Annotated in this window: 42 protein-coding genes and 2 pseudogenes (2 of these 44 only partly in view); 26 read left to right on the forward strand and 18 right to left on the reverse strand. The window is 42.3% G+C overall.

Translation table 11 applies throughout. The features are described from left to right. On the reverse strand, nt 1–621 hold the 5' portion of the coding sequence (gene cruG / locus NOS7524_RS26060; RefSeq protein ID WP_015141472.1) for a 2'-O-glycosyltransferase CruG. The gene continues 594 nt to the left of window position 1, outside the view; the window shows 621 of its 1,215 coding nt (coding positions 1–621); it begins with the start codon at nt 619–621; the stop codon falls past the left edge of the window. A 216-nt stretch (nt 622–837) separates the two neighbouring features. Next, nucleotides 838–1,743 carry a gamma-carotene 1'-hydroxylase CruF gene (gene cruF, locus NOS7524_RS26065; protein ID WP_015141473.1) on the reverse strand — a complete coding sequence of 302 codons (906 nt, stop codon included), beginning with the start codon at nt 1,741–1,743 and terminating at the stop codon, nt 838–840. 383 nt (nt 1,744–2,126) lie between these two features. On the opposite strand from cruF, the gene NOS7524_RS26070 reads away from it, so the two are divergent. Next, the gene (locus tag NOS7524_RS26070; RefSeq protein WP_015141474.1) at nt 2,127–2,573 is read left to right on the forward strand and encodes a hypothetical protein; all 447 of its coding nucleotides are present in this window, start codon (nt 2,127–2,129) and stop codon (nt 2,571–2,573) included. A gap of 73 nt (nt 2,574–2,646) precedes the next feature. On the opposite strand, the gene rpmA is transcribed toward NOS7524_RS26070, so the two are convergent. Together rpmA and rplU are read right to left on the reverse strand one after the other, a co-directional pair. Continuing rightward, nucleotides 2,647–2,925 (reverse strand): 50S ribosomal protein L27, encoded by a 279-nt coding sequence (gene rpmA, locus NOS7524_RS26075; RefSeq protein WP_015141475.1) that lies wholly within the window; start codon nt 2,923–2,925, stop codon nt 2,647–2,649. A gap of 32 nt (nt 2,926–2,957) precedes the next feature. Continuing rightward, nucleotides 2,958–3,353 (reverse strand): 50S ribosomal protein L21, encoded by a 396-nt coding sequence (gene rplU / locus NOS7524_RS26080; protein WP_015141476.1) that lies wholly within the window; start codon nt 3,351–3,353, stop codon nt 2,958–2,960. Nucleotides 3,354–3,839: 486 nt separating this feature from the next. On the opposite strand from rplU, the gene NOS7524_RS26085 reads away from it, so the two are divergent. Then, complete coding sequence (locus NOS7524_RS26085) at nt 3,840–4,937, forward strand: nucleotidyltransferase domain-containing protein (protein ID WP_015141477.1); 1,098 nt, start codon at nt 3,840–3,842, stop codon at nt 4,935–4,937. Nucleotides 4,938–4,985: 48 nt separating this feature from the next. Here the strand turns inward: NOS7524_RS26085 and NOS7524_RS26090 are convergent, their stop codons facing one another. Further along, nucleotides 4,986–5,282 (reverse strand): hypothetical protein, encoded by a 297-nt coding sequence (locus tag NOS7524_RS26090; RefSeq protein WP_015141478.1) that lies wholly within the window; start codon nt 5,280–5,282, stop codon nt 4,986–4,988. A 78-nt stretch (nt 5,283–5,360) separates the two neighbouring features. Next, nucleotides 5,361–6,485, reverse strand: a complete 1,125-nt coding sequence (gene bchI, locus NOS7524_RS26095) for a magnesium chelatase ATPase subunit I (RefSeq protein ID WP_015141479.1) — start codon at nt 6,483–6,485, stop codon at nt 5,361–5,363. Between the two features lie 677 nt (nt 6,486–7,162). On the opposite strand from bchI, the gene NOS7524_RS26100 reads away from it, so the two are divergent. The 6 genes from NOS7524_RS26100 (at nt 7,163) to NOS7524_RS26125 (ending at nt 12,714) form a co-directional block, all read left to right on the forward strand. Beyond that, the gene (locus tag NOS7524_RS26100; protein ID WP_015141480.1) at nt 7,163–7,486 is read left to right on the forward strand and encodes a hypothetical protein; all 324 of its coding nucleotides are present in this window, start codon (nt 7,163–7,165) and stop codon (nt 7,484–7,486) included. A gap of 536 nt (nt 7,487–8,022) precedes the next feature. Next, complete coding sequence (gene psbB / locus NOS7524_RS26105; RefSeq protein WP_015141481.1) at nt 8,023–9,552, forward strand: photosystem II chlorophyll-binding protein CP47; 1,530 nt, start codon at nt 8,023–8,025, stop codon at nt 9,550–9,552. A 111-nt stretch (nt 9,553–9,663) separates the two neighbouring features. Then, entirely contained in the window at nt 9,664–9,771 is a 108-nt protein-coding gene (locus NOS7524_RS26110; RefSeq protein ID WP_015141482.1) for a photosystem II reaction center protein T, read from the forward strand. A gap of 388 nt (nt 9,772–10,159) precedes the next feature. Continuing rightward, nucleotides 10,160–11,194, forward strand: a complete 1,035-nt coding sequence (locus NOS7524_RS26115; protein ID WP_015141483.1) for a 30S ribosomal protein S1 — start codon at nt 10,160–10,162, stop codon at nt 11,192–11,194. A 94-nt stretch (nt 11,195–11,288) separates the two neighbouring features. Beyond that, nucleotides 11,289–12,026, forward strand: coding sequence for an HAD family hydrolase (locus tag NOS7524_RS26120; protein WP_041555971.1), 738 nt, complete (start codon nt 11,289–11,291; stop codon nt 12,024–12,026). Between the two features lie 106 nt (nt 12,027–12,132). After that, entirely contained in the window at nt 12,133–12,714 is a 582-nt protein-coding gene (locus NOS7524_RS26125) for a Uma2 family endonuclease (protein WP_015141485.1), read from the forward strand. Between the two features lie 456 nt (nt 12,715–13,170). On the opposite strand, the gene NOS7524_RS26130 is transcribed toward NOS7524_RS26125, so the two are convergent. Beyond that, nucleotides 13,171–14,499: an alkaline phosphatase PhoX gene (locus tag NOS7524_RS26130; protein WP_015141486.1), complete on the reverse strand. Its 1,329-nt coding sequence runs from the start codon at nt 14,497–14,499 to the stop codon at nt 13,171–13,173. A gap of 530 nt (nt 14,500–15,029) precedes the next feature. On the opposite strand from NOS7524_RS26130, the gene NOS7524_RS26135 reads away from it, so the two are divergent. Beyond that, entirely contained in the window at nt 15,030–15,683 is a 654-nt protein-coding gene (locus NOS7524_RS26135; protein WP_235622380.1) for a PEP-CTERM sorting domain-containing protein, read from the forward strand. A gap of 236 nt (nt 15,684–15,919) precedes the next feature. On the opposite strand, the gene NOS7524_RS26140 is transcribed toward NOS7524_RS26135, so the two are convergent. Beyond that, nucleotides 15,920–16,969 (reverse strand): YheT family hydrolase, encoded by a 1,050-nt coding sequence (locus NOS7524_RS26140; protein WP_015141488.1) that lies wholly within the window; start codon nt 16,967–16,969, stop codon nt 15,920–15,922. A gap of 155 nt (nt 16,970–17,124) precedes the next feature. Here NOS7524_RS26140 and NOS7524_RS26145 point away from each other — a divergent pair, with 155 nt between their 5' ends. Beyond that, entirely contained in the window at nt 17,125–17,868 is a 744-nt protein-coding gene (locus tag NOS7524_RS26145; RefSeq protein WP_015141489.1) for a response regulator transcription factor, read from the forward strand. Nucleotides 17,869–18,219: 351 nt separating this feature from the next. Here NOS7524_RS26145 and chlP read toward each other — a convergent pair whose 3' ends face one another. Further along, entirely contained in the window at nt 18,220–19,440 is a 1,221-nt protein-coding gene (gene chlP / locus NOS7524_RS26150) for a geranylgeranyl reductase (protein WP_015141490.1), read from the reverse strand. A gap of 347 nt (nt 19,441–19,787) precedes the next feature. Between chlP and NOS7524_RS26155 the strand changes: the two genes are divergently transcribed. The 4 genes from NOS7524_RS26155 (at nt 19,788) to hetI (ending at nt 25,490) form a co-directional block, all read left to right on the forward strand. Beyond that, on the forward strand, nt 19,788–20,804 hold the full coding sequence (locus tag NOS7524_RS26155; RefSeq protein WP_015141491.1) for a sulfate/molybdate ABC transporter ATP-binding protein: 1,017 nt from the start codon (nt 19,788–19,790) through the stop codon (nt 20,802–20,804). Nucleotides 20,805–22,307: 1,503 nt separating this feature from the next. Then, nucleotides 22,308–22,997: a hypothetical protein gene (locus NOS7524_RS26165; protein WP_015141493.1), complete on the forward strand. Its 690-nt coding sequence runs from the start codon at nt 22,308–22,310 to the stop codon at nt 22,995–22,997. 63 nt (nt 22,998–23,060) lie between these two features. Beyond that, complete coding sequence (locus NOS7524_RS26170; RefSeq protein ID WP_144050910.1) at nt 23,061–24,344, forward strand: hypothetical protein; 1,284 nt, start codon at nt 23,061–23,063, stop codon at nt 24,342–24,344. A gap of 441 nt (nt 24,345–24,785) precedes the next feature. Further along, the gene (gene hetI / locus NOS7524_RS26175) at nt 24,786–25,490 is read left to right on the forward strand and encodes a 4'-phosphopantetheinyl transferase HetI (protein ID WP_015141495.1); all 705 of its coding nucleotides are present in this window, start codon (nt 24,786–24,788) and stop codon (nt 25,488–25,490) included. Nucleotides 25,491–25,529: 39 nt separating this feature from the next. Here hetI and NOS7524_RS26180 read toward each other — a convergent pair whose 3' ends face one another. The 9 genes and pseudogenes from NOS7524_RS26180 to NOS7524_RS26220 all read right to left on the reverse strand — a co-directional run bounded on the left by NOS7524_RS26180 (nt 25,530) and on the right by NOS7524_RS26220 (nt 46,034). Beyond that, the gene (locus NOS7524_RS26180) at nt 25,530–26,387 is read right to left on the reverse strand and encodes an SDR family NAD(P)-dependent oxidoreductase (protein ID WP_015141496.1); all 858 of its coding nucleotides are present in this window, start codon (nt 26,385–26,387) and stop codon (nt 25,530–25,532) included. Nucleotides 26,388–26,961: 574 nt separating this feature from the next. Continuing rightward, complete coding sequence (locus NOS7524_RS26185) at nt 26,962–28,491, reverse strand: thioester reductase domain-containing protein (protein ID WP_015141497.1); 1,530 nt, start codon at nt 28,489–28,491, stop codon at nt 26,962–26,964. A 276-nt stretch (nt 28,492–28,767) separates the two neighbouring features. Then, nucleotides 28,768–30,426: a PfaD family polyunsaturated fatty acid/polyketide biosynthesis protein gene (locus tag NOS7524_RS26190; protein WP_015141498.1), complete on the reverse strand. Its 1,659-nt coding sequence runs from the start codon at nt 30,424–30,426 to the stop codon at nt 28,768–28,770. Nucleotides 30,427–30,620: 194 nt separating this feature from the next. After that, nucleotides 30,621–33,983 (reverse strand): PfaB family protein, encoded by a 3,363-nt coding sequence (locus NOS7524_RS26195; RefSeq protein WP_015141499.1) that lies wholly within the window; start codon nt 33,981–33,983, stop codon nt 30,621–30,623. A gap of 251 nt (nt 33,984–34,234) precedes the next feature. Beyond that, nucleotides 34,235–35,584, reverse strand: coding sequence for a beta-ketoacyl [acyl carrier protein] synthase domain-containing protein (locus tag NOS7524_RS26200; protein ID WP_041555455.1), 1,350 nt, complete (start codon nt 35,582–35,584; stop codon nt 34,235–34,237). A 535-nt stretch (nt 35,585–36,119) separates the two neighbouring features. Then, nucleotides 36,120–37,853 (reverse strand): annotated as a pseudogene (locus NOS7524_RS26205) (SDR family NAD(P)-dependent oxidoreductase); the annotation flags it as partial. A 195-nt stretch (nt 37,854–38,048) separates the two neighbouring features. After that, nucleotides 38,049–43,418: a type I polyketide synthase gene (locus NOS7524_RS26210; protein ID WP_015141502.1), complete on the reverse strand. Its 5,370-nt coding sequence runs from the start codon at nt 43,416–43,418 to the stop codon at nt 38,049–38,051. A 302-nt stretch (nt 43,419–43,720) separates the two neighbouring features. Continuing rightward, nucleotides 43,721–43,999 (reverse strand): hypothetical protein, encoded by a 279-nt coding sequence (locus tag NOS7524_RS26215; protein WP_015141503.1) that lies wholly within the window; start codon nt 43,997–43,999, stop codon nt 43,721–43,723. Between the two features lie 700 nt (nt 44,000–44,699). Further along, nucleotides 44,700–46,034 (reverse strand): ParB N-terminal domain-containing protein, encoded by a 1,335-nt coding sequence (locus tag NOS7524_RS26220; RefSeq protein ID WP_015141504.1) that lies wholly within the window; start codon nt 46,032–46,034, stop codon nt 44,700–44,702. 113 nt (nt 46,035–46,147) lie between these two features. Between NOS7524_RS26220 and NOS7524_RS26225 the strand changes: the two genes are divergently transcribed. The 12 genes and pseudogenes from NOS7524_RS26225 to NOS7524_RS26275 all read left to right on the forward strand — a co-directional run. After that, on the forward strand, nt 46,148–46,375 hold the full coding sequence (locus tag NOS7524_RS26225) for a hypothetical protein (RefSeq protein ID WP_015141505.1): 228 nt from the start codon (nt 46,148–46,150) through the stop codon (nt 46,373–46,375). Between the two features lie 317 nt (nt 46,376–46,692). Further along, on the forward strand, nt 46,693–47,901 hold the full coding sequence (locus NOS7524_RS26230) for an ABC exporter membrane fusion protein (RefSeq protein WP_015141506.1): 1,209 nt from the start codon (nt 46,693–46,695) through the stop codon (nt 47,899–47,901). A gap of 37 nt (nt 47,902–47,938) precedes the next feature. Further along, a complete protein-coding gene (gene devC / locus NOS7524_RS26235) occupies nt 47,939–49,117 on the forward strand; it encodes an ABC transporter permease DevC (protein WP_015141507.1) in 1,179 nt (392 codons plus the stop codon). Between the two features lie 118 nt (nt 49,118–49,235). Continuing rightward, complete coding sequence (locus NOS7524_RS26240; RefSeq protein WP_015141508.1) at nt 49,236–50,237, forward strand: NAD-dependent epimerase/dehydratase family protein; 1,002 nt, start codon at nt 49,236–49,238, stop codon at nt 50,235–50,237. 68 nt (nt 50,238–50,305) lie between these two features. Then, nucleotides 50,306–51,313: a glycosyltransferase family 2 protein gene (locus NOS7524_RS26245; RefSeq protein ID WP_015141509.1), complete on the forward strand. Its 1,008-nt coding sequence runs from the start codon at nt 50,306–50,308 to the stop codon at nt 51,311–51,313. A 34-nt stretch (nt 51,314–51,347) separates the two neighbouring features. After that, nucleotides 51,348–51,815 (forward strand): DUF2141 domain-containing protein, encoded by a 468-nt coding sequence (locus NOS7524_RS26250; RefSeq protein WP_015141510.1) that lies wholly within the window; start codon nt 51,348–51,350, stop codon nt 51,813–51,815. A gap of 131 nt (nt 51,816–51,946) precedes the next feature. Further along, nucleotides 51,947–53,206, forward strand: a complete 1,260-nt coding sequence (locus tag NOS7524_RS26255; protein ID WP_015141511.1) for a glycosyltransferase — start codon at nt 51,947–51,949, stop codon at nt 53,204–53,206. 174 nt (nt 53,207–53,380) lie between these two features. Then, nucleotides 53,381–54,637 carry a glycosyltransferase gene (locus tag NOS7524_RS26260; RefSeq protein ID WP_015141512.1) on the forward strand — a complete coding sequence of 419 codons (1,257 nt, stop codon included), beginning with the start codon at nt 53,381–53,383 and terminating at the stop codon, nt 54,635–54,637. Between the two features lie 108 nt (nt 54,638–54,745). Continuing rightward, nucleotides 54,746–56,020, forward strand: a complete 1,275-nt coding sequence (locus NOS7524_RS26265) for a glycosyltransferase (RefSeq protein ID WP_015141513.1) — start codon at nt 54,746–54,748, stop codon at nt 56,018–56,020. A 181-nt stretch (nt 56,021–56,201) separates the two neighbouring features. Further along, a complete protein-coding gene (locus NOS7524_RS26270) occupies nt 56,202–56,438 on the forward strand; it encodes a hypothetical protein (RefSeq protein WP_015141514.1) in 237 nt (78 codons plus the stop codon). A gap of 25 nt (nt 56,439–56,463) precedes the next feature. Next, nucleotides 56,464–56,730, forward strand: coding sequence for a hypothetical protein (locus NOS7524_RS28985; protein ID WP_015141515.1), 267 nt, complete (start codon nt 56,464–56,466; stop codon nt 56,728–56,730). A gap of 344 nt (nt 56,731–57,074) precedes the next feature. Further along, a pseudogene (locus NOS7524_RS26275) lies at nt 57,075–57,671 on the forward strand (IS5 family transposase) (it continues 214 nt past the right edge of the window).

Consider the following 57,671-nt stretch of genomic DNA (forward strand, 5'->3'; position numbering starts at 1 on the left):
AGCCGGGTCAAATCGGTACAGTAGAGTCATCAGCAATGCAGGTTGCAACCAACATTCGCCGGGATACTGAAGGATAAACTTAGGTGAAAGGGAAACCAAATCGTATCCCTGTGCTGTTGCTGTTTTCACTAAGCTAGCTACCAAACCAGGATGAGGCTGTGTATCAGCATCCATGCCTAAAAACCATTGACTATCTTCGGAGCTAGACAAAAAGCCATTATGTAACGCCCAAGGACGGCCTACCCAATCAGGGGGTAAAGGATCATCATTCATCAGGCGAAAACGGGGATCTTGTTGCTGTGCAGCTTTTACTAAGTCGGGAGTACCATCTTGGGATTTGCTATCTACAACAATAATTTCTCGAACTTCGTAACTCTGCCGGCTCAAACCAGCTAACAATGGGCTAATACGAAGAGCTTCATTCAGCGTAGGCACTACAACGCTAACATTACCCAACATTTCTGGTGTAGGCTGTTGAGGTTGGATAGGGGGATTACGTCTTGGCCCCTTTAACAGACGAGAAAGCAGTATCGCTGTTGCAGGTAATTGAAAAAGTAACAGTAGGAACGACAGAAAGCTTTCTACTGTTACAGCGTTATCTAAGGTAAAAATACTTTGCAATTGAAATCGCTAATATAACTAAGATGTATTTGTTTTTGACTTGGGTATTGGGGAGGCAGTGCGTTGGGCAGGTTTCCCGACTTGTAGCAACTGCCGTCATTAGGTATTAGGTATTGGGCATGAGGCATTGGGCATGGGTAATAAAGAAAATTTATGTTTACCTGTTAGCTGTTCCCTATTCCCCATTCCCCATTCCCTATTCCCTAATTCACTGGTTTACTTCAAAGCAACTTTCACGCTAGCCACAGAGATTTCATTGGCAGGTTCAACGCCAATCTGGGCTGGAGAAGCTGAACTTTTCCACCATAGCGCCACAGCAGGAGCTACACCCAATAACACACCTAGTAGTACAGGAATAGAAAACCCAGCAGCCAAGCTCATGACAGTAGCGAAACCAAAGTTGCCTAAATAAATAGCTAGAGGCACATTCAGCTGCGATCGCTCAAATTTGATTGGATTATTTCTCCACAACAATGCAGCCACTGTCATAAATACTGAACCAGTACCCAACCAACCAGCAAAGTTTTGATAAGGCATCCCAAAGAATGCGCCTGGTTGTTGCCAATACCAAAAGGGTAGGGCAGTTTGGCTCATAGCAGGGTCAAGTACAAAATCCCATGAAGTGAGCAACAATGCACCCAAGCCAATCGCACCTGCATGGCGCAACAAACTAGGTTTTTTGTCAACCTCTAAACCAGCACGTCCCAACAGATAGGCAGCACATCCCACATAGAACCATGACAAAGGAATTGTAAATGGCACTAAACCAGCAATTTTATACCCCAAGCCACTCAAATAACTGTAGTGTCCGAAAGGAAAACCTGTGCTAGTTCCTAAAAGTTCACTGGTTAAAGAAATCAATACCGCAGGCAGCATAAACCCCAAAGTACGACCCAAACCTAGTGTTCGCAAAGCATACAAAAATACAGCTGCCGCACCCAAGATCATGTAGACTACACCACCACCAGCCATACTCCACTGCATGACGGTCTGTCCTATCTCGGATAAGTGGAAAATTACTTCGGCATTAGGTACAACCAGTAGTATCCCTACCAGTCCAAACACCATTGACACAATATGACCTATAAGGCTTACACGCTCGGCGATAACAAGCTGTTTCATCATAATTCCTTAAACACGATGTGATACTTCGCTACTCTGCTGCTATCAGTTTACAAATGTTTACGAAAAAATTTAACTATTTTTTACCCTAATCTCTGCGAAAATTTGTTGAACTTTCTGGTCAGAGGATGAGAATTTCTTAATTACATCTACAAAAAATCGGATGATAAACTTATAGTCTAAGCTATTGCTGCCACAATAAATCCAGATAAATGCAGCTTTTTGCTAGATAGCATTTAAATCTTGTAGTTTGCGTTATGAACTTTAGTTCTCACACACTGCAATTCGCTAGTGGTGCGTTACACTGACGCGATAACACACACTACAAAACTATAACGACTCCAACAGCATTTGTTTTCCTGTACCTAGTCCCTTATCAACCCATGCTCATCGTGAATAGAATTCCTTGGATAGCTTTAACGCTATTACTACTCAGTTACAGTACCTTGGGTTGGGTATTTTCGGAAGCGCAAGCCCCTTGGTTTGTGTGGCTTGCCGTTGTACTAACTTTGTTACTGTTGGTAGGAATTTTAACTGCTCCCTATGCAACGATAGCTAACTACTTTGGTATTTTCTTTGGCTCAAATACCAAAACTTTCATTGCTACCGTATTAGGAGCATTTTTATTTTTTATGATGATTGCTTGGTTTCGGGTATTTCTTGATACTTTGCTGATCATTTCTGCTGCCATATTAGCAAGAATTGATTTTCAATCAGCTGGGTTTAAAGAAGGGCAAGCATTTATAATTACATCTATTTTCTCAATTTTAGGTGTAGGATTAGGCGCACTGATAAATATGATGGTGAGGCAGCAATTATTACTGTGGTAATCGCTTCTTTTTTCTTCCATGCAACTGCTGCTGCATAAATTTTAGGGCGGGCATTACCCACCCTAAGAATCATCTAGCTAGCCACTGCTTCTGCCGCAGCTGCTGGATAAACACTAACTTTTTTACGGGATTTACCTTTTCTTTCAAAGGTAACTACACCATCAATCAAGGCAAATAAAGTATCATCTTTGCCAATCCCAACGTTGTTACCAGGATGAAACTTGGTACCACGTTGACGCACGAGAATATTTCCCGCAATTACAGCTTGCCCACCAAAACGCTTCACACCCAGACGCTGGGCATTAGAATCACGACCGTTGCGTGTACTACCTGTTCCTTTCTTATGAGCCATAATTTCCTTTTTTTATCGCTTCTTCTTTACTATTATTCAGCAGCTTCCGCAACTGGGGTACTATCAACACCAGCCTCAGCAGTTGCTTCTGCTGGAGCTGTTAACACAGTACCGTTAACGGTGATGGAATCAATCATTAGTCTGGTGATTTCCTGGCGATGTCCCCGTTTTTTGCGGGTTTTCTTTTTGGGCTTCATTTTGTAAACCAGGACTTTGCGGCCTCTCAGATGGCGCATCACCGTTCCTTCTACTGTTGCCCCTGAGACTAACGGCTGTCCAATGGTAACTTCACCATTGTGCTGCACCAGTAATACAGACTCTATTGTAACTTTTTCATCTGGTTCAACAGAGAGCAGTTCAATATCGTAAAAACGACCTGGCTCAACTCTTACTTGTTTGCCGCCAGTTTCAATAATTGCGTAGGTCATGGAATTTTTATTGAGGTTGCCGTACAGGTAGCTGGACGTTATCTTTTGTAGATGCCAGCTTTTGGAGTATGTCTACCTGATCCGAGCAGGAATTAGACAGACAATCTAAAATTATATTCCATATAACAGTGTTAAGTCAACTAATAACCTGTGGGTTGGTGGTTAGCGGCTGAAAGAAATTAAAAAAGAGGAATTTATAAAAAATTTCGCCAAAATTTACGAAATTCTGAAATTGGTTGATGTAGTTAATAGCGACACAGAACAGCACCAACAAATCTGAGCAATGTATCTCTTTGCTCAGATTTTCCCTTTATAGTATATTAATCTGCTTTGATTTGTGAATCACTCATAGAGATAGGGAACAGGTGACAGGTGACAGGTGACAGGTGACAGGCAACAGGGAACAGGGCAGAAAGAATAAATATGTACTGAGTTTTGTATGCGCCAGCGCAGGCTACGCCAACAAAAATCAAATAGGAATCCTATATGAAAAGAATAGAAGTTGAGAAAAGAACTATTTTAATTGGTTTAGCAGGTAGCCACGGCTATGGGCTAAATCGTCCTGATTCTGATTTTGATTTTCGAGGTGTGTTTATTGCGCCTAAAAGATATTATTTAGGATTTGACCGTATTGAACAAAAGGATAATGGTTGGGATGAACCTGGTATTTTTCCTTTTATTGATGGCAATAAAGACACAGTTATCTATGAATTAAAGAAAGTTCTCCAATTATTGGCAGGTGCTAATCCTAACGTTTTAGAATTGTTGTGGTTGCCTAATTACCCTGTTTTAACTTCAGTCGGGCAGCATTTAATTAAGCACAGAAAATTATTTTTGAGTAAGAAAGTTAAACATACTTACTCTGGCTATGCTTTTGCTCAAATCAAAAAGATGGAAACTCATCGTAAGTGGTTATTAAATCCACCGCAAAAGAAACCACTACCATCTGATTTTGGGATGGAAAATGAAGAGCCTTTGATTAAAGATGAATTAAATGCTTTTTTAGAGTATCTTTATATTTTAATTAGAGGACGAATTGAATTTTTAGAAGAAGCCGAGCAATTATATAAATTACTTACGTCTGATATTGATTTTAAAGGTGTGCTAAAACAATACACTTTACCTGATGAGGCTTTGGAGTACACCCAAAATTTAACTAATAGCCGCAAGGATTTCATTCGTCTATTACAGAGAAGCCAAAACTACCAAATCGCCTTAAGAGAATGGAAGGCTTATATATCATGGCAAGAAAACAGAAATCCGGCTAGGGCGGAAATGGAAAGAAAGTCAGGTTTTGACTTAAAGCATGGGATGCACTGCATTAGACTACTACGCAGTGGATTGGAAATATTGCAGACAGGAAAAGTAATTGTAGATAGGAGAATAGCGGGGGATGTTGAGGATTTAAAAGCTATTCTTAAGGGTGAGTATGCTTATGAGCAGGTAATGCAAATGGCAGATGATTTAGTTGCTCAAATGGAATCTGTTTATGAACAATCAACTTTGCCTTATCAACCAGATTTAGAGCAAATTAATGATTTGTGTATGGAATTAGTGGAAATGCGGGGGTGGAGTCAATTGTGATTAGTGTAAGCTGCTACTATTGACTATGGACTTGGGACTATTGACTCATTAAAGAGTTTTGATGAGGTCGGCAAAACCGTAGAAGCTGATGAGGAGCAATAATATTGCTGTGAGTTGGGTGAGTCTGGTTTGGGGTGAGGGCGCGATCGCTTCTCGCACTAAAATAGAAATGGCTGCACCAATTACCAAGCTTAAGCCCAATACTAAATAGGGTCTATCTGGTACAATTATTGCCACAGCTAACATCGCGATCGCTAGCATCAACATCACTAACTCTACAAACCTAGGCGGATTGTATTGGCTAGCTAAAATAAAGCTGTTTAACCAAAATTGCCAAAATCTCATCAACGGTGCTGAGTTATGTGTGTTGGGTTATGAGTTATCAGTGAACAGTTATTCATTATTACTGTTCACTGATGATTACTACCGGACACCTGTCTTCATTTGGCCTACGCCGTTTTTCTGAGAGGAATCATCTTCTGCTAGTTCTACACCGAAAACACGGGCAAAAGCTTTTTCGACTTTGTAACCAGAATCAATTGATTCTAGAGGGTCTTTTCGCAAGCGATGACGCAGACATAAAGTAATTACACGACGGATATCATCTACTGTTACTTCTGTGCGTCCTTCAAAAGCTGTTAAAGCTTTGGCGGCGCGGTTAGTAACAATATCACCACGTAAACCGTCTACATCCAATTCTGAACAAACTTCAGAAATTTTTACCCGTAAGTCATAATCAAGTTTGACTTCTGGTAACAGATTTTGCGCGTTGACAATTTTCTGTTGCAGTCCTTCTTGCTCAGTTTTGTACTTCTCTAGAAATGAAGGGGGATTTTGGTCGAATTCTGACCTTTGTTCCACAATTTGCACCCGCAAAGCTGGTTCTTTTACGGTGTGAATTTCGGCGTGCATCCCAAAGCGGTCGAGTAACTGTGGACGTAATTCACCTTCTTCTGGGTTTCCAGAACCTACCAAGACAAATCTTGCAGGGTGACGAATAGAAATACCTTCCCGTTCTACGGTGTTCCAGCCGCTAGCAGCTGAGTCAAGGAGTACGTCTACTAGGTGGTCATCTAACAAGTTGACCTCATCAACATAGAGGATACCCCGATTAGCTTTAGCCAGGAGTCCGGGTTCAAAAGCCTTCACACCTTCAGATAAAGCTTTTTCAATATCGATAGTGCCACATACCCGGTCTTCCGTAGCACCTAGAGGTAGGTCTACCATTTGCACTTTTTTCAGTTCTACGGGAATGTCTGCCCCTTGGTCAACCTTTTGGCGGACTTCATCGCTCATCAGGTCGGGGTCGCTGGGGTCACTACTGAAGGGATCATTGGCTACCACAGGGATTTCTGGCAATAGGTCAGCCAGCGCCCGGATAGTTGTGGATTTACCTGTGCCGCGATCGCCCATAATCATTACACCACCGATTTTGGGATCAATCACGTTCAACAGCAGCGCCAGTTTCATTTCTTCCTGGCCCACAATTGCCGTAAATGGGAATACCACGCGACGCGCACTTGCCGTGGATTGAGCAGTTGGAGTCACTAAATTACCTTAACAATATTTTTCTTATTACAGTTCTTTATTGTGCCACAGTTAGGGGTTTGGGGAAGCGAACAGATCGGCAGTAAATTTATGAGATGAGGTGAGAGACTAGAAGCTAAGGGCTAGAGAATAGAGATTTTTATACCTTCCTTGTGGGCTTTCAAGCCTGTGGGGGTTTAGCTGTCTTGAAGATAGAGGCTAGAAAAGAGAGACTTTCATAACTTAGTTGTCGGCTTTTCAGTCTGTGGGGATCTAACTTGCTTTTTCAGAGGAGTTTCTTTGCGTATTAGGTAACAATTTTTGATGCTGGTAGTGTTACTGAATTAAATTAAGTTTCTATTAATTAAAATCAATCAATCAATGTGCTATGAAAAATGCCGACCATCGTTGTCTTTAATCAAAATTTCAAACATTGAGTAAAATTGTCATAAGTTTACATCTACCAGGAAATGAAATTGGTTAATCTTCTGTATTAGCTACAATAATTAGTCTTGAAAATTTATAGTGGCGTTATTGTAGCTTTTACATACAATCACTACCAAAATCTAACCTAAGATAAATTGTCTTGTTGATATTTCAGGGTTCTCTTGTGGCATTAGGTCTACTCAGGAGTAATTAATCACTAAAACACTCCTAATTCACCAGATTAAAAGTTGCAATAGTGAGACTAAAAAACCGTGAAATATTTCTTTCTTGCTGAAGGATGGACTGTTGGCAGAGTGTGGGCATCTGATGGACTATGGCAGATAACCGCATGGCGACGACCACCAGATATTCAACGTTTGAATATTTGTTTAGTAGAAAAGCATGAATTGATGTGGCTTTACCGCATTGAAGATGCTGTATTAACAGTAGAAGTAAAGCCAAGCACCTCAGAATTTATCAATCAAACTATTGGTCAAGTAGTGCTAAAGCGGTTAATGACGGCTGAACAAGTAATTGAGCGCCTATGTACTGCTGAAGCTAAGTGTGAATTGCAAAACATTCAATCAGTGGTTTAGGGGAGTAGGGGAGCAGAGGGGCAGAGGGGCAGAGGGGCAGGGGGGCAGGGGAGGATGTAGCTTGCTTCCCGTAGGATGGGAGTGAGGGGAGACAAGGTAGACAAGGTAGAAGTTTTTACCCAGTCCCCAGTCCCCAGTCTCCAGTCCCCAATCCCCAATCTCCAATCTCCAGTCCCCAATATGTAAATATTTCTAAACATACGCAAAATATATTTTGACGGCGATTCGTGGCAAGATGAATCTTACAAACCTTGCGATCGCATCTATTTACACGCTTGCAAACAGTTCCATCAATAGTTACACTTTTTAAAACATTCTCATTTTTACTTAGCGATCGCTACCTCTTGGGATATTGTCTCCGAAGTGTGTCAGCATTGCTAAGAGAGCCACAATTAGCTGACAAAGCTTAACTGTGGCAAAGCTCAGGCTCTGGCAATAAAAAAATTTACAGAAGTCCGAGGTGAGGCTTCCAACCTTGGAACCTTAAGTAAGAAAATTGTTTTGTAAACATAACTCATCGAGGAGGAGCGTAGTCGATGGGACTACCCTGGTACCGAGTACACACAGTCGTTCTGAATGACCCAGGGCGGCTGATTTCTGTACACTTGATGCACACAGCCCTGGTGGCAGGCTGGGCTGGTTCGATGGCACTATACGAACTAGCTATTTATGATCCCAGCGACCCAGTTCTTAACCCCATGTGGCGGCAAGGGATGTTCGTGCTACCCTTCATGTCACGGTTAGGCGTTACCCAGTCTTGGGGCGGTTGGAGCGTTACTGGCGCACCAGCAGTTGACCCTGGTTTCTGGTCATTTGAAGGCGTTGCCGCAGCTCACATCGTTCTTTCTGGTTTATTGTTCTTAGCTGCCGTTTGGCACTGGGTTTACTGGGACTTGGAACTCTTCAGAGACCCTCGCACTGGCGAACCTGCTCTAGACTTGCCAAAAATGTTTGGCATTCACCTGTTTTTATCTGGTTTACTCTGTTTCGGCTTTGGTGCTTTCCACTTAACCGGTCTGTTTGGCCCTGGTATGTGGATTTCTGATCCCTTTGGTGTTACTGGTAGCGTCCAGCCAGTCGCCCCAGAATGGGGGCCAGCTGGGTTTAACCCATTTAACCCAGGTGGTGTAGTGGCTCACCACATCGCCGCCGGTGTTGTTGGTATTATTGCTGGTTTATTCCACCTCACAGTTAGACCCCCCGAACGGCTCTACAAAGCCCTGCGGATGGGTAACATTGAAACCGTACTATCTAGCAGTATTGCGGCGGTATTCTTTGCTGCCTTCGTTGTTGCTGGCACAATGTGGTACGGTAACGCTACCACCCCCATCGAACTGTTTGGCCCTACCCGTTACCAATGGGATCAAGGCTACTTCCACCAAGAAATTGAGCGTCGCGTACAATCTAGTCTTGCTCAAGGTGCAAGCCTTTCCGAAGCTTGGTCACAAATCCCTGAAAAACTGGCTTTCTACGATTATGTCGGCAATAGCCCCGCTAAAGGTGGTTTATTCCGTACAGGGCCAATGGTGAAGGGTGATGGTATTGCCCAATCTTGGCAAGGTCACGCCGTATTCACAGATGCTGAAGGTAGAGAACTAACTGTACGTCGTCTACCCAACTTCTTTGAAACCTTCCCAGTTATCTTGACTGATGCTGATGGTGTTGTCCGTGCTGACATCCCCTTCCGTCGGGCAGAATCCAAGTATAGCTTTGAGCAAACTGGTGTAACTGTTAGCTTCTACGGTGGCGATTTGGATGGTAAGACCTTTACAGATCCAGCCGATGTGAAGAAATATGCTCGTAAAGCTCAAGGTGGCGAAATATTTGAATTCGACCGCGAAACCTTAAACTCTGACGGTGTATTCCGCACCTCCCCCAGAGGTTGGTTCACCTTCGGACACGCTGTATTTGCTTTATTATTCTTCTTTGGTCATATCTGGCATGGCGCTCGGACAATCTACCGAGACGTATTTGCTGGTGTAGAAGCCGACCTAGAAGAACAAGTAGAGTGGGGTCTATTCCAGAAAGTGGGTGACAAGACAACCCGCCGGAAAGAAGCCCTCTAATTTTAGGGACTGGGGACTAGGGACTGGGGACTGGGAATTTTCCTCACCCCAATACCTCATCCCCAATTCCCAATACCTGAATTACTAACTGGATAATCAGGAGCTTTTGATATGGAAAGCGTTGCATACATTTTAATTTTGACCCTGGCAATTGGTGTTCTCTTCTTTGCGATCGCATTCCGCGAACCCCCTCGCATTCAGAAAAAAGAAGAAAAGTAGGTAGTTTATACCAAACATTTACACTCAGATAAAACTTATATCCGTTGTTTCTACTCTCAGGAACAACGGATATTTTCCGGGTTTGGTTTTTGGCTAATGTAGCTAAAAAATAGTATTGTTGTAAATGTTGGAAAAATTATCTAGTTAATCACTAACTAAAAGTTTTTCATGAGCAAGCGGGATATCATCCCTAAAAGCACAACTTTGTTAATAAATATTTCACAGATAGTTATGATATAATTCTCTATCTGGAAGTTGATATGTGTTAACACTAGCTTTTCTGCGCTAGGATTAAAAAATGTCGGTGTACACTACCATTTAGGCAGTTGCATACATATCGCTATTATGGCATAACCTTTACGGAGACTCGAACCAGGAACAAATCAGCATGGTCAATCAGAACTTAACCGCTACAGAAATAGGATTTACTCACGAAGATTTTGCCGCCCTACTTGATAAGTACGATTACCATTTCAGCCCCGGAGATATCGTACCAGGTACAGTTTTTAGTATAGAACCGCGTGGCGCTCTGATTGACATTGGTGCTAAAACAGCAGCATACATACCTATACAAGAAATGTCTATAAACCGGGTTGATGCCCCGGAAGAAGTTTTACAATCCAACGAAACCAGAGAATTTTTCATCCTGACTGATGAAAATGAAGATGGACAGCTAACTCTTTCCATCCGTCGTATTGAATATATGCGTGCTTGGGAGCGTGTAAGGCAGCTACAAGCGGAAGATGCTACCGTTCGCTCTGGTGTATTTGCTACCAACCGAGGTGGAGCATTAGTAAGAATTGAAGGATTGCGTGGCTTTATCCCCGGTTCTCATATCAGCACTCGTAAGCCTAAAGAAGAATTAGTTGGCGAAGAACTACCTTTAAAATTCCTAGAAGTAGATGAAGAACGTAACCGCCTAGTTCTATCCCACCGTCGGGCGTTAGTTGAGCGGAAGATGAACCGCTTAGAAGTAGGCGAAGTAGTAATTGGTACAGTTCGCGGCATCAAACCCTACGGTGCGTTTATTGATATTGGTGGTGTCAGTGGTTTGCTGCACATATCAGAAATTTCTCACGAGCATATTGATACACCCCACAGCGTATTCAATGTCAATGACGAAGTGAAAGTCATGATAATTGACTTGGATGCAGAAAGAGGTAGAATTTCTCTGTCTACCAAACAGTTAGAACCAGAACCCGGTGACATGATTAAAAACCGTGATTTGGTTTACGACAAAGCAGAAGAAATGGCTGCTAAGTATCGAGAACAAATGCTGGCTAAACAGCAAGGTATTACTTTACCAACAGAAGAAGCTCCAGTTGCAGTGGAGGAAGAAATTCCAGCAGCAACTGAAGCCGTAGCTGAGACTGAAGTTGAAGCAGTAACTGAAGAAGAAATCCCAGCAGCTATTGAAGAGTAAGACAGTTGCAGTTGGACTTATCTGTAATTAAAAGCATTAAAACATTTAAAGAGGGGTCTTCCCTCTTTTTTTATTTTTTATGGAGGTAAATGTTTTGGTAACTATTCAATGTAAGAATGTTGCTTTTAACAATATTCAGGCTATTTTCTTTGATAAGAATGGTACGTTAGAAGACTCAGAAATTTATTTGCGATCGCTAGGACAAAAAGCAGCTCGGTTAATAGATGCTCAAATTCCTGGTATTGGCGAACCATTGTTAATGGCATTTGGGATTAATGGCGATATCCTAGATCATGCTGGCTTAATCGCAGTAGCCAGCCGTCGAGAAACAGAAGTAGCCGCCGCCGCCTATATTGCTGAAACTGGTAGAGGATGGTTTGAATCTTTAAAAATCGCACGTCAAGCTTTAGATGAGGCAGAAAAATACGTTAACACAACTCCCGCGCCTTTATTTCCAGGAGTCTTAGCAGTTTTACAATCTCTTTCTGTAGCAGGAATTAAAGTTGGTATACTTTCCGCCGCCACAACAGCAGAAGTTCAAGACTTTGTAACACGATATCAACTAAGTGATTACATCCAAGCACAAATCGGTGTAGATGATGGACTAAGTAAACCAGATCCAGCCTTGTTTATACACGCTTGTGAGGTTTTGGGTGTAGAACCAAACTCTACATTAATGGTGGGTGATTCTGTAGGTGATATGCAAATGGCGCGAAATGCCAAAGCCGCAGGTTGTATTGGTATTACTTGGGTAGGTAAATCAGATAATGTCCAAGGTGCAGACGTGGTGATTAATCAGCTAGATGAAATACAAATTTTAGGAAATTGCTGAAGCCACTCCCAATGAAATAAGTCTCACCCCCAAGCTATGACACGGGTTTTTCCCCACTCCCCAATTAAGCTAAACTTGCCTTAAGACTCTTCATGGAGAACACCTGATGCTATCAGTTAAACATCGCTTTCAAAGCTTTGAAGAATACTTATCCTATGATGATGGCACCGATAAACTCTATGAATTGTTTAATGGAGAATTAATCGAAATGCCCCCAGAATCAGGAATTAATGTTCAGATTGCAAATCGTCTTTTTCTCATTTTTGCATTGCTCATTGGGATTGATCGAGTACGGGGGCATGGTTTAGAACTGGAAGTCAGAGGAGAACCGAGAAACCGTTACCCTGATCTGACAATTATTCGAGAAGAGCATATTCAACAGTTAGCGCAGCGTAATACTATTCGCTTATCGATGCTACCTCCTCTACTGGTGATTGAAGTAGTGAGTCCTGGGGAATTACAACGGCATAGAGATTTTATTGCCAAGCGTTTACAGTATCAAGATTGCGGCATTCCTGAATATTGGATTGTTGATCCAGAAGCGAAAACCGTCTTAGTTTTAGAATTAACTGCCAACACTTACACGGAAATTGGTAAATTTGCAGGTGATGATTTAGTTGTCTCTCCACAATTCACTCAGCTAAACCTGCAAGTTTCGCAAATTTTCGATGCAGTAGAAAAACATTAAATTTAATATACACATTATTGCTTATATGTCAAGTTAAAAGTAAATAGCAAGACTTTCCCCATTGGCAAAAACTCATGTAAAACACAGAAACAACATTAACTCCAAAAGGTTATCAAAGTGAAGTGATTTTGGCAGAAGATGGGGCTATTACACCTTTGGAGTTTCCTGATTTGCGGATTGTGGTTTTAGAGATGTTACCACCAGTAATTGGGGATTAATAGCAAGCGATCGCCTGATATCAATTCACGACAATGCTAATATGTATAATTCTCCAGAGGATTTTGTATCGTCGTTTTATATTTTTAACTAAAAGCCCTCAACCAATTTTGGTTGAGGGTACAATTTTTCTTGTAAATATCTTGCTACCTTCCATAAACAGAAGGGGTGAGGAATAAATTTTTTGACCTCTTAATTTAAGCTACAAGATGTCTTAACCTTTAGCCCTAGGAGTTGATTCTAGGCTCTCTTGGCATTCCAAGGACCCCAAATTGCCAAAGTAACACCACTATAGATATTGACAAACATGGTTTGACCATCAGGAGAGAAGCAAGCTCCTGCAAACTCACTTCTACCATTACCAAAGGCATTACGGGCAAACTCATAAAGTTCTCCTTGAGGAGTTACGCCTATCAAGCGTTGCCTTTCGGTGCTACTACCACTAATTCCTTTATCTTCGCAAAGAATGAGATCACCAAAAGGTGCCACAACTATGTTGTCGGGCGCACGGAGAGCATCTGCACTTGGAGACTGTACAAACAACTCAAGTGTCTCAGTAGCAGGAGTGTAACGGAAGACTTGACCAAGCCCGCCAGGACCACCACTCGTACAACAGAAGTAAAAGTCACCTCTGCCATCGTACCAAATACCTTCCCCACGGGCAAATGTGGCTGCACCTGCATTACGTCCCTCTTCCCGGACAGTATCTGTAGCTGGATCGGGATTCTCAATGTCTACCCAATCTACACTCCATTTTTGTCCTACTGTTAAATCACTACCACCAGTATTCACACTAATGGTACCTATTCTCAGAGCTTGGAGGCTACCACCTTCTGCTAACTTGCCAGGTACATTGGGAATAAAGCGGTAGAAGCAGCCATTTCCACGATCTTCAGTTTGGTAAACAATGCCAGTTACAGGGTCTACAGCTACAGCTTCGTGGTTAAACCGTCCCATATCCTTGAGAGGTACTGGATCTACAGGTCCGTTAGCATTAGCTGGAACCTCAAAATTATAACCGTGGAATTGTGTAGAACCATCAGAACCATCCGGTACGCTTGTATTCTCTTCACAAGTAATCCATGAACCCCAAGGAGTTGGACCACCTGCACAGTTACGGATGGTACCACCGAGAGAGGCGAACTGTTTGATTAGCTCACGATTGCGTCCCACAACCATAGTTGTAGTACCACCTCTGCTAACGGGATCGTAACGATTCGGAACTATAATTTGTGTACTAGAAGTGTTGGTCAGTTCGTGGTTACAAACCAGGATAGTTGTACCTCTAGGTCCTGGGAAGGCCGCCATACCATCGTAATTACCAGGCGCTGGATTGCCATCAGCCATGATATTACCCACGAGAGATATCACTCGATACTGAAATCCCTCTGGTAAGTCTAAAAACTTAGTAGGATTAGGATCTGGTATTAGTGGCCCGTATCCTGTAGTAGTACGTGTTACTTGACCAAAAGCTGCTCTAGCAAGAAGACCTTCTAAGGGAGAAGCTGCTAAAGTACCGGCGGCAGTTGCACCTGCTAATGTAAAGAATTTACGTCTTGAGAATGCCATAAAGATATTTTTGGTTACACATAAATGCCAGTTAAAAAATAATTTCTTCTCATTAAGAGAAGGTAATGATTGATTTAATGACAAGTTAGCAAATAGAAATTTTGGTGCTAATACCTAAAATGATTATTTAAAAAAGACTAATTATCTTAATTCAATAAAATCCTCTTTATCACTTTATGAGTGATATTAAAAATAGGTAAAGAAAAGTTTAAATAAACATAAAACTTGCTATAAAGTTATTAGGAATTTTATGTATGTTTTTTAGAAAAATTTAAAATCAACTATGTGAGTCGATTAAATCTAATGGTAGAATTCCCGCAAAGGTAATTTAGAGATTGATTAGTTCAAACAAGACCAATTGCTATTACAAAATTACAGAAATCAGTATCTGTTTACCATGAAAATAGCCTGTAAATATAGGCTTTGCTGATTTCTGTGTGTCTAGTTAGGTAGATTAATTCAATTTCTCTAGTTAGCCTTTTGCATGAACAATCAGCTTTTTGTTGTCAATCATGCACAAAAAGTTGATCATGAAAACACCATCAGAATTTACTGCTATTATCAAGAAAATGAAAAACATTTGTAACCAATTCACAGCTAAAGTAGCCGTTTTTGCTGTTACTTCAATGGCTACTTTAATCAATGTTTCTAGTGCTAATGCAGCTTCCTTTGAGCTTAACTGGACAGGAAATAACGGTTATTCTGCTCAAGGGAAATTCAGTTTTGACGATAGTTTGCTAGGAAGTGTCGTAACAAAAGATAATCTAGATAAATTCTCAATTTCCTTCTTCAACCCAACAGGAAACTTGTTAAGAACTTTCGATTATAGTTTTCCTAATCCAAGTTCTAGCTTCAATTTCAACTTCAATCCAGCTACAAATACTGTTCTGCAAACAGGTAATTTTGATACACCGACTGGATTTGACCTAGGGGATGACTTCAATACAAGTTTAACAGGTCCCTTTTTCTATACTTTCGCAGATCCTACCCAAGGCTTGGATGTAACCACAATTTACTTGAATGATGGACTTTCTACAGAAGTGTGCATCGCAAATGGAAATTGTGGCTATGATTTTGGTGGCCGGTTGACAGCAACTAAAGTTCCTGAGCCTGGAGTGATTTTAGGTTTCTTGGGTGTTGCTGCTTTGGGCGGATTCTTAAAGAAAAAGCCAGCATCTGCCTAGACAGTAAACCTGAATAGTCGAAGCTAGCCTGATTAGAACTTTATACAGACTATTCTATAAACAAAGCCTGCAAAAGCAGGCTTTGTTTATCATCCACAACTTCAATTGTGTCTAAGTAAGTCGGTGCAATAAAACCAAACTATGTGAAGAAAAGTAAATAAGGCTCAAACTCTTTCTCCCCCTGCTCCCTGCCCCCTGCCCCCTGCCTTATTCCAACAATAATTATTTACGCCGACCTACTTACACAGCCACTGTAAAACCCGATTCCAAGCCCACCACGGATCAGGATCTTGTGCTTGCTGCTGACCCTGTTTACTACTCATATAGCCCATGTGACCACCATAACGAGTCAGAATCAAATCAAGCAGAGGATTGTCAGCACAAGCGGCTTGTAAATCAGGTATGATTGCCGGATCAAAAAATGGGTCATCAGCAGCGTAGATAATTAATGTGGGTTTTGATATCTCTGGTAACAGTTGTAAAGCACTGCTGGCTTTATAGTATTCTTCTACCGAGGAAAAACCAAGTTGGGGAATAACCAGTTCCTGATCAAAACCCCAGATGCTGTTTGCTCGTTTAATGGCTTCAGGATCGAGGCTACCGGGGTGATGATCGTGGATTCGCCAAGCTAGGCTTTTCAAATTTTTGGTGATCGCTGCTTCAAAGTATCTACCAACAGGATAACTAACTAGATAACTGAGCGATCGCACCGAATCTAAGTTAGGACACAACACTGTACCCCCAGCAATATCGATGTATGTCAGACCAAAATATTCCTGCTCCTTGGTCAAATCAGCCGCCTTTTTCAGTCCCCACAGTGCCAATTGTCCTCCTAGGGAATACCCTGTAAACCAGAATGGCTTAGGACATCCCATTGCTGCGGCCGCTGCCGCAATCCGAACAAAATCTTCCCCCTCAAACAAACCATCAGATGTCAAAGTAGGAGATAATTCTGCTGTTTTACCATGACCCCGCCAATCAAACAATACCACCGCAAATCCTTGGGCATATGCTTTAGCTCCCAATAATCGCATCAACCATTCATTCTCTAATTCGCCTGTAATCCCATAGGTACCGACAATCGTGCTTTGAGCATTTTTCGGGATAGCAATCCAAGTATGAATCGGTACGTCTTGCCCACCCAGCAACACGGTTTTTTGATAAGGTGGCTCTGGATGAGAAATTGTGTTTTGCCAATAACGTTTTCCCCATAACGCGGTGGAAACTGTAGCGATCGCACCATTTCGTAAAAACCAAGCTGGTTTGTAGGGAGCGTGACACATCATCTGGAAAATTTCGGTTAAGTTAGTCCTGATTTGGTAATTCTAATAGTTTTAAGGTTTATGTAAGATTTAAAATCTTTTTTATAATCAAGACAGAAATCTTTGTATCTACCAAAGGTTCTTATTTATCCTTAATAAGTAGTAATAATTTTTTAAGAATGCCGAGGATTCTTGTCATAGACGATGACCCAGCGATTTCAGAACTCGTTGCTGTCAACCTAGAAATGGCTGGCTACGATGTCAGTCAAGCCGAAGATGGAATTAAAGGTCAAGCCCTAGCTCTCCAGCTACAACCAGACTTAATCATGCTTGATCTGATGTTGCCCAGAGTCGATGGATTTACAGTTTGCCAGCGTTTGCGCCGCGATGAACGCACGGCCGAGATACCTGTTTTGATGCTGACTGCCCTCAGTCAAACTCAGGATAAGGTAGAAGGCTTTAATGCTGGCGCAGACGACTATCTGACCAAACCCTTTGAGGTGGAAGAAATGTTGGCACGCGTGCGGGCATTATTGCGACGCACTGATCGCATTCCCCAAGCCGCAAAGCACAGTGAGATTTTGAACTATGGGCCTTTAACTCTAGTTCCAGAGCGATTTGAGGCTATATGGTTCCATCAAACGGTGAAACTCACCCACTTGGAATTTGAACTCCTCCATTGTCTGCTGCAACGTCATGGACAAACCGTTTCCCCCAGCGAAATCTTGAGGGAAGTTTGGGGCTATGATCCAGATGATGATATCGAAACAATTCGAGTCCATATCCGGCATCTAAGAACCAAACTAGAACCAGATCCCCGCCATCCCCGCTATATCAAGACTGTCTACGGTGCGGGATACTGCTTAGAGTTACCCAGCGTTCCACCATCTGGTGAAGGTGCTGCCACCTCAGTAGTTGAATGACATCTGGCGACATTCCCTAAACTGAGAACTGGATTTCATGAGTTGGTAAGGTCATGTGTCACACTGAGGAAGACATAGTTTGCAAGGTAGGGTAAGATCACGGGAGATTCTACTCTTCAAGAAATCGCGCTATGCGTGTCTCAATGTCGCTTCGCTAAGTACCCTACAGGGAAGCTTTGCCCGCAGCATGACACATACATCGCTACGAATTAACGCTAAACCTTACTAAAATTAAATGGCACTCCCTGCTGGCATAATCTAGGGAGTGCCATTTGACAGTTAAAATTTTTTAGTGCTGAGTTTTGAGTGAATATTCCCTTACTCAGCACTCTGCACCTAGTTTCGTTAAGATTAAGGTGCTAAAGCATTACCACGAATCAAGCTGCCAATTGTCTTGGCAGTAATTTTTAATTGGGTAATGGGGTTAGCTGGGACGACTGTTTTGTACAAATAGCTATCAAAGGTGAGCTTCTGCACATCCAAGTCAGCGCACATCTCTACAAATGCCTCACGGGTTGCATCGGAACGATAGAAGACTGTTTGGAGAATGTCTAGGACTTTGTAAGTGAGTCCATATTTTTTATCCCAACGCTTGAGATAGAGCTTAATTTCGTTTTCTGTAGGAATGCGACTACCATTTTGGGAAACTTCCACAATGGTTTCTGCACACATCCGTCCAGATTTAGCAGCAAAGTAAATACCCTCACCAGAAGACTTGGTAACGTAGCCAGCTGCATCTCCTACTAAGGCGATCCGACCAACCACACGACGTGGGCGGGGATGTTCAGGAATGGGGTGAGCTTCTACTTTGATGATTTTACCGCCTTCTAGTTTTTTGGCAGCACGGGCGCGGATGCCTGCCTGTAACTGTTTGATACTGGCTTTATTGACGTGCATTGTGCCAGTACCGACAGCTACGTGGTCATATTTGGGGAAAACCCAGGCGTAAAAGTCTGTAGAAACATCATTACCGACATACATTTCGGCTAGGTCGTTGTAGTAGCCCATTTTATCTTGGGGTAGGCGAATCCGCTCTTGGAAAGCGATCGCATAGTTATAATCCCCAGCATCCATTTCCTTGGCAATGCGGGAGTTAGCGCCATCTGCCCCAATAATTAAATCTACTTTGAGGGTCTTGGTAACGCCTTGTAAACCGCCTTCACTATGATCAACATAGTGAATAGTATATGGATCGGTGTTATTTGATGGTATATCTACTTTATGAACGGTGGCATTAATTAAATTTGCGCCGAGTTTAGCCGCCCGATTCCGCAAGAAGCCATCTAGCACTTCGCGGCGGCACATTCCTATATATTCTTCTTGTTTTATTAGATTGATATCAACCTCACGATTGGAAGGTGAAATCATTTTCATCTTCCGCACCTGGCGATCGATAATCTCTGGTGGTAAGTCAAACTCACTAACCATACACAGGGGTATAGCACCCCCGCAGGGCTTGGCGTTATCTAGCTTCCGCTCGAATAGGTAGGTTTCAATCCCAGCCTTTGCCAGTGTTTCAGCAGCAGAGGAACCAGCTGGGCCTGACCCAACAACAGCAACCCGTAGTGTCACAAGGTCTTCTCCCAATCTTCACATTTACCGTTTACCGAAAGCATCGTACCACGGTCTTTTGGCTGATTTCGCGCTCTTGCTTCTGGTTTTGACAGAAATGCAACATTCCTTAATATTTTGATACAAAAACTAATTGGTGATAGGTGATAGGTGACAGGGGAGAGGGGAGAGGGGAGAGGTGACAGGTGACAGGTGACAGGGGAGAGGGGAGAGGAACTAATGAGCATTGACTATTAACTATTGATTTTTAATATTTATTTAATCCAAGCACAGCTAGGTATGGTATAAATAAAATACGGTAATCCTAGCAACGTGCCGGATTTAGAGTTTGCAGAGGTAAAGCATCTGTGGGCATAGTAGTTGAAAATGTATCCAAGCAGTTCGGAAGTTTTAAAGCTGTTGATCAGGTCAGCTTAGAAATCGCCAGTGGTTCATTAGTGGCTTTATTGGGTCCATCGGGATCTGGTAAGTCTACCTTATTGCGTTTAATTGCTGGTTTGGAAATGCCAGATAGTGGCAAAATCTTACTGACGGGTAAGGATGCAACAAATCAAAGTGTACAAGAACGAAACATTGGGTTTGTGTTTCAACACTATGCCCTGTTTAAGCATCTCACGGTACGGCAAAATATTGCTTTTGGTTTAGAAATTCGCAAGACACCAGCTAAAAAAGTTAAAGGTCGAGTAGAACAATTATTAGAATTGGTGCAATTGAGTGGATTAGGCGATCGCTATCCCTCACAACTGTCTGGTGGACAAAGACAGCGTGTAGCTTTAGCCAGAGCCTTAGCAGTAGAACCCAGTGTATTACTACTAGATGAACCCTTTGGGGCGCTGGATGCCAAAGTCCGCAAAGATTTACGTGCTTGGTTGCGTCGTCTTCATGATGAAGTTCATGTGACTACCGTTTTTGTTACCCACGATCAAGAAGAAGCAATGGAAGTCTCTGATGAAGTCGTGGTGATGAATCAAGGACAGGTGGAGCAAGTGGGAACACCAGCAGAAATTTATGATAATCCGGCGACTGCTTTTGTTATGAGTTTCATCGGCCCGGTGAATGTCTTACCTAGCACTTCTAAGATTTTCCAAAGTTCTGGATTTGATTCACCACACCCAGAGGTGTTTTTACGACCCCAGGATGTGATTATTGAAAATCAAGCCAATGGTACTACTGCACCTGCGACAGTCAGCCGATTGATACACTTGGGTTGGGAGATTCAGGTAGAGTTAACCTTAGATGATGGGCAAGTTGTGACTGCTCATTTAACGCGCGATCGCTTCAATGAGTTACAACTGGAAGCACAGCAAAAAGTATATGTAAAACCCAAGGATGCCAAATCCTTCCCGTTATACTATTCCATCTAAATGGCTTGTACATCTGGTTGTAGAAACTAGCAACCTGAATATCAACCTCAAAACCCCGGTTTTTCTCAAGAAATCGGGGTTGTTCTATTCAATATTGCTCATATTCGCTATTTTTGGTTCTGAAATGCCCCCTACTCCTGTACTGTCTATTTTTTGTATCAATCTCAACATGGAGGTGTATCGGGGACTGCCAGAGAATAAATTAGCCATTTTTTTATCAAGAAAGGCAGAGGGCAGAGGGCAGGAGGCAGAAGGAATACTGGCCTCTGTCCTCTGCCGCGACCATTCCCCGAAGGGGTTCCCGCAGGGTAGGGAGCAAGGGTTTAAGACCCCCACCAAATTTTCAATTTGGTGGCTCTTGTTTAGGAGGGGTCGGAATCCCCTTCTAAACAAAACCTTCTGCCCTCTGCCTCCTGCCTCCTGCCTTCTTCAATAGAAGTACCTGAGCGCCCCTTCTGCGAAATTGTACTGAATACCCCTACATACGAATTTCCCGGCTTGAGAGATGCTGAAAGGATAGCATTACAATATCTATACTGAAAATTTGTTATTTGCTTATATAATTACATTTTTGTATAGGTATATACTTATATGTGACTTTAGTTCAACATTTAGGCTAACTCACATTGTAATTTTGAAGGGATAAAAAAATTACAATGTGCAGTTTTTAAAGTTGTCTATGCTACTCTTGTCTCTCTACTATCTGATGGTAGAATTACTGCACATTGAGATAAATATTTTTTTATAACTCATATGGCAACCAAGAGTAAAAGAATAATTTAGCGAAATAATCTCAAAAAATATGAAACAATCCCATTTTGGAGGAAAATGAGCAAAATTGCTGGATATTTCATTAAAAAATAATAGAGATTATCAGCATTACTAAATAGATGTATGATTAAAAACAAGGTTATTTGTAACTTTATGTAACAAGTATAACGTTTTAAATAATATTACATACTTCCTTCAAGCTATAAAAACTTGTTATAAATATCAAAATGTATCAAAAATACAAGTATTAAACATTACATCTCTTTGGGTCTTATGGACAAAACTTTACATTCAATGTCGTAGCTAAAGTATAGATAACACAGTGGGTTTAAGAATTTCTGGACTAATGTTATAGGAGTTACAAGTATTACAAGTATATAAAACAAACATAATACAGATACACCATACCATCCACTTCTAACAGTCATGCAACATTGACTGACAGAGGATGTTAATTCGCTAAATTAGAGTATTATTTAATACAAAAATTTTCACAATCAGTCCAATTTTTTGTTGTGAAATATACCAAAAGCTCAAATTGACACTGCGTAAAAAATGAAAATCATCCACCACTTACGGTCAAAATTTATATTTCCTTAAGAATTTATCTACATAAATTAATTGATTGCTCAATGCGAGGAAAACAAATGAACATCATGCAGCTTTCAGTCTCATATCTCAATCTTTAACTTTGTTAAAAAACATTATTGACAACATACACAAGGATAAAAAATGATACCTAGATTATTTACTTCCCACTTATTTGCTTTTGCTGCTACCTCTTGTATGGCCATCGTTGCTAACCAGCAGATGCGTGTTTATGCTCAAGAAGCGCCCAGTACAGCACAACCAACAAATATCCAAAAACTTTGCTCTTTCGATCCCGTTGAGAATTTATTACCTCCCATACCCAGCCAAAGCAATTCTGTTTTGTCTTACCTAGGTCAAGAAGGTTTCACCAAAACCCAGGATCAAGCTTGGGTATGTTATGTGAATGATTCCAAAAAAGAGGGACGTTACTATACCCTGTTTAAAGTTCAAGAGCAGAATGGCAAGCTGATTGGTAGTTCTTTCCTGGACAACGGTAGCTTAATTACAGGACAAGATGATCGCAGTCTGGACTTTTTCATGACTCTGATTGAGCGTCACACCAACACCACTCCAGAAACGCGCCAAAGTATACGCAGATATTTAGAAGCCTTCATTACGTTGGTAGAGGAAGGAAAAATTAAACCATCTCGTCGTGGTTTTCTCTTTGACCAACCAAACGGCGCATTAATTATGTACCATCCATTGACCACAGGAGAACTTAAAGGAACGGCAATTACCATCAATATCCAAGCACCTAAAAATCTTAGTTCACGCACACCTGACGATGGATTATCAAATGCTCGTTCAGAGGCTTTAAAGCCCAATCAATAAGTCATCATGCCTGATTTTCATTAGGGGTGTTAATTATTCTGTGTCATCTGCCGGAGAAGGGTCTTGTTCAAATCAACTATCAAAAATATCACAATTATCTTTTCGTCTTTGGCAACAGCATTAATGGTTTGCCAGACAGCTAATGCAGGTAAGCCTGGGCTGAATGTTGGTGCGCCTGTGAATATCCCACCAGGACAAGAACGACAGTTATTGCAGTATCAGCTACAAAATAACAAAGCAGGTTTACGCCAGATGCGACTGATACCTGGATGTGTTACAGGATTTGGTCTGACCTGTAATAAAACTGGTGGAGTAATTGAGCAAATTATTCAGTCTAATGGCGGACCTACGTATCAACAGATGTTGATGAAAGCTGCTGGTGGGGAAGCTAACTTCAATAGGTTTACGCCTTTTTATGGTAACAATCTCAATCAGACCCAACAACCAATACCATATATATCCGTCTGGAGAGACGGGTCTAACAACACTCTAGATTCAGTGACATACACTCTGGGACAGCCTCTGAGTCGTAATCGCGTACCAGGTCTAGGAGATGTCACCAGCAAGTTCTATTGGTCACCGTTAAAAGGAGAAGATCCCTACAGAGGGTTTGTGAACTTGAAATATTCCTTCGGACGGGTGCTGGTGGAAGAAGCTGCAAAAATTCCTGACCTCAACCAACAGATGGCCTTGCTGAAGCTAGAGCCTGAAATGATGAGGTTTTATTTAAATAACATTAACAGAGCCATCAATGCGATACGAACTGGAAGGAATGAAGAACTAAAACAAAGTATTTTGACTATACTTTCCCGTCCCTATTCTCCACTAGAAACTAATGATGGCTGGTTTGGGCGTGAAAAAGTTCAGCTTCCGGAGAGTTTAGTTCAGAATGGAGACATAATTCCTCCAGATGTATTGACTGACAGAGTAATAGACCCACCAGGTAGTGAGCGCATCGTAGAAGTAGTAGAACTTCCTGGCGAGGAATTCTTCGCATCTACATCAGATGCTTTTCCAGGGGTTTTCCCCCTTGCCGGTTTTGGTCTATTGCTAGCTTTATTGTTCTTAATTGGTGGAGATGATTCTCCACCTGCTCGGTCTACTTCAACAGTGGGTACAACAGGTGGAATTGATACACCAGATTATGTATGTCCTGATTTGAATATAGGTGGTGGTAGCAATACAAATACAGGTCAAGCTAGTGAAGTTCAATGTGAAGTTCCGACTGTCACACCTCCAGAAGTTAGGAAGGTAGTAGAACCATCAACTATTAAAGCTGTGATTTTGTTAGCTTTAATATTGTGCTTAGTTAGTCAAAAAAAGAGGCAGGTACGACGATTAACCTGAAGATTTCAGTGTTTTAGCTGAAACGACAGTTTTTAGACCGCGTGGTAGTGAACTTTATTGATTGAATAGATATCTATTGACGAATATATTTAGGTAAATTTATGTTTATTTAAAAATTACTAATTAAAAAATATCCAATCAATTATCTTAGGGTGTGTGTTCTTGTTGCGTTAACACATCTTAATGCTGTAATACAGCTAAAATGCTGAATTGAATAAAAATCTCTCAGCTAAATACTGAGAGATTAAACGTTATTATTACTTTTCACATGAAAAATATCCCACTCTCATAGCATACCTATACTTTTGCAGCTGAGTGTGCCAAAATGCCTAATTGTTTATTGGTCAATGGTCAATAGTTAGTAGGCAATAGTTTTTATTTCTTCTCCTCTGCCCCCCTGCTCCTCTGCTCCTCTGCTCCCTCATCTCTCCCATATCCCCAATGACTTGGCTACCTGCACCCACAGATCTAAACTTAGTGCCAGATGAGGTTCATGTTTGGCAAATTCACCTGAATAGAACAGAATCACAGCTAGAAGATTTAGCCGCAACTCTATCTGATGATGAACTCACCCGTGCTAATAGATTTTATTTCCCAGAGCATCGGCAGCGTTTTATTGCGGGTCGCGGTATTCTCAGGAGTATATTAGGTAACTATTTAGGAATTGCGCCAGAAAAAATTAAATTTGATTATGAACCCCGTGGAAAACCAATTTTAGCTGAGGGTTTACAGCATAGTGGTTTGTTGTTTAACTTGTCGCATTCCGACAATTTGGCTTTGTGCGCTGTGAATTACACTCGGCCGATTGGGATAGATTTGGAATATCTCCGTGGAATTTCAGATATAGAAGCCCTGGCTAAAAGGTTTTTTTTACCAAGTGAATATGATGTAGTGCGATCGCTCCCCGATGAGCAAAAACAAAAAACCTTCTTTCGCTACTGGACTTGTAAAGAAGCTTATTTAAAAGCAACTGGTGATGGCATATCCCAGTTAGAACAAATTGAAATAGCACTAACACCCACAGAAACAGCTAGGTTACTGAAATTACCTGCTTGGAGTCTAGTAGAGTTAGTGCCTGATAATAACTATGTTGCTGCTCTTGCCGTGGCGGGTTGTGGCTGGCAGTTAAAGTGTTGGCAGTATTAACCATCTAAGCCGCATTCCCGAATCAGCTGACTATAACTTTTAAGCACGGCCAACGGCCGCACACTTGAGATTAGCTCTATTTCCTGCTCTAATTTGGTTGAAATTCACTATACCTAACCACTGATAAAGTTGATCAACCGCAGTTGGAGAAATTTGTCCCATAGCCAGCATCAATTTTGTCAAACCTTCCGTAATCGGATTTTGATTGACAATAATTTCTGCTGGGTTGCCTTTAACGGCACGCATAACAGCGTTAGCTATACCTTTGGGTGTCGTCACACCTGCTAATTTAGGTGCAGGTACACGAGGATCAACAGTCATACCAGTGTGAGAGACATATCCCGGACAAACTGCCGAAATATGGACACCACTACCAGCTAATTCTTGACGGACGGCATCAGTCCACATAATCAAACTTGCTTTACTAGCAGAGTAAATGCTGTTAAAAGCAATACCCTTTTTACCAGCCAGTGAAGCAATGTTAACAATGCGGCCACTACCTCGTTCCATCATGTTGGGGAGTAATAAACGAGTTAATTCCATAGTAGCCAAGAGGTTAGTGTTGAAGACAGAATGAATTTCCGCGAGAGAGTAATTGGCAAACGCACTAATGATTTCTATGCCAGCATTGTTGATTAAAATATCAACGGGGCCGACAGTTGACTGAACCTGCTGGGTGAGAGCTGATAATTCCCCTACTTTAGTAATATCAAAAGGAATAGCGATCGCTCTACCACCTGCTGCATTGACTGCATGACAAGTTTGCTCTAATCCTGAACGGGAACGCGAAACACATACTACAGTTGCTTGCTCTTTTGCTAACGCACGAGCAATGTGTATACCTAGACCGCGTGAGGCACCGGTCAACAGCACTGTCTTACCTGTGAGAGTTGTCATTATAACCTGCTATTACCTGTATTCTGATTGGCAGGATTCACGCATCATACAGTTGGTAAACTCTGTGTAGCCTAATTCGGACATCAACACAGACAGTTCAAACCATCAGAACAACTACCCACCTATCCGCAACTAAATGCGATAAAGACAGCTACACTTCAGACTTTCTTAAGAAACTCAAACTCGTAGACTGCACTCTTTTGGGATAAAAATAGGAGAATTGACTTATAACAGTGTTAATCGCCTTCCGTTGCAGAACAGGCATGAAGTCAAGGATTTGTTCAGTAAGGTTCAACTTTACATCAACTTCATTTATAGCATTTATTTTGTGAAGCTAGTGTTAATAGCAAACTTATTTAAAGGGAGTGGAGAGTAGAGAGAACTCTGAGCGGAGGTTTCCTCCGCTCAGAAGTTCGGAGGAGTAGGGAGTGGGGAAGAGGGATTTTTAGCCACTTTCATAAGAAAAACCCAGCTTCTTACCGAAACTGGGTCATGGACGCATAAAATCAAACTTTTCTTAACCTCTCCGCGTACCTCCGCGTTTACCTCCGCGCTTCTCCGCGTTTAAATCCTATTAACCCAGAGTCAAAAAACCACTCTGAATTAAATACGCCGTGTAAGTCATAAATAACTTCCCATCAATTGGCGCGCAAGCAACATCACTACCAGCCAAAGCCTTAACAGTTTCTTCACAACTAATATGAGGTCTTCTAGCTTTTAGGTACAAATCGGGAATAGTGAGTTGCTCATCAGACCAACGCTCTAAGAGGAAAGGCCGCAAAGTGTATAAAGGATTATCTGTAGAAGTGGCACTCTCAATTAACTTCGCTTGCCATTCTTCGTAGGGAATGATATTAATGTCATAACCGAAAGAGCGTACCCAATCAACTAAAACATCCAATCCTACTGGTTGGGGATGTTGTAAGTGGAAAGCTTGACCGATCGCATCTTTTTGCATAGATAGATGTACGATCGCTTTACTAACATAATCTACAGGGGACATATCGAGCATATATTCCACTTCGGGGAAATATCCCATCTGTAGACAACCCTTAACCATCAGGTTGATAAAGTCGTGGGTGTTACCGATACCAGTTTCGCTGTCACCGGCGATGAGGGGGGGTCTATGAATGGTAACAGGTAAACCGCGATCGCTCGCAATTTTCACTAACTTTTCTGCTACCCACTTAGTTTGGGAGTAACCCAAATAAATACCTTCCCAGTGGCTAAAATCATCATCTTCCTTCACAACTTTACCAGCATAGAAAGGAGCTTCAAACACCGCCACACTAGAAACATAATGCACAGGCTTAACTTTCACTTGACAAGCCAAGCGCAAAACTTCTTGAGTTCCCAGAACGTTAGCTGCTTTCAGTGCTGAATAAGGGAAGACATAATTTAACAACGCACCACTATGGTAAATAGTGTCAATTTCTGCTGCTAAAGTTTGGAATTGTGTAGAACTCAAACCCAACAAAGGTTCCGATAAATCACCAACGACAGGAATAATTCTAGATTCATATTCATCCTGCCAAATTGCGTAACCTTCTAAATTCTTTTGCAGCTTAACTTTGCCTTCTTCCAAGTTAGCCGCACGCACCAAACAATAGATTTCTGCTTGGGTTTGTTTGAGCAATTCCCGAATAATAAAAGCACCTAAAAAGCCAGTACCACCAGTTAAGAATACCTTCTTAGGTTGAGTGATAGGTAAAGCAACAGGAATAGCACCACCAGGATGAATAGTGGGATCAAGAACAGCTTCAGCCTGTAAATCCAAAACAGGGGTATCAGAGAGGCTAGCAGTATTTGTTGAACGACTAACACCTGTATCTTGTACCTCTGCGCCTTCTTCCAATTCTTCAGCTAAACGCTGAGATAAAGATTCAATTGTGGGATAATGCCACAATAATAAAGGTGATGGTTGAAACCCTAATAATTTTTCTAATTGACTCACCATAGTCATGGCTTGAGCAGAATCCAAACCATAGCTTTCTAAATTTACGCTGGGGTCAATTTCATCAGCGTCTACACCAAGAACTTCAGCGAGGTGAGAAACCATCCAAGCTTGAATTTCGGCTGCACTATAAGATTGTTTGACAGTCATTTTGAAATCTCCAATAATTTTCTACGCGTCCCTTACATTTAACTTTTCACGGCATCTGGAAAACCCCTCTCCATAGAGCGAAGCTCTTCTCGTAGAGTACCTCTCACGCCAGTTGCTACAAGTCGGCAAAGCCGCCCAACGCACTGGCTCCCCTACAAGGAGAGAAGCTTTAGCTTTTCCCCCTTCCCTAGTAGGGAAGGGGGCTAGGGGGTTAGGTTAAGCGTCATAACGTAAAAAGTTAGCCCTTAAACCCCTACACCCCTACACCCCTATTTCTTAAGAACGAACTGGGCGATATTGAATATAGGAATCGGGGATTTGCATTCCTTGCAATTTCAAACTTTGAATGCGATATAAAAACGCTGCTCCTGTCATAATGTGATTAGCAACATCAACAACATGGCGATTATGTGCTTCCTCTAAATAAGAACCACGCACCCAGTCATTAAAACTTCCCATTGCTGGGCCGCACCAAATTTGATAATCTACTTCTCTACCTTTTTCACCAGTAGTAGACCAACGAGAAGATAATCCTAAATACCATCTAAAGATTACAGCCATTTTGAGTTTAGGATTGTTAACTGCTTTGCCTAATTTCTCAGGATTTTTTTGTGATAAATAAGCAGCAGTTCCTTCCCAAGCCTCAGCAATAGTTTTACGGAAAACTTGTTTTTCTAACTTCTCCCTTTCTGCCAAAGGAATTTCTTCAATAGAGTTATAAGTGCGGTACAATTCGTACAACTTTTGCGCGCGCATGGGGAACATCGTACCCCGTTTCAGCACTTGTACCTTCACACCCATTTCAAACATATCGCCGGCGGGAGCCATAGTTACATCAGCCATTTCCGCTTGTGCTAATAGTTTTTTGGTATGCTCACAAGCACCAGATTCAACACAAGCTTGATTGACTGAACCAGTAACTACATAAGCAGCACCCATCATAAAAGCTGCTAAGGCTGATTCTGGGGTAGCAATTCCACCGGCTGCACCAATTCTAATGGGTTGAGGATAATGATATTGAGCTTGAATTTCATCCCTTAAAGCAATTAGTGAAGGGAGTAAACAAACCAAGGGACGATTATCAGTATGTCCGCCAGAATCAGCTTCCACAGTAATATCATCAGCCATTGGAACTTTCGCCGCTAGTTTAGCTTGCAACTCAGTAATTAAACCTTGTTGCAGCAATTCTTGCAGCATTTTTGGTGGTGCTGGCTGCATAAATTTACTCGCTACTTCGCGGCGAGAAATTTTCGCAATGACTTTATTTTTGATTTCAATTTGGTTAGCATCATTTAAACTTAATCCCGCAACACGGTAATAAACAATGTTGGGAGTTAAGTCTAAAAATGCGGAAGCTTCAACAATTCTCACACCATATTTTAAATATAAATCCACAGCCTGGCGTTCAACTGCCATATCATTAGGACTGTGAATTAAATTAAAGGCGTAGGGTTGATGAGGTAACGCTTGTTGAATTTTATGAATGGCTGCTTCTATTCTTTCAGGAAGTAAACCACCCGCACCAAAAGAACTTAAAATATGCTCTCTACCCAATGCAATCACCATTTCTTCGGAAGCAATACCGCTAGCCATTGCACCAGTCATGTAGGCATATTTCACACCATAAAATGAGAGGAAACTAGGGTCGCCGAGTTGTTGGCTTTTGATGGGTGGAATTGATGTGATTAGTTCTAATTGTCCGGCTGTACCGTGTTCGGCTGGAGCTAAATAACCATCATTAGTTACACCAACTTTCCCTGCAAGTTTGACAATGTAACAAGGTTTATCTAAAGCCAGTAATTTATTTTTGATATCTGTTTCTTCAAAAGCTACACAATCTAAAGCACCTTTCCAGACGAGATTGTGATTGTAGATATGGCTGGAAAATCCCAGACCATTATCATATTTATTTATAAATGTATCCACGGTCGTCACAGTCGTTCCCTCGCACGATATGCAATGAATTGATTTTTGGTTTGTAGTAAGGACTTTATAGAATTCCAAAAAATATCTTAAATTCTCTTGTGGAATGGGCATCCTGCCCGTTCATTGTATTTCTGGGCGGGCAAGATGCCCACCCCACAAGATGGATAATTTGGAAAATCTTTAGTCCTTACTACGAACATTAATTACTTAGCTTCTTCACTCAATAAATCTGCGGCGCAGACCATTTGTAATTGAATGATTTCGCTCAACTGTTTACTAAAATCTTGTCTAGCTTTTAAGAAATCTGTGTGATTTTTAGTTATGCGTGCGTTGTTTGCGTTCAGTTTTTGATACTGAACTTTGTTTAGTTCCAACATATTGATGATGATGGCAAATTCTTCGTCAGTTGCAGGTAATTCAGGAACTATTTCAGGCGTTGCAGAGTCAGAAACAGTAGACTCAAAAAATTTTACTGGTTCTTCAATTTTCAAATCGTATTCCATGATAGTTTTCATGGAATCTTTTTCTGGCTCAACTGTAGGATTAGGAATTTCTACAGCCGGAGTTTCAATCTTATTTACAGCCTGAGCTAAATTCAGAGAGTTTATCGTGAGGGAATCACTAAATAGGGGTTGTTCTGGCTGTTTTTTCTTAGCTACATCTTGGAAGAGTTGACGGTTTTCTTCTGTCAAGATTTTGTCAGTAATTGAGTCCCCACCAACTGTCACAGTCCGCAGCATGGCTTTATTTTGCTTGCTAGTTGCTACGGGACTGTAAAGCGGTGATAAGTCTAAATTCACCCGATGACTAACGAGTTTACCTAATGCTTTGACAATGGAACTATGATCATCCATCCCGCGACGGTTGAGGGAAACGGTGATGTGTTCTTTGTCTTCCAGAGTTTTATCTATCCAGCGAGAACAGACGCTACCCGCACCAGCTTCAATGAAGATTTTCGTTCCGTCTTCGTAGACACGGTTAACTAATTTGGGAAAATCTAATTCTTGAGATAATCCTGTCGCAATGCTACGAGCGATCGCACCACTTTCTAATGTGATAGTCTGATACTCGGCAGCCGAATAAAATACAATTCCAGGTATTTCCTGAGTTGGTAAAGTATTTAATTTAACTAACTCATCAAACTCCGATCGCATGGCTTGACAATGAATCACATGATCGAAGGGAGCAGAGAAAGCATTGCAGCCAATGGTTTTAATCACCCTTTGACAAGCCGCCGGATCACCTGCAATTAATACTTCTTCGGGAGTATTAATCTGTGTCAGATAAACACGCGGTTCATTTCTGATTGCATCCCGCACTTGTACAGGACTCGCCATCAGCACATAATTACCCCACAGATTATCCTCTGAAGCCGAGGTAGATTTTGGTAATCCCCAATACTCACGCACAGCATTTTTCGGGCCAGATAATCTGTCACCAAATAAAGCTGAGGAGTTGAAGGAACTACTACCCTCATAAAAATTGCTCCACACCCCTTGAGCAACCATCATGCTGGTTTCACCCAAGCTATAGCCAAACACGTATTTGGGTTTGATTTGGAAATCATCCCGAATCACGGTGGTAATCAGTCTGGTGAAAAACATTTCCGCTTCAAACATGGCTAGGGAATCATCGAGCAATTCTTTCTCTAGCTTTTCTAGTTGTCTGGTAGTTAATTTGCTCAAACTACGCGGAAATACCCGACGTTCCACATCAGCCGCACGTTTGTAAATACTCTGCACAAAGGGGTTGTCGTGCAGTTTGGGAAAGAGTCGGAACAGATTACGACCAATCCCCACATAGGAATTCACAGCCGCCGGATACACATAAGCCACCTCGCCTTTTTTACCCAAGGGGTTAGCTGTGAAATAACTACCTACAGGTGTTTGCCAATCTGTACCCTTTTCAAAAGCAGCATTAATCCCTTTACGTGCTGATTCAATCTCGCGCAGAAGTTCTTTTTTGTTGCGTCCGGTAATCGAGACAGCGTACTGTGCTGCGGTTTGTTGCTGATAGGTATTAAAGGCTTGACTAGCACTCTGAGATAGAGAATCACTATTGGTAATACTCTTTTGCAGACTCTCCAAAGCCGCCATTAAACTAGCGCGGTCATCAGCAGCCACAGGAAACAGATAATAAGGTGTTTGCTGTAAATACCTATTTGGACGCTCTTGTTGCTTGACTTCTTCCGACAAAATCACATGAGCATAAGTCCCATCAGAACCTATCCCATTCACCGCAGCGATACGTCGGGGAGCATTCTTGCTCAAAAACCAAGGTCTAGATTCCGTCGCCACATAGAAAGGACTACCTTCAAAGGCTTGGGGATTCTTCACACCAGACCAGCTAGGAGTGGCGGGAATGTATCTGTAATACAGACACAGAGCCGTTTTAATTAAGCTAGCGATACCCGAAGCAACGAAAGTGTGACCGATATTGGCTTTGACGCTACCGATTGCACAGTGTAAACCATTACCTACAGGTGGATAAGCTTGGACTAAACCAGCAATTTCCGCTTCGTCTTCCTGGGGAATCCCACTTCCGTAAACCTCGACATAGTTCACTTGGTCAGGTTGAATACCTGCCGTTTGTAGAGCTTGCTGACAAGCTTGGTTAACGCTTGCGCCGTCTAGGTTTGAGTGGGTTTGACCGATACTAATAGCATCAATCACAGCATAAATGCGATCGCCATTTTCTAATGCTTGGTCATGACGTTTGAGAACTACAACCCCCGCACCTTCTCCCGGTGTCCAACCGTTGGCTTTTTGATCATAGCTGAGAGTATTAACACCAGTATTAATATTAGCTGATTGACTGTGTAATAATACGTTCTCCACACCGCCAGCCATATCGACTGCACCGACAACTACAGCGTCTACTTCTTCTGTCATCAGTAGCATTTGCGCCACTTCCAACGCCTTAAATGCGGAAGTTTCTACAGCCGTGAGTGTGAACGAAGGCCCGGTAAAGTTCCACAACGAGGAAATCCGACTCGCCATAATGTTACCGATGTAGCTTAAATACTCACCAATCTCGACTTGATGGTGAACGCTATCTTTAACGATGGTTTCTAGTTGAGCGATTTTGTCTTGGGGTAGAGTAATTTCCGCCGCGTTGATTCCATCTTTGACTTGCCAAGACGCATCCCAACGTTGTTGGAGTTGATGGACAGATAACTCCGTTTCTGTGGCGATAATGACCGCTACATTACCCCCTTCTGGAATTTTTGCATCTTTAAGGGCGCGATCGGCCACTGTCAGTAGTAGCAGTTGTTGGGGGTTGAGTTTTTCGACTTCGTTGGGTGGAATTTTATAAGTGAGGGTATCAATATCAAATTCTTTGATATATGCACCTACAGGTGCTTTACCTTCTACTAAGCCGTACTTTTGTAGTAATTCTTGTTGTGTTTCGATACCGTACCATCTCTTCGGCGGTAGGGGGATGAAGTGTTGTTTACCGTCGTAAATACTGCGTTCAAAAGCATCTAAGCCATTGCATTCACCGAAGAAGGCATCCATGCCTACAATAGCGATTTTAGCTGTGTTGTTATTTTCTTGTTCAAACATCTCTTTACTATTAGTCTGTGAGCGTTGAATTTATGGATAAATAAGTTAGTAGTAAGCAACTCTAGGGTTTGTTGATTTTTAAATACTCGTTCTGCCGTCTAAGCTGTTCTGATCCCCCTAAATCCCCCTTAAAAAGGGGGACTTTGATTCCAGTTCCCCCCTTTTTAAGGGGGGTTAGGGGGGATCAAAAGACTTTGAAAACATAACCTAGCCCCTATTTCTTAAGCACTAAATTGCTTACTACGAACTTTTTATTTCTCTAGAATCAGATGGGAGTTTGTACCACCGAAACCAAAGGCACTTAAGGCTACGTGTTTGGTTGGCTTGTTTTGTGGCCAAGGTGTCGGATTTCGCACGATGTTGTCAGACGAAATCACGTTATTTTCTGACTTGATGGGGTCGTTGACGTTGATGGTGGGGGGAATTACACCGTGGTTGAGGCTATATATTGTCTTCGTCAAACTCACCATACCGGCAGCTACTAACAAGTGACCGACATTGGCTTTGGCTGAACCAACTAAAGGTTTGGCTTGGTGTTGTCCAAAGAAGGATTCTATAGAGGTGAGTTCGGTGGTGTCTCCCAGTAATGTGCCGGTAGCGTGACACTCCATATAATCAATAGCTTTGGGGTTAAGTCCAGCTTCTTGATAGGCTCTCTCGAAGGCTAGAACTTGCCCTTTAGTATTGGGACTTAGTAAATGCTTACCTTTACCATCGTTAGAAAGACCATTACCGCAAACCGTCGCTAGGATTTTATCTCCATCTCTGACGGCATCGCTGTAGCGTTTCAGCATGACCATCCCGATACCTTCGGATGTAACTAAGCCTCGTGAAGCTTTATCTAGAGGTGCGCTAATGCCGTTTTCTGGATAGCCTTGGATACCGGAAAATAGCATCCGGATGAAGAGAGGATCTGAGCAACTGATAGCTCCAGCTAGCATGACATCAGCTTTGTGGGACTGTAGGTAATGAGATGCTAACTTAATGCTATAGAAGGCAGAGGAACAAGCTGCATCTATACAGAAGTGAGTACCGGAAAGGGAGAAAGCTTTAGCAACTAATGCAGCCGGTAAGCCGGAAATCATGGCGTTTTGTGTGGCGGCTTTAGTAGTTGTAGGGATAGCCGCTAGATGGAAATCTTGATTTTGTAAAAGTTCCGCTACTGCTGGTTCGATGGTTTGGCGGTAAATGGGTGCAATTAATTGATTAGAAACTTTGGTGGGTAGGGAAAGAGTTCCTAATATTACTCCACATTTAGACAGGACTTCTTTATTTCCCCAATAGCCACTATTTTGAATAGCTTGTTTTGCAGCGTATAGTGACCATTTGAAGGTGTTATCTAAGCTTTCCACAAATTCCGATGGCAGATTGTATTCACTGGCATCAAATTTAAAATTGCGGACAAATCCACCTTTGAGAAAATAAAATTTTTCCGGCTTGCCTTTAACTGGGTCGTAAAATATTGTGGGATCTAAACCCATTTGTTCGACAGTAATTGATGATGTCGAATCTTTCTGTTCAGTGAGATTCTGCCAAAATTGTTCGGGATTGTTTGCATCAGGAAAGAGGCATGATAATCCGATGATGGCGATTTTTTCCACTGTTTCTATCCTCGTTTGGGTATTAAGCGATAGGAGGCAGGAGGCAGGGAGCAGGATGGAAGAGGATTTGGCGTTGTGTATTTGCAGAATGATTTTATTGTTTTTGTGGGATGGGCATCCTGCCTGTCCCTCATGTTTCAGGCTGGGCGGGCAAGATGCCCACCCTACAAGAATCATTCCTTGATTCAGCAATGCCGAGGATTTTAATTGTTTTTTTCCTCTTCACTGTCACCTGTCACCTCTGTTTCTGCTGAATATGACAGTATTTAAACTGTTTTCTAAACTTACGAGGATTTACGCTATTCCCAGAACTTGAGACGATTAAGGATTTACTGTGCTTTATAAATGGCCTACTATAGCAATCCTAATTTATTTAGGATGTTTTGAGGGGTTTTATTTAAGATTTGTCTCACGCAAAGGCGCAAAGACGCAAAGGAAAGAAGGAGAGAAGATTAGGGATGTAGGGGAGAAGAGGAATTAGAAGAGAAAAGGGAGATTTTTAACCTAGTTCCCAGTCCCCAGTCCCCAATCCCTCCTACTTCGGTTTGTGTAGGTTCATTGGTGCAATGATTGCTTTTGCTCCTAAGATGCGGGAGTAGAGTTTTCCTTCGGTGTCGTGGAGCATGAAGTTGGCGGTTAAGCCAGTTGCAGTTTTGCTGATGACTTCACAAGAAACGTAGAAGGGGGCGTTACATGGAATGGGTCTAAATTGTTCGGAATTTGTTAGTTGTCCGGGTAAACAAACTTCTTGGTGATAATGGCTTAACCATACCCATAAAGGTTGGGTACTTAAGTCTGTGGCGTAAGGGTTGTACCATCTGATGGGAAATTGTCCTTGGGTTTCTGGTGAGATTTCTGACCAGTAACATTCAGTAGTAATTTTCTCTGGGCTGATGTTGATTACTCTGGTAATCTGTTGGAATGCTGGGCCATGAAATAAGGAGTAATCACCATTTTGATAGAAGTCTTTACCAGTGGTTTTGATGATATTATCTTCTGTTAAATTAACAGATTCATAGATGGGAATTTCTGGTATTTGGCGCACAGTTGTAATGTTGGCGCGGAAATGATAGTGGGTTTTTCCTTCGAGGGTTTTGCTGAGAATTGTGGTCTGAAATTCGATGGATTCAGAACCATTTTTAGCGGTTTCTTGAATTTCGAGAATGTATTCTTTCGCTAGGGTTTGATTGAAGGTAATACCCTTTAAAACTTTGAATTCTTTACAACTTACATAGCGATAACCTGGATAGCATTCTTCACAAGCATGAATCATCCAGGACATGGCACAGGTGGCTGGAAGTACGGGAGTCCCAGCAATTACATGATCCATCAAAAAGGGGTTAGCATCTACAGTCAGGCGGCGATGGATGCGATAGCTGCGGAGTTGGGGGTCTAGAGTTCCGGGTGGGGGGATGATGGGGCTACCAATGACTACTTGTGTAGAGTCACTATGGCTGGGGTGTAGTTCGTTGACTAGCATTTGTGTACCCACATCCACAGGGATAATATCAATTCCCCGTTCGGCGAAGGCTTTCTTGAGTTCTGGTGTCACCATACCGCTATCCCAACCGCCCCAGTTGATAGCCACAACGTGACAATCAGGATTGTATTGCTTCATCAAGTGGGCTGACTTGTTGAGAATTTCATTAGCGATCGCATAATCTGATTGCCCAATATTCCCATAAAATCCAGCCACGGAAGAAAACAACACCAAATGTTCTAATTGTTTAGCATCCACACAAGACAGCAGATTTTCTAACCCTTGCACCTTAGCTGTGTAAACCTTCTCAAAATCTTGGTCTGTCTTCTTCTCAATCAACTTATCAGCTAAATTACCCGCACCGTGAATAATCCCTGTAATCTTCCCAACTCGTGCAGACACAGCTGCTAATTTCTGCTGTAACTCCGCCACATTAGTTACATCAACACTGATATATTCAGCCTTTGCACCAGTCTTTTCAATCTCAGCCAGAGTTTGCTTAACTTCGCGACTAGAAACAATTTTGTTATAGACCTTCTGCACACTCATCGGTGTCGGCTTCTCCCCTTGGGAGATGAGATGCTGCATAATCCGTTTCTTTAATACAGCCTCGTCAAAACAATCCTGAGCAAACTCCGGCTCATTTTCAATAACTTGCGATCGCCCAAGCAAGATAAACTGACAAGGTTGGTGCTGTGCTAATCTCGCCACACACTGCGCCGTAATTCCCTTAGCACCACCACTAACAACAAAAACCGATGAAGGACGAACCTGAGTAAGTGTAGTCATATTATTAAAAATCTTGGCTTTGAAATCTGAATTTTGGATTGGGGACTGGGGATTGGGGACTGGGGACTAGGCAAATTCTCTTCGCGTACCTCTGCGTTTACCTCTGCGCGACGGCAGTCGCTACAAGTCGGCATAGCCGCCCAACGCGCTGCCTCCCCTCCGCGTTTAAACTTCCATCCTCAATCCCCACTCCCTTTACTCAAAAGAACTAATCAAAGTAACACGTCCCTGAGAACCGTAAGCGACTTCAGCAATACAAAGATTAGAATCATGCAACTCATCAATGATGTGCTGTGCTGAAGTTCTTGCATCTAAGTTGGGGCTGAGGTCAATTCCTCTGGTAAATACATTCGACCATTCCCATCTCAGAGTTTTGACTAACCCAAACAACCCAGCACCGATCGCACCAAAATTCACATCATGCTCTAATCCAAAACTACCATCTAACCGAGTGACAGTGAAGAAACAACTACGCTCATAACGTCCAGCTTCAGTCAGGGATTTTTTCAGGTGCTTCGCCATAAAGAAAACGTGCTTCACGATCGCTTTTTCTTCTGGGATGAAAGGAACTTTGCCGATGTTCGCTACCTGAAATCTGGGGTGGAGGTGAACGAAAGCCCCAATTGTGCCGTAGTTAGTAGCGATCGCAGATAATTTTTCTTGCAGTAGTTCTTCACTCATATCTGCGAGGCTAACTTGGTTCACGCCTGCGGGTAAGGGCGAGCGTTGGGGAACAATCGATTGGGGGAAGCTCAAAACTACCACTTTCCAACCACTTTCCGTTAAAGCTTGCGCTACTTGGGAGGTAGTCAGAGTTCCATCATCGGTGATTACACAGATGTGTCCCTCTGGCAATTTGAACTCTAGGCGATCGGGTGTTGGTAGGTATCTGAGTTTGGCTGGACGGCGTTGTACACCGTCGATGACTTTTACTGGTTGCCAGCTAAACTCAGACTGCGGCTTTTTTTTTTCACCTCCCACCAGCTTCTGGAGGTAGTCAACAATTTGACCGATTGTGCGTAAGTCGCCTAATTCTTCAAAGTTGGGTTTGGGCAGGTTGGGATATACTTCTTGCAATCCCCCTAAAATTTCTACCCGTTTGATGGAGTCAATCCCTAAGTCAGCCTCCATGTCCATTTCCAGTTCGAGCATTTCTACTGGGTAGCCAGTTTTCTCACTGATAATGTTAATCAGAGTTTGACCGATATCTGCATAGTCGGTGGTGTCTGCAACTTCAGTTTCAGTAACTGTTTCTACAACTGCTACTGGTTCAGGTGCAGGTGCAGCAGGAGCTACAACTGGTGCAGGAACTACTTCAGGTGCAGGTGCAACTGGTGCGGCTACTTCGACTACTGGCTGAGTGGCAACTGCTACAGGTTGACCGCTAGCAGCGTTAGCTTGTAGGAACTCGATAATTTGACCGATGGTGCGTTTTTCTGCCAATTCTTCTAAGTTTGGCTTGGGTAGGTCAGGATACAATTCTTGCAATCCGCCTAAGATTTCTACCCGCTTGATGGAGTCAATACCTAAGTCAGCCTCCATATCCATTTCTACTTCCAGCATTTCTACTGGGTAGCCAGTCTTATCGCTGATAATTGCTAGCAGGTTGTTACCCAACTCAGCCAAATCTACGGCGGGAGCAGCTACAGGTGCAGGTACAACGGGTGCAGGTGCGGGTGCAACTTCCACTTCCTTGACTGGGGGAGCAATAACTTGAGCCACAGGCGCAGGTGCAACCACGGGTGCTTCAACTACAGGCTCAGGCTGCATTTGCCACGCTGCGGGTGCAACAGGTGCATCAGCGATGGTGAATTCAGGCTTTGCTACAGGTTCAACTTTAGCCACAGATGCGGGTGCTTCCACAACAGGGGTGTCGATGGTGAAAGCGGGGATTTGCTTGCTAATTTCTTGAACTGGTGCTTCGGTGGCTGCTGCGGTTACGCCACTCGAAAGAACCATTGAGTATTGTTGCTGAATGAGGTCGAAGAAGTTTTTCGCGTAAGCTACTTGTTCCTGAAGATATTTTTCATGGATGCGGAGGGTTTCACCTTGTTGGGAGTGAAACTGCATCAAACTGCGCTCCAAGCTTTCCATCACTACTAGCTTGAGTTGAGCAGCTTCTTGGGAAGTCTTAGCGTTAGCAAACAAAGCATTTTGCTGTTGCATCAGTTGGAAGAACGCTTTGGTATATTCCATCTGATGGTTGAGGTAAGTACCGTGAACTTGCAGATTTTCAGCTTGGTTTTGCTGGAACTGAGTCATCAGGTACTCTAAGCTTGTTAACACTCGCTGGAAGTTTTCCAGTTTTTCTGGTGTTTGCATCTTCTTTTCTTCAGCTAGTTGAGGTGCAAGGATCGCAGAGTTCATTTTAGGTTTGGCTTCAGTGATGATATTAGAGTGATTGGCAATTTTGGCGGCGCGTCCGTTACCGTTAGTTTCTTTGATTGGTGCAGACATCGCTGGTGCGACTGTTGCCACTGGTGCAGAGATAACAGGTGTCTGTTTAACTTCAGTAGCGGTGACACTGACTGTAGGTGCAGCAGGTAAGGATACCTTGTGTCCATCATTCAACGCTTGCACAAAAGCGTTTTTGGTTTTTTCTGACACGTAGTTGATACCCCGTAAGGTGATGCTGATACCTTTTTTCTTATCGGCTGGGGGTAAGGTAGGCTGGGTTTGGTATGGGTCGATGTTCTTCAATTGCATACCCAGGACGCGCATTTGCACTACTGCTTCCCGTAAGGAGCGATCGCTGTTTTTCTGGGCGCTGGGATTCAAGGCTACGGTAACATGAGGGCGATCGCCGAGAATTTCTTTTACTAAGTTGGTGAGGATTCTCTTTGGCCCGAATTCCACGAAGCAGTAACCACCAGCTGCGTAGATATTTTCAATTTCCTGCTTGAACAGCACCGAGTTAGCTAGGTGAGTTTCCAGGATTTTTTGAATCGCTTGGGGTTCTTTAGGATATTGCTTACCTGTAACGTTGGTGAATACAGGAAGTTTTGGCTCGTTGAAGGTGACTGATTTGGTAGCGATCGCAAATGACTTCTGCGCGAAAGCAATCAGTGAGGTGTGGAAGGCGGCGGATACTGGTAAGGGTACGGCTGCATAGCCTTGTGCTTGTAAAGCTTCACGCACTTTGGCAATGTCGCCGGTGGAACCTGCCAATACAAACTGAGTGGGAGAATTGTAATTGGCGATCGCTACCTGTGGGAATCGCTTCAGAATCGGTTCGATTTTGCTGATGTCTTCCTTCACCGCCAACATTGTACCTGCATCGTGATCAGGGTCTTTGGGCGCAGCCATTGCTTGACCCCTAGCTTTCACCAAGTACATATAATCTTGGTCACTCAATACACCCGCAGCCCACAAAGCGGTGATTTCACCAAAGCTGTGTCCCGCTACAAAGTCAGACTTAAAGCCAGCTTGCTTGAGGATGGAATACAAACCTGCACTAAATGCGCCGATCGCTGGTTGGGCGTATTCTGTGCGTTGCAGTGCAGCCGCTTGCGCCTTTTTCTCGTCTTCATTAAATACGGGATGGGGGAAAACAATCTCTGAGAGCGATCGCAAGTTATCTCTAAGTAATAACCCATCCATGTAACCGTAGAGACGGCGCAAGGTGGGGAAGTTCATCACCAGTTCTCTACCCATTTCTAGGTATTGAGAACCTTGACCAGAGAACAAGGATACAACCTTACCACCCAATTCCATACCGGAAGCACGGTAGTAAATCCCTTGGGGATGCTCCCAGTTAGCTGCGCCTGCTTTGTGCTTGAGCAAATCAATGGTAGTTTGCATCAACTTGCAAGCTTCTGTGAGATTTTCCGCGACAAAGCCAACTCTGGCTGCATTTTGGGGAATTTCTACAGATTGACACTCTTGCGCTAAGTTGAGGAAATGTTTTTCGCCACCTGCTGATTGCAAGTTACCTAAAGCTTCTTCGCACTTTTTCAACAGTTCCCCAGGATTAGAGGCAAACAGTAGGATTTCGTGGGGGGTGCTGTGTAGACGGTAGGGGCGGTTTTGTTCACTTTCGTATTCTTCTAAAACTACGTGGTAGTTTGTTCCACCAAAACCAAAGGAACTAACACCCGCCCGTCTTGGTGCTTCCCCTTCCGCCCGAATCCAAGGACGAGTTTCGGTATTGAGATAAAAAGATGAATCGTTAATATTGAGCTTGGGATTCGGCTCTGTAATGTTAATTGTGGGGGGCAGAATTTTGTGATGTAATGCCAAAGCGGTTTTAACCAAGCTGACTGCACCGGCAGCTGCTTTGGTGTGTCCGATTTGGGACTTCACACTACCCAAGGCAATGTGCTGCTTTTTGTTGTCGTGTTGAGAGAAGAAGTCTCTTAAAGAACCAAACTCGGTGGGGTCGCCAGCCATTGTCCCTGTACCGTGCGCTTCAATCAGACCAACGGTAGCGGGAGAGAAGCCTGCATCTTCGTAAGCACGGCGCAAAGCATTGACTTGACCTTCTTTGCGGGGTGCATAAATACTTTTGTAGCGTCCATCACTGGAAGTACCGATGCCTTTGATCACTGCATAGATTCTGTCGTTATCCCGCACTGCATCTTCCAGACGCTTTAGCACCAGCATACAAACACCTTCACCCAGCATCATCCCATCAGATTTAGCATCGAAGGGTTTGACGTTCTCGCTAGGAGATACGGCTGGGGTTTTGCTGAAGGAGATGTAAGCCATGATGGTGTTGTCAGTGTCTACACCACCAGTCAGCATCATGTCGGCCCGATGTTCGACGAGTTCGCTAATCGCCATTTTCAACGCACCGAAGGAACTAGCACAAGCTGCATCAACTACGCAGTTCATTGCACCAAAGTTCAAGCGGTTGGCGATGCGTCCAGCCACAACGTTAGCCAACATCCCAGGGAAAGCGTTTTCATCCCATTTGACGTAAGCACTTTGGATTTTTTCAACAATTTTGTTGGTGTCTTCGTCAGAAAGTCCACTGCTTTTGAGGACTTTTTTCCAAATGGGATATTCTAACCGCGCAGAAAGGGGCATACCCAATTGCTTGGCCATAGCTACCCCTAAAATTACCCCCACCATCTCGCGGTTAAATTCACGAGAGTCGCCGTAACCAGCATCTTCCATTGCTTCTTTCGCAACTACGAGACTTAATAGTTGCGAAACATCAGTAACCTCTAAAATGCTGGGAGGAATACCGAATTCCATTGGGTTAAAATCAACCTCTGGAATAAAACCACCGCGTTTACAGTAAGTTTTATCTTCTGGTGTTCTGGGGTTGGGGTCGTAATAATCTTCAACGCTCCAGTGGGTAGAAGGAACGTCAGTTATACAATCAATTTTGTTAATGATATTTTGCCAATACTCCCGCACATTTCTGGCTTGAGGCACCAGAGAGGCCATACCAATAATGGCTATAGGATTTTGTTGTAGTTGTCTGTTAATCTTGTTGATTGACATTGGTTTTTCTGATTGCATTTTTTTTTCCTCAATACACCGCAACAAAGCCTTTTCGCAGTTACTAATTTGGCTTTCTAACTCCGCTAAGGCTGTATCAATTGAATTAGCAGACATAGGACATATTATGTTCTGGGGTACTGTGGATTTTGCCGCTACAGTAATTTCTGTAGCTTGCCCTGAGAAGCGTTATTTCTTGTTAGCAAGTTGAGTGCTGTTAGCGGTAGCGGGGCATTTAGCAGGTGCTGTTAGTTTAGTGGAGCGTGAGCAGCGTGCTGGGTTGCTGAGTAAAAAATTTCTAGTCTCCAGTCTCTAGCCTCTAGCCTCTAGCCTCTAGTCTCCAGCCTCTAGCCTCTCTTCCCACTTCACCCTGATGAACGGACGCTTTTGATGTTTATTAGGCAATTGCAAAATTAATGTTATCCAACGCTTGACTCTTGATATTGTGGCAATAGGTCAATAACGTTGTTGAAACTGGTAAAATAATCTTGGAGCGCGGTAGCTGCTTGACCAGTGAATTCAATCCATTCGTAATGGTAGAGATTCTGAGTAATTGGATCTAACTGGAACAATGGAAACTTAGGAGTAGCTATTAAGACAGAAACGCTTTTTTCTCCCAAACTCGTTTGATTGTTTAGCTTCACCGCAGCCACATAGCTGGTATTAATGACAACGTTCTGTATTTTGATGAATGCCATAGCCAGTTTCAGCGTCCAGGATAATATATGTTATGGGATTTAACCCAGAAAAGTTGACAAGTTCGTTACAGAAGAAACATCACCTTGATTCCGAATCTACACATTTATTTGCACGAATCAGCAACCATTTAACAGTGATCATGAGGCAGCTAGGTTTAGTCATTTTTTACTGTTCCACGCGCACATAAATAACTAATTTACCTCGCTGCTTTTAGGCGTTGAATTAATACAAAGAATAGCATGGTTCATCGAAACTAAATCATTCGTTTAAATTAATTTTATAAAAAAGCCCTGGGTTTGTTGATGGAAATTTCAAATTGGGTATGGTACATAAGTATAATTAATAACTCATAACTCCAGGCTGGGAAGTTGCTTGATGGAGACTGTAAACTTCATTTGCACAAGGCAGGAATGACAGTATTAGTCCCTTGTAAATCCCGTAAACATTCCCTCAATATACAAATCAGATTACATAGGATGACGAATTTATTTTTCAGCAGGACATCATAATCAATGACTGTTTTTTGATGAATTTTTAATATAAACGGCTTATTAATGTTAAAGAGTTATTTATTAAGCAAACATTTATTTTATATATTGTACGTAATAAACAAAATAGGGAATAGAGAAAGAATATGTGAATTAAGGATGTCTGAGTATTTAACACCACAAATATATTTTTGTTTTTGGTGCAATACCGTTAAGAAACAAAACTTATTTTCTGAGATGGTTTACCTGTCCATTGTTGCCACCGCATCAGTCCACGGCTAACTAATTCTTGATTGCTGTCACCAATAAAACAAATCCGACCTAATCTTTCGCAACTAATGAGAATTTCACCATGTCCCATAAATGGAGCAATCACAAAATTATTAGGACTGGTGTACAAATTGAGCAAATAATTAATAATTCCTTCCACACCTTCGACATTAATTGTGGTTTGGGGTTTGGGGATGATTTGATGAGAAAAAATTCCTATGTAAAGATTGCCTAATAATAATTCGTATTGAAAGGGCATTTGATTATTTTTGTAAAAATCATAAATATGTCCTTCAGAACGCAGAACAGCCACAACTCTGGCTTCATCTACCAAGTAATTATGCTCCCAGGTGGGTGAGAGAGTAGCGATCGCCAGCGCCGCATCTGAAGGTAATAAGTTACGAAATTCCTGCTGGGAGGTATCGCCACAATAGACTAAATGTCTGCCTAATATCCATTCATCACCTGCTTGAATGATGGGATTAGGGGAAGATATCGCTAGTTGTTCTGATTGACTTTGAGTTTTCTTGACAGCTAACTTAGCCTCTTTTTGCGCCATAGCACTTTTGTAAGCTAATATCTGTGCTGCTTTTTGCTGGGATTTCAACTCATCTACTAATTGCGCTTGCCGTTGGGCTTCTGCAATATCTCCTTTAGCCAGGGCTAACTCTCCAGCCTGTTGTGCTGCTGCTGCTAAAGTCAGTTCTTTTGTCCCCGCCCTAGCTATTTTTAACAGTGCGGTGGGACTATCAGCGATGGGTGTACCCTTAATTAACTGTTTAACTTCGGGGTGAATACCTTTAGCAATTTGCTTACCATGCTGAAAGGTGCGTTCTGAGTAGCCAGCTTCCCTCGCTAACTCTAAAGTTCTTTTTGGTGGTGGTGAAATCGTTTCACCACCTTTGAGGGTATGTTGATTGTCTCCCACCTTCGCCCGCAAACCCATACGTTCGAGAATTTGGTCACGTTCTAACCATAATTCTGAACGTTCTAGAGGTTCTAACTCATTGCGAATTAAATTTTCGTCAATCTCTGCCAACCGCGCCTGGTCAGCACCTGCATAAGCGACAATATTGCACTCAATTGCCTCTAGTCCCAGCAATTTACAAGCTGTCAGCCGATGTAATCCAGCAATCAAATTCAGCTTTTGGTCTACTGTGATGGGGTTCAGTAAACCATTAGCCTTAATAGACTCCTTCAGTTCATCAACCTTGTCACCCTTGACCGGACGGCGGTTGTGACCGATTTTAATTTGGTCGATGGGTACTGTAGGCATAATTAATCTTATTCAGTGCATTTAGCCAAAACACCAACAATTACGACTCAAATACACCGAATATGTTTCAGCAATATCTGGAAATGATGATTTTACTCACATAATCCCAGAGAATGTCCGATCATACACAGCAAACGCGATCGCAATTCATCAATAATATTGAAAGCAAAAGGGAAGATAAGGAAGAATTAATTATTAATCCCCAGTCCCCAATCACCAATCCCCAATCCCCAGTCCCCAATCCATTGACAAAAACACATTTTTTTGCAATGATTAAACACGTATTTATTGATGTCTTGCCTTTGATTTTTAGCCCCCGCTTCGTACTGATTGGTATTTAAGTTTTTTTTAAGAATGTAAGCGTATTTTACGCTACTTGATGCCAACTCCAATTAAGGTAAAACTGAGAAAGATTTGTAGTCAATTCACTATCATTAATGTTACCGCTTGGTGATTTGTTTGCGGTAGAGGCCAAACTATCAAACCATTCACATACATTAATTAGATTCTTTCACTAATTGATATTAATCCAGGGAAACATTCCTCATAGTATCCGTAATTAACTGCGTACACCAAGACGCAAGTAAAGCTCTTTTCCCCAGTCCCCAGTCCCCACAAATATTTCTGACTGATCACATTTCAAATTGGGAATAAAAATATGGAAGTCAATAAGGAACGCCTACGCCAGTTATTTAACAAACCTCAAGGTCGGTGGCGGTTAATCTTAGCAGCATCAATCACTTTAGCGACTGGATTAGTAACCTTCTACAGTTTTTCCCCAAACAAATTTCGTACTCAAGATCAGGCTCCTGCCGCCAATCCTCCCAAGGTTGCACCCGTGAAAGTTGCTGTTACAGCCTTGGGACGTTTGCAACCAGAAGGCAGAGTCACCACTTTATCCGCGCCTAGTTCTACCAACGGTATCAGGGTAGAAAAACAGTTGGTCAAAGAAGGAGAAGAGGTCAAAGCTGGGCAAGTATTGGCTTACCTAGAAGATTATACTCGCGCTACAGCAGCTTTAGAACAAGCATTAAATAAACTGCAAATAGCTAAATCTCAACTAGCACAGGTAAAAGCTGGAGCTAAACCAGGGGACATTGAAGCGCAAAAAGCTACCATAGCTCGTTTACAGTCGCAATTAAAAGGAGAAGTTGCAGCGCAAGAAGCCACAATCAGCCGTATTCAAGCCGAATTTAATAATGCTCAAACAGAAAACGATCGCTATCAAAAATTACTCCGGGAAGGAGCTGTTCCCGCTTCCGTAGCCGATACTAGAGCTTTACAACTGAAAACAGCACAACAACAACTAACAGAAGCCAAAGCGACTCTCAGCCGTACACAAAACACCCTTTCCGACCAAATCAAAGAAGCCAAAGCCAGACTCAACAGTATTCGAGAGGTACGAACTGTAGATGTAGAGTTGGCACAAAATGAAGTTAAAAGTGCAGTAACAGCCGTCAAACAAGCGAAAGCAGACCAGGAGCTAACCTATATTAAAGCTCCCATAGACGGCAAAATCTTAAAAATTCATGCCAAAACAGGGGAAGCGATCGGTACTAATGGATTCGCTGATATCGGTAAGACATCACAAATGTATGTGATTGCAGAAGTGTATCAAACCGATATACAAAAAGTGCGTCTAGGTCAAAAAGCGATCATCACTAGCCCTGCATTTAGCGGTAAATTGCATGGCAGCGTTCAATCAATTGGTTTGCAAGTAGATAGACAAAGCATCTTCAGCATCAACCCCACCACGGACACAGACCGCAGAATCGTTGAAGTCAAAATCTCCATCGATAATCCCGCAGACAGTCAACGGGTAGAGCGGTTAACTAATTTACAGGTAGATGTAGCTATTCAGATTTAGACAATAGTCCCCATTCCCCATTCCCTCATAACAAGCCATGAATTTTAAAATTCCTTTGGCATGGCTACAGCTAGTCCAACAAAAACTGCGTTTTTTAGTGGCTGTAGCTGGGATTGCCTTCATTGTTTTGCTAATGTTTGTGCAACTTGGTTTCCAAGATGCCCTTTATTCTAGTGCTACAGCCGTACACCAGAGTCTTAGAGGTGACTTATTTTTAGTTAGTTCTCAATATAAAGCGTTAACTGCAAATCAAAGTTTTTCTCGGACTCGTTTGTACCAAACTTTAGGGTTTGATGGTGTGCAATCAGTTAACACCTTGTATTTGCAATTTGCAAAATTGAAAAACCCTGCTACTGGTGAAAAATATTCTATCTATGTGATGGGTTTCGATCCAGGACAATCTGTGTTGAATATTCCTGAAGTCGAGCAAAATTTAGATAGACTAAAAATTCCTGATTTCATGTTGTTTGATAGGGATTCCAGACCGGAGTTTGGCCCGATTGCGGCAAATTTTGACAAAGGCAATACCGAACAGACGATTGAAATTTTTCCTTTTGATGGACCCAGAGGTTACAGAGTTAGAGTGGCTGGGTTATTTAGCTTAGGCCCTTCCTTTGGTGTAGATGGTAACTTAATTGTCAGTGACTCCACTTTTCTTCGCATCAATCCCAACACTCGCCCCGTTGAGAGAATCGATATAGGTATCATCACCCTCAATCCTGAAGCTGATAAAGACAAGGTTTTAGCTAATTTACAAGCTAATTTACCGAATGATGTCAGGGTTTTTGATCGCCAAGGTTTCATTGATTTTGAAAAGCAATATTGGTCTGCTAGAACACCAATAGGTTTTATTCTCAACCTCATGCTGACAATGGCTTCAGTCGTAGGTGTGGTAATTGTCTATCAAATTCTCTACAGCAATATTGCCACACAATTTATTGCTTATGCCACATTAAAAGCTATTGGTTATCCCAATTCTTATCTCTTAAATGTGGTTTTTCAACAAGCTTTAATCTTAGCATTATTAGCTTATATACCAGGCTTTCTAGTTTCTGTGGCTTTGTATAATTTTGCAATGGAAGCTACAAAGTTACCAATTATGATGACTGCGAATAATGCCTTAATTGTCTTTATCTCCGCAGTTTTAATGTGTATCACTTCTGGCGCACTTGCTATTAACAAACTTCGTTCCGCAGACCCGGCAGATATTTTTTAGGGAGTGGGGAGTAGGGAGTAGGGAATGGGGTATTGACTAAAAATTTCTACCTTGTCTCCCTTGTCTCCCTTGTCTCTCCTGTTTCCCCTACACCCCTTTTAGTAATAAACCCTGTACTATGAATTTGCAAAACAAGACTCTCCTGATTACTGGAATTGATGAATTTATCGGCTTGCGTGCAGCCGAGTTAGCCATAGCACAGGGAATCAAGGTGCGTGGACTACAAGCTTCTAATAATTCTGACACCGCCAAGAAGTTGGGGGCTGAGGTAATTTTTGGGAGTGTCACCGATGCGGCTATTGCTCAAAAGGCTTGCCAGGGAGTAGATATCGTTTTACATACTGCCCAAATTACTGAAGAAGCTGGCCCTATCAAACAGTTTCAGGAAATGAATGTTGGCGGTGCGGTGAATATGGCAAAAGCTGCCAAAAGTGCGGGGGTGAAAACTTTTGTGCATCTTTCTAGTATTTTGGTGTATGGATTTGATTATAGCGATCGCATCACCGAATCTGGCACACTCTCTAGTAACGATAACCCCTACTGTCAAACCAAAATTGCTGCTGAAGCCGAACTTCTACCCCTCAATTCTCCCCCAGATTTTGGTGTGATTATTATTCGGGCTGGCGATGTTTACGGTCCTGGAAGTCTACCTTGGGTTGTCAGACCGATTCACTTCATGCGCCAAAAGTTATTTGCCTACCCCAATGATGGACAAGGCGTGATTAATCATGTCTATGTAGATAACCTGATTGATGCCATATTCTTGGCAATAGAAAAACAGACATACGGTGAAATCTTTAATATCACCGACGGTGAAGCAACTTCCTGGAAAGAATATTTCATGCGCCTAGCAGCAATGGAAGGTTTACCGACTCCAATGTCTTTACCAAAAGATGAAATAAAACTGTTTTTAAAACTGCGTCATCAGGGGCAGAAACTATTTCGTAAAAAAGCCGATATTCTTCCAGAATCGGTAGATTTTATGCGTCGCCCCTATGCTTGTTCTATTGCTAAAGCTCAGAGTTTATTAGATTACAAACCCAAAATTGATTTAGAAACCGGGCTGCGTCAAACCAAAACATGGCTAGAAAAGACTGACATTCAAAAATTACTGAAATAGGGAGATAAGGGAGACTAGGGAAAATTTTTTACCTAGTCCCCAGTCCCCAATCCCCAATCTCCAAAACTATGATCAAAAATTCGCCAAGATTGAGCATTGGTTTACCTGTATATAATGGCGAGAAATTTATTTCAGCAGCCCTAGATTCATTGTTGGCTCAAACATTTACAGATTTTGAATTAATTATTTCAGATAACGCATCTACAGATAATACCGAAGCCATTTGTCGAGCCTATGCTGCTCAAGATAAACGCATCCGCTACTACAGGAATAACGAAAATATTGGTTGCGCTCCTAATTTTAACCGTGTCTTTGAATTATCTACTGGGGAGTATTTTAAATGGGCTGCCCATGATGATGTACACGCCCCTGATTTTCTCATGAAATGTATTGAGGTACTAGATCAAAATCCTCAATTTATCTTGTGCCACTCTCATACATATTTCATTGATGAGCAGGGTGAATTTTTACAAACCTACGACATTAAACTCAAGACAGATTCAGGTAAACGTTACCAACGTTTTCATGAATTGCTGAATAAGCATCTTTGCTATCCCATTTACGGTGTAATTCGCTCTGATGCCCTGAGAAAAATCCCACCAATGGGTAGTTATGGTAATGCAGATGGCATCTTATTATTAAGGCTGGCTCTAGTCGGGCAATTTTATGAAATACCCGAATATTTATTTTTTGCTCGCAGTCATCCGCAACAATCAATGAGTATGTTCTGCCCAAATTATTTAGTATTTACTAATAAGAATCCCGAATACTCATTGGATATGATGCCAGATTTTTATGGCTATATAGTGTGGTTTGATTCATCTAAACAGGGAAAAATTTTGTTTCCTCATTGGCGAATGTTATGGGAGTATATCGCTTCTATACATTTAGTGCGATTGAGTTTATACGAGCAGATACGTTGCTCTATCAGTTTACATCAGCAACTCAAAGGAAATGAGGTGTTTTTACTTAAAGATTTGCTGATGGCATTCCAAAAGATCTGGCAACTTTGGCATGATACCCCACTCCCAAAAACGGAAGTTGAGACGCGATTGATTGCGTCTGTACAAGAGTAGGGAGTAAAAAATATCTTTTGAGGGAGATAAAAATATGTGGAAAATTTCTCGTTTGCGTCATGTTTTCTTGGCTAGTTTATTGAGCTTGACTTGTATTAGACCATTAAATGCAGAACCTACAGCTAAATTAACTGTTGTAGTCAATGGTATCCGGCATCAACAAGGACAGATTTGCTTTAGAGTTTACGATAGCGAAAAAGGCTTTCCTTTAAGTGATACCAGTGAAGTACAAAGTGGCTGTACTCGCATTACAGGTAAGACGATTACTAAACATTTCTATGGCTTGAAACGTGGTACTTATGCTGTAGCAATTGTTGATGATCAAAACGGTAATCAAAAACTTGATTCTGATTTCTTTGGGATTCCCAAGGAAGGTTTTGGAATTTCTAATAATCCTAGGGTATCTATTCAAACGGGAACACCAAAATTTAATAAGTCAAGTTTTGCTGTTAGCAAAAATACAACTATCGATATTACTTTGAAATACTCACTTGATCCCTAGGTGAGGAGAAAGTTTGTAGTCATGACTTAAGTGTTGAGAAATCAGGACTTTAGTCCTGACTACGAACTTGAATTACAAATTCCCTCTCAACTATTACTGATGGCACAACTTGCCGGAGACTCATAAATGTCATGAGAGAGTTGGCAACATTTTTGTTTAGGTCTTTACTGGGATGGTTGGGAATACAGGTATTTATTTCTCTGATGTTTTTGTTGTATGTGCGATTATCGCGGACAAAAACTTTACCTGATGAACAGTTACCCAAAGCGGCGATAATTCTTTGCTTGCGAGGAGCTGATCCATTTTTACCCAACTGTATTGAGGCACTGTTAAAACAGAATTACCCTAACTACGATTTAAAACTGATTATTGATAGTCAGGATGATCCTGCTTGGGAGATTGCTAATGATACTATCAACCAATTAGATGCCAATAATGCTTATATCAGTCATTTGAGAATTATCCGCCACAATTGTAGTCTCAAATGCAGTTCTTTGATTCAAGCTATTTCTGATTTGGATGATTCTTACGAAGTTGTGGCTTTGGTAGATGCTGATACGATAGTTCATCCTCATTGGTTGCGAGAGTTAGTTACACCTCTAGATAACCCCAAAATTGGGGCTACTACAGGCCATCGTTGGTATGTACCTACGGGTAAGTATTGGGGTTCGTTGGTACGGTACACAGGCAATATAGCTGCTGTTGTGCAGATGTACCTATTTGGTATTCCTTGGGGTGGGTGTTTGGCTGTAAAAACAGAAGTGTTGCGTCAAACAGGGATTTTAGAACAGTGGGCGCAAGCTTTTGGCGAAGATTTGATGATGCACAACATCCTCAAAAAACATGGGTTGAGGGTGAGGTTTGTACCTTCGTTGATTATGGTGAATCGTGAAGAGTGCGATTTGTTGGGGATAATCGACTATTTACAACGTTTGATTCTCTATTCGCGTCTTTACCATCCCCGATGGTTAGCAATTGTCAGTGAAGCTGTTTCTAGCATTTTGTTTCCTACTTTAGTGATTGTGTTGTTTTTCCTATCGTTAGGTGATGCTCAGTGGGAGGTAGCGGATTTATTGTTTAAATCCTACAGCATCTATACTCTGGGGTTACTATCGTTGATGCTGTTGGTGGAGATGGGGCTACAGCCAGTGATTCGCGCCCAAGGACAGCCAGGAACGAAATTATCATGGGCCATGCTAGGGAGAATGTTGCTGGCTATACCTTTAACACAGTGGGTATATGGATTAGCGATGCTTTCCTCTGTGTGGATATCGACGGTGAAATGGCGGGGGGTTGTGTATCGGATTCAAGGCCCTTGGAATGTGCGCTTGGTTGAGTATCATCCCTACGATTTTTTGGATCAGCCTGTGGATAGCAAAATATCTCTTTGAGGCGACATAATTTATTCCGCTTTTTAAACGCAGAGAGAAGTATGAGCGGCGGCTTCCGCCGTAGACGCGCAAGCGGCTTTTCGTCAAGCATCATAACTTCTCCTAACGGAGACGCTACGCGAACAGTGGCAAAGGTTTACGCAGAGGGAGAGGTTTGAAGGAGCTAATAAATTAATGAATGACTTGGTGATATTGATATCAAAATTTTTGGTGGGTTGGTTAGCTGTTCAGGTTGGTTCGGTTTTGTTTTTTTTGTCGGCTTTAAATTCACGCTCGAAAAACTTGCCTGATGAACAGTTACCGAAAACGGCAGTATTGTTATGTTTGCGTGGTGCTGATCCATTTTTACCGGATTGTTTGCGATCGCTTCTCAAGCAAAATTATCCCCAGTACGATTTAAAGTTGATCATTGATAGTGAACAAGACCCAGCTTGGCAAGTGGTCAGCGATACTATTAATGAGTTAGGGGCAAGTAATTTCCAAATTAGTCATTTGCGGACAATTCGCCCAACCTGTAGTCTCAAATGCAGTTCTTTAATACAAGCTGTTTCAGAATTAGACGAATCTTATAAGGTTGTCGCTTTGGTAGATGCTGATACCATTGTTCATGCTAATTGGTTGCGGGAATTAGTTTCTCCTTTGATTAATCCCTCTGTCGGGGTGACTACCGGAAACCGTTGGTATGTTCCTACGGGGAGGTATTGGGGTTCCTTAGTCCGTTACATCTGGAATGTTTCGGCGATCGTGCAGATGTACCTATATGGCATTCCTTGGGGTGGAACTTTGGCTGTGAAAACAGAGGTGATCCAGCAAACGGGACTGCTAGAGAAGTGGGGGCAAGCTTTTGGCGAAGATACGATGCTTCGCAGTGTCTTGAGTAAGCATAACCTCCAGGTGAAGTTTGTACCTTCTTTGATTATGCTGAATCGGGAAGAGACGGATTTGCCAAGTTTAAGATATTGGCTGCAACGTCAATTAATGGCTTCTCGGCTTTATCATCCTTTGTGGCCGGCGGTAGTAGCTGACACAATGTTTACTATTGTGCTACCCCATTTGTTGATTGTGGTGTTGGTGTTGGCTTGGTTTACTGGACAAGGAGATGCAGCTGCGCTAGCCCTCATCTGGTATGTGATTTATATGCTGGCGTTAGTTATGCTCATGCTGTTTTTGGAAATGAACATACAGCCCATCATTCGTTCTCAAGGTAAGCCAGTCACGCAATTATCTTGGCCGCTCATCTTCAAAATGTTTGTGGGAATGCCCTTGACACAATGGGTTTATGGGTTAGCCATGTTTCGGTCATTTGATATGCCGACAGTCCATTGGCGTGGTGTTACCTATGAAGTAGAAGGGCCTTGGCAGATTAGATTGACGGAATATCGTCCTTATCAGACAGGAAATCAACCAAGCGATCGCCAAATTTCTCTGTGAACTATTTCAACCAATGCGTAAATCCTAGAACATTATTCAACTTGCTTAGAACAGGTTTGTATACATACACCTTTTGCTGAGACAAGATTCAACAAATTTACTAAGATTATGAACAAACCAAAACTTCGTATTGCTTTATTTACAGGATTGTACACTCCTTTTTTGACCGGGGTTTCGGTTGCAGTTCACCAGAGGGCGCGTTGGTTGCTACAACAGGGACATGAGGTATTTTTAGTTCATCCCCAGTTTAATGATCAGTATCCCAAACAAGTAGGCGATCGCCCCATGCCTGGGTTAGATGAGTTACAGTCTTATCCCAATTTTTCGTCCTACTCCTTCCCCACTGAACCCCTAATCTTTTACAAATCTCTACCCCAACCTTTGAGTTATCGTCATTGGGACGACACCGAATTACTGATAGAATTTCAACCTGATATCATCGTGGTAGAAGAATCTGCCCAAATGCGGGGTGTATACTCGGCTTTAATCCAAGGTTATGGTCGTCCTGTGGGATTACAGTATGCTAGACGAACTAAAACCCCGATTATTTCCGTCTTTCACACAGATATCGTTGCCTATATCAGATACTACTTGGGAGATGTCTTCTTTAACTTCCTACGTCCCATCATTCCTTTGTTGGTGAAGCAGTTCAGCCAAGTTTATAATCTCAATGTTTTTCCTTCCCGTGAACAACTGATTAAATATCAAAATCTCGGATGTCACCCCAGTGAATATGTTCCTTATCAGGGGATTGATTGCGAAAAATTCCATCCCCGCAATATCCGTTACAACCCCATCCCTGATGATGATAGACCCACTATTTTGTTTGTGGGACGGATCACCGCCGAAAAGAATGTACTGCAATTAATAGATGCCTATCCTCTGATTGCTGCTCAAATTCCCAATGTGCATTTAGTAATTGTGGGTAGTGGCCCCCTAGATGCAGAAATACGCAGACGTGCAGCTAAATTCGGCTCAGGTATTACTATCTGGGGTGAGTCTCACGGTACAGAATTGCTAGGTTGGTTTGCCCGCGCGGATGTCTTTGTCAATCCCTCCGTCACTGAAAACTTCTGCACCACCACTAACGAAGCCTTGGCTTCTGGTACTCCTGTAGTTGCAGCCTTAGTACCGTCAACTATAGAACAAGTTTCTTCCGGTCACAATGGCTTGTTATCTGAACCCAACAACCCAGCAGATTTTGCTCAAAAAGTTATAGACATCCTCTCTAACCCTGAACTCAAAGCGGCTATGGCTGAACAAGCCCGTCCTTCCATCTTGCAATATGATTGGTCAGCTTGTATGGAAAAGTTTGAAACGAAACTTTATGAGTTGGTGCAGACATCAGATCAGGTAGAAACTACTGGCATGGCAAGACTATAAAATACAGGAGAGAAATTTCAACCCCTACTCGTAAACGAGTAGGGGCATTTTGGCATAGGGCAGAATGGGTTAGGGTTGCGATGACTTGTCATTGTGTTGATTCATTAACTTTTAAACAAAAATTAGGCACAAACAAGGAAATTGTGCAAATATAAAGAAAAGCTTAAGAGGTTAGAGACTCATGATCACTACTAAAATAATGCAACAGCTTTGGGCTGTAATTGAGTCTACTAATGTCAATACCTTACTCCAGTTTGATGATATGGCTCTAGTACAATTGCTCCTCCAGCAATTAAAAGCCAAGCAAGGACTTGACGCACCAACAGATAGTAGTCTTAATACTTACATAAAATCTAGACTGCCTCTAATTCGAGACACTGCTGAAGGACGATTATCTTTAGAGCAAGAGAATCATTAATACAAAAGTTCACAAATAGAAAATAATGAACCACTGGCTAAGTATTGCCCTTATAGCTTATCTAATTGGAGCGGCAATTGAAGGGGTAAGTACAGCCAGACAGCTATCTCATTCATTGCCAGAACTAACCAAAGATAGGCAAGATCAGCCATCAGAGCCTACTAATTCACTTCATGAGAACTGGCATATTTTTGTTGTCATTGCCTTTGTAAGTGTTTGTGGAGCGTGCATTTGGCCATGTCGCCTGTTTCACCGCTTAATTAAAGAGAACGGTTTATCTGAGGACTCATAAGCTTGGCGAGGCTCATCGCTAATTCGGCTAGTACAACAAAGTGTTATTGACGCTACCATGATCAATCAACGCAGAAACGACTAATATAGCTGTAGACAAGGCGATTAGGACATGACTAAAAGCTCAAACTCATTCATGGTATGGATTTTACTATTGCCTATTGCAAGAGTGCCTATTGCCTTCTGCTATATATAACTTTTGGGCGATCGCTCCGGCAGTGAGCTTTCTGCAATTGTTGCAGGTTAAAGTTAGAGTTAGAGGGTGTTTGAAAAGTCAGGTATGTTGTAAAAAAGCTCTCTCAGTATACGCTGTGAATAGATAATCAACAGCACCGAGAGAGCGACATGAGTAAAGCTTACCCCAGTAACCTGAGCCTCGCACAATATGAATTTCTTAGCGACTTGATTCCAGAAGGGAAACCGGGTGGTCGTAAGCGTGAAGTCGATATGTGGGAAGTCCTGAATGCAATTTTTTACATCCTGCTAGAAGGAGTGAGATGGCGATGCCTACGGCGGGCTACGCCTACGCTACCTGGGGACTTTCCTACGAGAGCAAACAGTGTACACATATTTCCGAAACTGGCGTAAAGACGGGACATGGTTGCACATTCACGATAGTCTCCGAGAGTGGACGAGAATCGAAATTGAACGTCATCCGAGTCCATCGGAAGCGATAATTGATAGCCAAAGCGTCAAGAGTGCGGCAATGGTGAGTCAATCAGTAGGCTTTGATGCTGGCAAGAAAATCAAAGGACGCAAGAGATTTATGACCGTTGATACCTTGGGGTTAGTGCTGCGGGTTTTGGTAACAGCAGCCAATGTCGGTGAGCGAGAAGGAGGCAAACAAGTTCTCCAACGAGTTAAACAGTCTCAGCCACAATCTCGGTTAACCACCATCTGGGTTGATGGTGGCTTTGATGGGGAACCGTTCATGCAGTGGGT

Source organism: Nostoc sp. PCC 7524, assembly GCF_000316645.1.
Taxonomy (GTDB): domain Bacteria; phylum Cyanobacteriota; class Cyanobacteriia; order Cyanobacteriales; family Nostocaceae; genus Trichormus.

Excerpts from the sequence above, each read along its gene's own strand:
- NOS7524_RS26145 (WP_015141489.1), top strand. The coding sequence starts at position 17,125 with ATGCCGAGGATTCTTGTCATAGACGATGACCCAGCGATTTCAGAACTC.
- NOS7524_RS26125 (WP_015141485.1), top strand. The coding sequence starts at position 12,133 with ATGCTATCAGTTAAACATCGCTTTCAAAGCTTTGAAGAATACTTATCC.
- NOS7524_RS26195 (WP_015141499.1), bottom strand. The coding sequence starts at position 33,983 with ATGTTTGAACAAGAAAATAACAACACAGCTAAAATCGCTATTGTAGGC.
- NOS7524_RS26070 (WP_015141474.1), top strand. The coding sequence starts at position 2,127 with ATGCTCATCGTGAATAGAATTCCTTGGATAGCTTTAACGCTATTACTA.
- NOS7524_RS26130 (WP_015141486.1), bottom strand. The coding sequence starts at position 14,499 with ATGGCATTCTCAAGACGTAAATTCTTTACATTAGCAGGTGCAACTGCC.
- NOS7524_RS26215 (WP_015141503.1), bottom strand. The coding sequence starts at position 43,999 with ATGGCATTCATCAAAATACAGAACGTTGTCATTAATACCAGCTATGTG.
- NOS7524_RS26135 (WP_235622380.1), top strand. The coding sequence starts at position 15,030 with ATGAAAACACCATCAGAATTTACTGCTATTATCAAGAAAATGAAAAAC.
- hetI (WP_015141495.1), top strand. The coding sequence starts at position 24,786 with ATGACTTGGCTACCTGCACCCACAGATCTAAACTTAGTGCCAGATGAG.
- NOS7524_RS26085 (WP_015141477.1), top strand. The coding sequence starts at position 3,840 with ATGAAAAGAATAGAAGTTGAGAAAAGAACTATTTTAATTGGTTTAGCA.
- NOS7524_RS26260 (WP_015141512.1), top strand. The coding sequence starts at position 53,381 with ATGAATGACTTGGTGATATTGATATCAAAATTTTTGGTGGGTTGGTTA.
- NOS7524_RS26115 (WP_015141483.1), top strand. The coding sequence starts at position 10,160 with ATGGTCAATCAGAACTTAACCGCTACAGAAATAGGATTTACTCACGAA.
- NOS7524_RS26165 (WP_015141493.1), top strand. The coding sequence starts at position 22,308 with ATGATACCTAGATTATTTACTTCCCACTTATTTGCTTTTGCTGCTACC.
- NOS7524_RS26250 (WP_015141510.1), top strand. The coding sequence starts at position 51,348 with ATGTGGAAAATTTCTCGTTTGCGTCATGTTTTCTTGGCTAGTTTATTG.
- NOS7524_RS28985 (WP_015141515.1), top strand. The coding sequence starts at position 56,464 with ATGAACCACTGGCTAAGTATTGCCCTTATAGCTTATCTAATTGGAGCG.
- NOS7524_RS26140 (WP_015141488.1), bottom strand. The coding sequence starts at position 16,969 with ATGATGTGTCACGCTCCCTACAAACCAGCTTGGTTTTTACGAAATGGT.
- NOS7524_RS26270 (WP_015141514.1), top strand. The coding sequence starts at position 56,202 with ATGATCACTACTAAAATAATGCAACAGCTTTGGGCTGTAATTGAGTCT.
- NOS7524_RS26180 (WP_015141496.1), bottom strand. The coding sequence starts at position 26,387 with ATGACAACTCTCACAGGTAAGACAGTGCTGTTGACCGGTGCCTCACGC.
- rplU (WP_015141476.1), bottom strand. The coding sequence starts at position 3,353 with ATGACCTACGCAATTATTGAAACTGGCGGCAAACAAGTAAGAGTTGAG.
- NOS7524_RS26245 (WP_015141509.1), top strand. The coding sequence starts at position 50,306 with ATGATCAAAAATTCGCCAAGATTGAGCATTGGTTTACCTGTATATAAT.
- NOS7524_RS26265 (WP_015141513.1), top strand. The coding sequence starts at position 54,746 with ATGAACAAACCAAAACTTCGTATTGCTTTATTTACAGGATTGTACACT.
- NOS7524_RS26185 (WP_015141497.1), bottom strand. The coding sequence starts at position 28,491 with ATGACTGTCAAACAATCTTATAGTGCAGCCGAAATTCAAGCTTGGATG.
- NOS7524_RS26240 (WP_015141508.1), top strand. The coding sequence starts at position 49,236 with ATGAATTTGCAAAACAAGACTCTCCTGATTACTGGAATTGATGAATTT.
- NOS7524_RS26090 (WP_015141478.1), bottom strand. The coding sequence starts at position 5,282 with ATGAGATTTTGGCAATTTTGGTTAAACAGCTTTATTTTAGCTAGCCAA.
- NOS7524_RS26220 (WP_015141504.1), bottom strand. The coding sequence starts at position 46,034 with ATGCCTACAGTACCCATCGACCAAATTAAAATCGGTCACAACCGCCGT.
- NOS7524_RS26210 (WP_015141502.1), bottom strand. The coding sequence starts at position 43,418 with ATGTCTGCTAATTCAATTGATACAGCCTTAGCGGAGTTAGAAAGCCAA.
- NOS7524_RS26230 (WP_015141506.1), top strand. The coding sequence starts at position 46,693 with ATGGAAGTCAATAAGGAACGCCTACGCCAGTTATTTAACAAACCTCAA.
- devC (WP_015141507.1), top strand. The coding sequence starts at position 47,939 with ATGAATTTTAAAATTCCTTTGGCATGGCTACAGCTAGTCCAACAAAAA.
- psbB (WP_015141481.1), top strand. The coding sequence starts at position 8,023 with ATGGGACTACCCTGGTACCGAGTACACACAGTCGTTCTGAATGACCCA.
- NOS7524_RS26225 (WP_015141505.1), top strand. The coding sequence starts at position 46,148 with ATGTCCGATCATACACAGCAAACGCGATCGCAATTCATCAATAATATT.
- NOS7524_RS26110 (WP_015141482.1), top strand. The coding sequence starts at position 9,664 with ATGGAAAGCGTTGCATACATTTTAATTTTGACCCTGGCAATTGGTGTT.
- NOS7524_RS26255 (WP_015141511.1), top strand. The coding sequence starts at position 51,947 with ATGAGAGAGTTGGCAACATTTTTGTTTAGGTCTTTACTGGGATGGTTG.
- rpmA (WP_015141475.1), bottom strand. The coding sequence starts at position 2,925 with ATGGCTCATAAGAAAGGAACAGGTAGTACACGCAACGGTCGTGATTCT.
- cruF (WP_015141473.1), bottom strand. The coding sequence starts at position 1,743 with ATGAAACAGCTTGTTATCGCCGAGCGTGTAAGCCTTATAGGTCATATT.